Genomic DNA, 55,392 nt, shown 5'->3' with positions numbered 1-55,392 from the left:
ATATTTGAAAACAGGATTAAACTATAAATAATCTAACCCTGAAATTTTGAACTTACACAGATTTTAGGATAGTGTCGTAATAAGCTTTTGACTTATCAATTTCGGCCTTCTTTTCCTGTTTTTTCTTAGTCACATGTAATCTAAAAAAATTAATAGATAATATAATTAGGATTACGGTACATATTTTTGAATCAGGAGAATGTAGCTTGAATTTTTCATCAGTAAACTAGACAAGTAAGCTCCTAATTTTCGTGAAAAAATAATACCGTGTCAAAACCTCCAATTAAATTATATCGATTTTCTACCACTTTTCAAACAAAATTTAACAAACTAGGTGTTAGACTGCCCAAAGTAGCAATAATGAATCCTTAAAAAAAACCACTAATCATGAAATTGATAATTAGTGTCTTCGATTATAACTTAATCGAATCTTTGAGTTTATTAACTCTCTCTTTCTGTCGACTTATTCTTATATTAGCAGTAGCCTTTTGTTCTTTTTTATAATGCTCAGTTGGAATACTGCCGAAACTTTCAGCAAGGTATCTTAATGCTATAGCTTCGCTATATGTAGGTAACGATGATTTAAATGATTCAAATCCTACATTACTGATGATTGCCATTTCATCTTTTGTCAATTCCATAAGACGTTTTAGGAATCCCATAGAACCCTCTTATTTATATTTGTCAACTTCCAAAAGCTTACCGTATTGCTCCTTTTTTGGCCAACTGATTGCATTCCATATTATAAATCTAATTATTAGCTCGGTGGCATTACCATGTTTATGTTTTCCAACCACAATCAACTCTTTAGTTTCACACATAGTTTCAATGATGAGTTTATGTACTTTTTCATCTTCTAGTTCCAACATTCGTTTTACTCTCAATTTAATTTTATCCTAATAAATTATGAGCAAACAAATCTTCATAAATTCAACACATATGTTCTTTTGAATAAAAATAACCTAACATCTAATCATAAATATTTTCCGTCTTGTAGTTTTAACAACCTGATTACGAATTGCGGCATACTATATACAAGATTTTACGGCTAACTAGCCTTTAAATATAAACGTCTTAAACTTGGACTACCAAACTTGACAACTGTCATTTTTGATACAAACCAATTACCCAAAAAAGTCTCACATCTGTAGTCCCATTATGTTTTTTTCGACAATATAATAAAGTTAGATTGTTTAGAAATTAAATCCATAGGCACTAAAAATATTATCATATTCAACCTTAATTTACCATGCAACGAAAGCCTTTCTTAAATAATTGTCATCAATTCTTTATTATGCGATACGATGCAGACCCCTTATCGGTCTGGAGGTTTAGGATATATATTCCAGATTGCAGGTTCGAAAGTTCATAGACCTCCCTGTTTTCTAAAGATGAAAATACCTTGCGGCCGAGATTGTCATAAAGAATAAGCTTATCAATTTTAAAACCGCTGGATTTGATATTCAAATGGTTTTTAAATGGATTTGGGAATATGGAAACTTGCTTCAGAATACTTTCTTCAAGCCCCAACGCACCCTCCACATTAAACGCTTGGGTATCATAGATAGACCACACGCCCTGACTGTTTTGTACCCTTATATAGAAAATGTGCTCACCATCGGCCAAGTTGAAGGATTCAATTGGGGCATTGACCATTTGGGTATCTCCCGATTCGGTAAAATTTAAGGGCAACCCATTACCCACACCTGGGTCGCTATCCACAAAGTATTCGGCGGCGACTATATCCGGCCTTGCCGCAAAATTATTCAAGTAAAAGGTGCGCCGTTCATAAAGACTCCATTGCCCACCGCCATCCTTCGTGCGTATGTGGATGCTGTGAAATCCTGTGTCCAGGCTCGTAATGGGAATCATGAACTGCTGGACCAGGCTAGCAGTATTGGTGTTCACTGCTAGTAGTGTGGCACTACCTACCCCAGGATCTATGGTATCAAAATAATATTCTGCCGCGGCAATGGTGTTGCTGGTATCAAAAATCCCTTTATAAAAGATGGCGCGGTCATATAATCCCCACTGGTTTTGGGCGTCCCGACTCCTGATATGCAGGCTGTGGAAACCCGCAGACAATGTTGTTGTAGGGATTGTGAGCTTTTGATTCAGGCTGCCCGTGTTTGCATTGAGCGTTATGGCATTGCCATTCCCCACTCCAGGATCTGAGTCATAAAAATACTCTGCGGTCTTCACTTCGTTCTGCGCCTGTGCCAAAAGAAAGCAGAGCAGGACGCTTATTGTTATCAGCTTTTTCATAAGGGTTTAGTATGACGTGGTTGATATATTGACCTCCAATTCGCCATTAGTGGGAACGATGGGCGTTAGAGAAGTGATATTGACCGTGGGGATACCATTAGCATAGCCGTTATTGTTGAATGTAAAGGGACCGGCATTAAAGATGCCAATGTCATTTCCATCCTTACCTGCACCAATTGCCGGAGAGCTTGTATTCAAATGGAAATTTCTCGTTGATGACCATATGTCATCACCGTTGACGAACTGTGGATTAATATTATTGATATTGTCGTTTCCTGATAGATTGTTAATACCACGACTACCATAAAAATTGAAGCTTAAACAATTTTCATATAACATTCCTGAATTATTGTAACTGTAGGAGCCCGAACCATTCCAATGTACAATAAACATAGAATTCTGAATTCTGAGCATACCATTAGCTGTATCCATATTATATACGGTTCTTCCATTAGTATGAAGGTTGTTTGCTGAAGTGACAGATTGATGATTCTTTACATAATAATGCCCAAAAAAGACATTATTCATAATTATGGCATCTGAGAAATTGTTATAATCCTGTGATGAAGATCCAAAAGTAGGTAATACATTACCCTGTACTAGCAAGTCTTCAACCCCTGAACCGGCAAAATATAATTGACCAAGGATATAGCAGTTTAGAATTGTAAGATTAGTAATTTGGGTGCTATTACTTGGAGGGGTGCTTATTGTCTTATTTACTTTAAAACCATTAATATTCACATTTGATGCCCCAGAGCGAAGTAAAATTTCTTCAACCACTGTTCGAATAATTGGATCACTATGTGAAAAACCAATTAAAGTTACTGGTTTGGTTATGACAATTTCTCCATAACTTGTCGCAGAGGGTTGTACATAGAGACTATCACCTGGCATGGCGGCATCGAGGGCTTCAGTCAAACTTTTGTACTGTGCATTGCTTTCTGGCGCATTGTCAACGGTGATGATATTCTGTGCATTGCCAGTAAGCAAGCACATAAGGAACAAGGACGAGAATAAGGTAATTTTTTTCATGAAATTTAGTTTAAATTAATGTATTGTAATTTTAGATTTTTTTTACGATGTGTTTATTTTGGTGTTATTGTAACCGTCAGCGCTTCGTCTGAGACCGATTCAATTTTAAAGCCAGATTTACTTAGGTGAGTGACGATAAGATCCGCTATATCATACGAAGAGTCGTTATGGGCAATAAAAAAAATTCCAGTCCCATCCTGTATTTTTTTTTCAGAAATAGGCCCTCTGGATTCAACTAAATTGATAAGAGACTTAAAACTGGTATAATCTGTTTTGAAAAGGGTAACATATGTCCCCTTTTTATCTTTCTTTAAGCCCTCATTGCCACTATCTTCATTAACCAACAGAATATTTGAAGATTCATTTACAATAGGATTCATTAAAGTTCCAGTAGTATCTTGTGGAATTGAGGGGGACGCCCCGTTCAAAGCCAATAAAATGTTAGTGGCCTCGGCCAATGAATGATCAAGCGCTTTGGTTGCCCTGCCTACTTGTAGAAGTGATTTTGCTTGTTGCAGCAAAGACATTTTATCGGCATGTTCTATTAATTCTGCGGCCTGAGCGATTAATTGCTCCCCATTTTCCGAAAGATACTGAATGATATCTGTTTGATCCACTGTCAGAGTTTGTCCGTTATCCAAGGCCATTCTTATGGTTCGCATATTATCGTAAAGATCAAAGCTTTGGCCAACGAAATTATCAACTAGGGGAACTTTTACAGGATTTTTTGGTCTTTTAATTTCATCTTGAGACATTAAAGTCCCCGTAACAAGTAAGCATATGGTAAGGGCTGTTATTTTAATTTTTAAATAGAGGCATGGGAAATTGAGCGGCGTTTTCCCAAATAATTTGATGGTTGTATTTGTCTTCATAATAATCGTAGTTTAGAGATTACAAATTGTTTCTTAAAACTACTCAACCTTAACCCTTTAAAATTGCGGAAATCCGCATATATGAAATTTTTATGGAATTTTCGAAATTTCGTGTATGCCGAATTAAATTTTAAAAGAATTTTTGGAAATGATTATGGGATGTGTGCCTAGAATTATTTTCAGATCAAGCCTAAATCTTTCACTTTAGCAATGAGGTGAACCGTGGTTTTAACTTCAAAAATTTCTCTCAGCTCATTAAAGTGGTATTCTATACTCCTTAGACCAGAAGGTTTAATATTTTTATTGCTTAAATAGGTGGATATTTCAGAATTTGTATAGCCGTCTGCCAATAACCTTAATAAATGTATTTGATATGCGTCAATCTCTATAAGATTTTGATTCTGTTTGAGTTGAGAAACAATACTAATAGACTTGTAGATTGTCCCATTGTGTATTGTTTTAATTGCACTAAGTAAATCGTTAATCTCATTGGGCCCTTTTTCTACAAATCCATCAATTCCATAAACATCATAAAGATTTTTGATAAATGCGATGCGGGGCTCTATTGAAAAGACCACAATCTTTATTTCAATGTCCAATTTGCGCACAGCGGCAATCAGTTCTGAGCCAGACTTTAATGTTTGGTAAACTCCATTGGTTTTAAAGGAAAGATCAGATATCAATAAATCATAGTTACTGCCTTTGGTATTTTCAGCTTTTATCTTAAAAAGGGCATCGTCGCAGTAATTGGTAGTGAATACGTCACCAATCAATTGATTTTGGGGAAGGATGGTATTTAGGCTTCTTCCTATACTGGATTGATCATCAACTATTAAAACTTTTTTGAACATCACATCACGTTTTAAGATGGAGATTTATACGGGCTTTAAAACCTTCTCCAACATTGGATCTAAAGTTAATGTTACCCTGTATATTCTCAATGCGGTTTTCCGCACTAATGAGACCATTGCGCCTTACACTCCCCAAATCACACCCTACGCCGTTATCTGTATAGGTCACTTCCACATCTTTTGTAGAGGTGTTTCGGAAGATGGTTATGGTGCTGGCATTCGCATGGTTGTTCGTGTTAGAAAGCAACTCCTGCAAAACCCGATACAGGGCTATTAGTTTATAATCTGGAATACCTGCCCAATTGCACGCCGTAAGGTTAGTCTGCAACGTCGTTTCCGTAGATCGATAATGTTGGAAAAGGTATTCTAGGGTTTGGTTAAAGTTGGTTGTATCTATTGGAGCAATATCCCTCGACATGATCCTTGCCCTCTGATAAGCCTTATTTAAGCCTTGCATTATTATGGACTTGTTTTCAGGCCTGTTAATATCTTTGGAAATGGAAATATAGCTCAATATTCCGGATAGGTCATTGCCTACAGTATCATGAATTTTCTTTGAGATTTCAGACTCTGTTTCATAACGGCTGAGAGCACTTTTTACCTTTATTTTATTTTTTAAGTATAAGGCAGTGAATATGACAAGTATTAGGAGCAGTGCAGCGAGGGATAAATAGGTAATATTCTGGTTCTCCTTAACCACAAGCGCATTCTTTTGTGCCAGATTTTCAATAGTGATGGCATCCAGTTCGTTTTGTTTGCGGGTAAAATCGTATTTTATTTTTGCAAAGCGTGTACTTACTTTGAGTTCTTCATTCAAAATGCTATCCTGAAGTTCAATATAACGGTCTCTCACGTCCACGTCATGGGGTATATTCTTCAGCTTTATTTTAAGGGCTTCAAGTTCTTCTTTGGGATTGTTTAGAAGCTTGGATAACTCTATTTTTTTATCGAACCAAGTATTTGAAAGTGTCTTATTATTGTCCTGATAATACTCGCCTAAATGCATGTAGCTGGCCTGTAATCCATTTTCATCGCCTTGCTTTTCCCTGAGATGCATGGCGCGAATAAAAAATTGCTCAATGGAATCCGTTATCCCCGATTTCCATCTTGCATATGCCCAATTGTCTAGAATTCTAGCCTTTTCAATTTCAGAATTGATGGTTAAGGAGTCTTTTAACAAGGTTTCAAGAATTGATTCCGCTTTAGAAAACTCCCCCATTTCTTTATATGCAACGGCTATGTTATTTTGGTATAATATTTTGTGCTGTTTATTTGGAGTTATTTTTTGCGCGTATTGATAATTTTTAATTGCATCCTCAAAATTTAGTAGAAATTTGTTGGCAATGCCAAGGTTATTATAAGTAGAGGCCAGATAAATGGAGTCAGTATTTTTAGTTTCCAAAAAAACAATCCCTTCCGTAAGTGTTTCTATGCCCTGATGAAATTGTCCTGTATCTATCTCTAACTGTCCTATTAATAAAATTTTCTTTCCAATTTCAGTACTATCTTTTGCTTGAATAAAATAGTCTTTAGATAAATGATAGTGATAAAAGGCACTATCAACTTGATGTTTGTCAATTTCTTGAACATATCCTTCCAGATAATGGAATTTTCCCAAGTAATATGGGTTATTTAAAGTGGAAAATGCAACTCTATTATATTGTTTAACACTATCTATTTGACCTTTTACATAGTGGATAGCACTTTTTTGGTATAATATTTTATCATATAGAGTATCATCAATGTCTTTCACAATAGAATAGGCTCTATTTATAGCAAGGTATCTTTCTTCTATAGGATTGGTTTTGTCCTGAGCGATACTAAAAAGACTTGTAGTTTTATGGTAAATATTTTCAAACGGTATCGTATCATTATTCTCTTTACAGCCCCATATAAAAATATTTGCAAGTATTAAAATCAAAAAATAAATATTTCGCATTTCTAAAAATTAAGATGGCGTTTTCACTACACTCATAGCCTTTGAGCTAATTTAACTTTAATATTGTTATGATTTCTTTCAAACGAAAATTATTTAAGTATTAGACTATATTTAAGTACAATAGTTCTTGTACCGTCTAAAGTTTCACATAATGCTACTTTGTAATAAAATCTATAAAAAGAATTTTTCGATGTTTTAAATTTTTGAAGACATAAGATTGTTTTTTGTCAATATGTTTAATCTATCAGCACTGTTGACCTGTCGTTATTTATAGATTTGAAAAAGACCCTTTATAACTTATAAGGTCTCCAATGATTGTACCTTAAAAATTTCATATTATTTGTAATTTAATTCTATAATTATATATACACATGACTTTTATATTCTCTATAGATATTTAACTGGAGGATAATATTTGTTTTCAGTGCCTCCTAGTTTAAATGGATAAGGCGTATCTGGGTTTTGTTTAATTCCCGATTTTTTTGAAGAATTAGTTGCGAATTTTATTTTCCTCTGAAACTTGCGCAGCTTGTATGCTAAAACAAATATAAGTTTAAAAGGGATTTTTGTTGATTGCTGAAACATTTTTCTATGTTGGTATGTATCTGGATAATTATAAAAATGATAGATTGGCGGAAACTCTGCTAAATTTTCTTCCAAATTCATAGCTATTTCCTGTAGATACGAATCGAAATGAGTTTTTACACTTGGAAATTTACACCCTTGGACAGCTAAAATTATTTCATCTTCGTGATAGGTACTTCTTTGAATTCTTTTGTCTTTTGGGCACATCTCGAAAGTCCATATTTCATCCTCCCTATTTTTCATTAAGGATATTTGGCAATCATTGTAAAAACTATAGTCAAATGATTTTTCTGTATTCAGCCAATATTGAAAATATTTTTCCTGTACCCAAGCATCTTTAAATGTTTCAATCTTATTTATTGATCTTTGGCCATTCCATTCGTAAACCTCTCTAATAGTGGGACTTTTATGATCATCTCCATATATTGTATTAATAAGCCCATATCTTGGCTCGTTATTTGTTGTAATAAAGCGTTCTATTTTATCAAATTGAGGAAGTCCCTCTCCCTTCATACAGGTAAAATTTACGGAATCTTCGTCAAAGTCAATCATGTAAAAATCACCTTGCTTCAATCTTATTAAAAAATGTAGGAGTTTATAATCTTTATTCAAATATTCCAGCTCATTTAAAAAATGCAATCCATTTATTCCTTCAAATGGTAACTCTCTAATTGATTTATTTCCATCTAAATCATAAATTATAATTGATTTCTTACTCTTGTTCCAGGATATAAAATATTTGTTATTCGACGATAGGTATATATTCTGTGTGTCGATAGTTTCATTTATATCATAATTTTTGATGTTTTTGTTTGAATCGATATCGAAAATTTTCAATGTAAACTTTGAAACGTGACTTTGTGGATTTCTAACACAAACATAAAGCCTATCGAGACAAGGGGTAATTTTAAAACAAGAAAACTCAGAATTTTCAATTATTGAAAATTTAGTACCTCTGCGACGGAATAGATTTAAATCCCAGACCTCACATTCTCCATTTCTAATATCACTCACTATGACTAGCTTAGGCCCAAAGAATTCAATATAGCTTGGATGCTGTATAGAACCTTTTGATACCGCTTTGCATGAATGGGCTCCAAGAGTAAACAATTTTAAGAGTCCACCGTCATAGGCTACCATAAAAGTATTATCAAATGGTCTCGCTTTAATTACATTGGGAATGAGTTTTTTACTTGCCAATGAAAACGTGTACACGTTCTCTAAAGTTTCATAATCCCACAATTTAATACTACCATGTTGTCCGCCAGTTACAAAATATTTAATATCATGGTCTGTTTCTTCAAGTTCTTTATTAAGAAAAATAACTTTTCTTATCAATTCGTCATCGTTGGTTACCAATTCTCTCGATAATTTTTTATCTTCCATACTCCAAAACCGGAGGTTCCCATAAGATATGCCCTTGTAGTTAGACAAGTTCTCAATTTCGTGAACGGTTGAGAATTCAGAGACATAGTCCATTTCACAGTTGGAAGTAACCAAATATTTTGAGTCATTGGTATAACCGAGAACGAAATCCTTATCTGCGTGGATATTTTCGAAGTTTCGGACTTTTTCACCTGTCAAATAATTCCATTCTATGATTTTATTATCGTAGGATGCCGTAATGAGTGTTGGGCTATTTTCATTGGGATTTATGGCAACACATTTAATAAGTCCAGAATATTCAATTTTAGACAATAGGCCAACATCTTCAATTAAATACCATATACCGCGAGTATTCCCATTCACTTTTGCAATCTCATCCCAAGATTTTTTTCTTCTTTGATCGTCAAAAATACTGAGGGATTTCCCATCGGGATTCGTAATAGCTAAAATTTGAAGTTTTTTAGAATGATCATACCATCCTCCCTCGAATATATAATAAATCCTATTTCTATCTGCCGTTGTTAAATCCCAAACACATAATAAACCAAAATTATTATCATCATAGTTAGAATATCCATGGTGTAGAAGATTTTCATTGGCTTTGATAAAATACTTGAAAAGGGTTTTATTAACATTAGATCTTGTGACGGTAATTGCTTCATGGGTATTAAAGTAGACGTCAATTGGGCAATTAGCGATTTCCTTGTTTTGAATATTACCACCTAAAATGCTATGAAGAGCTTCATCAAATAAGTAAGGGACACTTAACTTCTCTATATAACTGCCATCATCTATATTCCATTTAATTAATTCAGATTTAGTTCCACTTGTAAGAATTCCGTCTTTCGCCTCTAACCTCAATATTTTGTTATCATAGCTGTCCAGATATATATAGGAGTTTATACGTGCTGGTCTATGACCTCTTGGGAAAAAAGAGCTCAAATCAATTTTACTGTCTTCAAAACTGCAACTGTAAAATTCCTTAACATAGTTTTCATCCCTCCTCGAAAAAATCACATTACTAAAGTCAATCCCTTTCAAATTAAGATTATTTAAATTATCGCCACTTAAATCATTTTTTACAGTTAATAAGGTATTTACCATATTCTTAGGGGCGTTACCTAAAAGTTTAGTATCGAAAATACCTCGTAAATTTTCTAGTGTTTCAGCTATAATATATTTTCTATAGTGACCATAAGTCCAAGAATTATTTTCGATAACAGCTACATTTCGGTGCTGGCTGTCTATTTCCCCCATATATCGTAAAATTGTTTTAGGAAGAATTGTTTCTTTAATAGTTATTGGGAGATGTTGTGATTTCCATTTCTTTGATTTCTGACCATAACACCAAAAATTTAGTTGGGATAAGATATTGCAGGCTACAAAAAAATCACGGATTTCCTGATGATAAAATTCATAATACGAATTTATGGGGTTTCTTTTTAGGAGCGTTAATTTTTCCTCACATAAATCAACCGTTTCAGTAATATATTTTTTAGTAATATCAGGTGCAATAACGGCATTTACAAGCTCGACAATCTCCTGCAAATCGATACTAAATTTAACTTCAGCATAACAACGATAAGCAATGGCGGGTAAAAGCTCTTCTATTGCAAACTTGAATTTAGCGATTATTTCATTTGAAAATTCATCTTCTTTTACTTTTAATATTTCCTTTATCGAAATACTTTGGATATAATTGAAAATAAGTTCTCCACCTGAATAAAATTCGTCCTCTAAATAAAAATATTTATCGTCTTTTTTAAATGTATACGATGTATTTTCTTTAATCAATCTGACTGTTTTAGACTCTAGCCTATCACTTAAAGTGCGTTTCTGTTGTTCTATCACACCAGTAGTTTTTGCAAACATGGTTAGCCGAAATGGGTTTGATAGCAATTTTAGCATGCTCTTGTTAAAAGCTACGTTTTTGGTTTCAAGGAATTTTTCGATTGTATTTATATCCAATGAGGACAAATTACTGTAATTATAATATTCAAGCACCTCATTATAATATTGGTTTTTGGATGTAATAATAATTTGGACAGATCGCCATAATTTTGTTCCCCTAAGAAAATTGTCAATAAACTTGGGGTCTGCAACTTCATTTAGCGCATCCAACAAAATCAAAAATCTGTATCCACTTTTATCGGGAGCTTTGGAAAAAATTTTGTTAATGCTATTCGCCCTTTCACCTTCATCTTCGGTTAAAGCTAAATGACTGAGAGCGAAATTGGCAATTTCTACCGATAAACGACTGGATTCATCAATTAACACGTCTTTTAAAGTCAAATAAACAGGAACGACACTCTGCGGACCATTTATATAATCCTGCCAAATCTTATAAAGAGAAAAGGTTTTACCGCCTCCTCCTTCCGCAACCAAGAAAAGGTTTGGGTTTACAGGGTTTTCCTTCCACAGTTTTTCTAAATATGAGCTGATATCTTGATAACCTTGACCAATAGACTCAATGAAAGGTAAAATTTCAGGCTCTATTTTTGAATCGGCAAGTTGTTGTATTTTATCCAATCTTGCGCTACTTTCCTTAGAAAGCGCATCTACAATAAAAGCGATATACCTTGAATACACTTTTTCACTATGCTCTGGGCTTAAGGAAATAATTTCTGTTTCAATACTAGTTTTATGCTTGCTTTCTTTTCCCTGCCAATATTTTTGATTGTAATCTTTAAAATCCTCATACTCCATATACCTAGCTAAAGTGTCAAGTGTAATTGGGTAAGGATTTGGTTTGTTTTCATCATTAAGCAGGTAACGTTTTCTTGCACGGTTAATGGTTTTCCATCCACAAACTTCAAAACCCAATCTTTCTACCTTAAAAACAATCTCCATAGCTCTGGCTTGATCCGTATTGCGAGCTTTGGGAGTGACTATTTCATAGACCATTTTAAGAAGCTCTCTTATACATTCAAATTGAGGATCTTCATTGTTCGCTATCATAAGTACTATTTTTTTCGGCTGTCATCCCCCGTGGTTACTGTGTCTTCTATATGTCCAGAACAAGTCCACAACTTGTACACAAATCCTATTGGAGTTAAACTATTTTTACTTTGAAAACTTTTTATTCTGCAGAACTAAATATAAAAAAAGTTTTTGATTGATCACTAATCAAAAGTGGTGAAAAGCATCAGAATGTAATTGGTGAAGATAGCTTTTTGATGCCCACTGTCTTTTGACCTCACCTGTTAACCATTAACAGCAATGAGTTGCTTGCCCATAAACGGTTGGCCTCTTTATGGGCGGTAACTCATCGCATAATAATTTTAATAGGATGAGAAATTTTTTCAGATTAATGGCAATTATTGCCATAGGGCTTTGCACGTTAAACTCCTGTACACCAGAAGATTTGCATAAGCAATCGGTTGACCCCGTGAGCACAAATGGGGAAGATGCTAGACATAAAGAAACTCCAGAATGAGATTTAAGTTATCTCATATTTGAGATAGATTGACAGTGTATAATTTCCCTAACTTCAATTTTTGAAGTTAGGGAAATCTTTTATATAGTAACCTATTTCTTTATAGACAATATCTTCAAAATCTCAAATCTTTTGCTTTTTTCTCCCAAAATGGAAGATAATTTAGCAAAAACTTCTTACTGTCATTATCGAAAGGAAATAACAATGTTACGGCTGAGTTTACGGTTTTATTTTATGAAAATCTTATCGACAAGAAATCACCCTTACAAATGGTCTACTTAAAAACGCAAAGGGAAATAGCCAAGAAGCATCCCGATCCTTATTTCTGGGCATCATTTGTTTTGATTCAATAGTTATTTATCTAATGGTTTTCATATAATTCAAGCAATTTCACTTCTGAGGTTGCTATATCATCTACGTTGCTTAAAGTCGACCCATTAAACAAATTGGACATTTTAGAATCCCCATCTTTATTAAGTTTCATTTTTTTTTAATCAAGCCTTACAAGTATGCCAAATATATCCGTTTTCTTTACTCGTTTTTACCTGGTTTATAATGGCTTAGGTAGCAAAATATTGATACGGGCGCAACACCATCATATTTTTATAGGTTTCATTCATTACCACGTAGTGGGCAATCATGGTTCCTAAGTGGTTGGGGTTTAAAAATTGAGCAGTAAAATCGGTAAGTTCTGTAATGTTTTTATTGTTTTTATCTGCCCAAAAGAAAGTTTGTTTCACCGATTGCAATCTGTTATTTGCTAAATACTTGGTGTTTATCCCATTGCTTACTACGAACAGTTGCACATATTGAAACAACCCATGATTAGACCAAAACGAATGCAGTTGATACCTGTTAATTTGATTAAACGCCTCCTTAATTTCAAGACCACGACGCTTTAATTCTATTTGTACCAGCGGCAAGCCATTTACCAACAAGGTAACATCATAACGGTTTTTATAGCGTCCCTCCTGTTCTATTTGGTTTGTGACTTGAAACAGATTGTTGTTATTATTTTCAGAATCATAAAAGCGCACATAGCACACCTCATCATTTTCTCTGGTAAAACTAAAACGGTCTCTTAGGGTTTTGGCTTTTTCAAACACATTACCTTTGGCTAAATGGTTTAAAATGGCATCAAACTCTTTAGCTGCATAAACTTCGCCATTAAAGGCTTCCAATTGGCTTTTTAAATTTGAAATAAATGCAGTACCATCTGGTATTTTTACAGATGCATACCCCGAACCAACTAATTGTTTAATCAGGTTGTTTTCTAATATCGCTTCAGATTGATGACTCATTTAATTTTCTAGAAAAATATGTTTATAATTTGCTTCTATCTCTTTAATTTCTGGTTCATTTAATCCCGAAAATTCCCTTTTTAACGCCCTTTTTGATAATACCCCATTATTTTGTTCTAAAAAACGAACCAAATTAGCAACCATTTTATCTGGCATTTCGAAGTTGTTATCTATATGTTTTTTAAAGGCATCATAGTACTGAAGATAGCTTACTTCTTGAGGAATAACGCGCTCTAAAGTATCTTGTACGCAGTCGTATAAAAACTCTGCTAGTTTTGTAGCGTCGAAATAACGATAAAAATCGATGGTATTATTGGTAACCTCCACATTATGGTCGTCGGTTTCTTTCCAAACCATATGGTCCAACAAGGGGTGTGAATACGATTCTAAAACGGTTTTATAATCATCGATGTGGTCCAGTATGGATGAGGACACAGGGAAAATAACACCTTGTTGTGTAAATTCTTTTTTTGCTAAAATATGATGAATAATATAGCGATGTAAGCGTCCATTTCCATCAACAAAAGGATGTATAAATACAAACCCGAATGCTATGGTTGCTGCTGCCAACACCGCATCATAGGTTTGGTCTTGCAACGCTTCATTTGTTGCTATTAATCCTTTTAATAGTGGTTCAACATCATCTGCTTTCGCCGATATATGGTCTGGAATAGGTTCTCCTGTGGTGCGATCATGTTCGCCAACAAATCCACCTTTTTTTCGCATACCCATCTCTAAAAACCGACTGTTTTCTATGACTATTTGTTGTAAGCGAATTAACTCTTCTATGCTTAATGGTTTTTGCCCCGCTTGCCCAATAGCTTTTCCCCAACGCATGGCTCTATTGTTTCCAGGGTTTTCTCCTTCTATAGTAAATGAGGCTTTAGAATCTTTTAGCAATAAAAAAGAAGATGCGCGTTGTAATACATCTTTATGGATACCATTAAGGAATGTGTTTTTCTTAGCAGCTATATTGCCATTAATATAGGTTTCTAGCTTTTTGGTTTTAAAAATTAACGGACAAAAAGCGATGGTTCCTGGAAGGTTGTTAATAATGCGGTGTCTTGATGAGCGACTGCCTTTAATGGCATACTGCATTTTGTCGTCAATTAAAGGCACAAAATTTTTAATGGTTAAATCTTTAATATCAAGTTGCTTTTGCAAAAGACATTCGTAAAGAAACCATATTTTCCGACTGTATTGTCCTGTGGGTTCTAATTGTAATAATGTAGTAATGTCTTTTTCAGATAGTTTATCAAATAGCTTTTTAAAGAACAAAAGGTTAACACCTTCATATTTTAATGCGAAAACTAAATGTTTGTACAAAGTATCATCAAACGCATTTCTTGAAGAAAACACGTTCCAGTTTTCTGTGCTATAGCTGCGTCTTTTGGCGCTTATAATTGTTAATTGTTCGGGGAAAGGCATTTGTAATTGCAAGCCTTCTATAATAGCACTATAACCCACTAACACACCTTCTTCTGGTGCTTTTATACCGTGAAAAACGGTTATTTTATGTGAAAAACGATTCGTATTCATGGGTTTAGGTGAAAAACAGTTATTTCAAATATAATGGAAAAACGGGTTTGTTTTTGGAAAAATGGGTTTTATTTTTATTATTTATGGAAAAATGGGTTTTTTTGTGTTTTTGGATTATTAGGTTTTAAAATGACATTTAAGGTTTTATTTTAATTATTAATGGAAAAATAGGTGTAAAAACGTGCGCCATCCTCTCATAATTTTTGAATAACTAGTTATTTCCATTGCTTTTTTACAATTGTTTTTGTAGTGTTCTGGTTGTGTTGTGTGTATGCTGGTTATTCTTTAAATCATCCTATGTTTGTAAATTTAAAGAATTTACAATTATGACTTCAGATTGACTGCTCCACAATTTTATAAATTACGATTTTTGAATTGCTGTAAAATCCTGAAGCGGTACATCACAAAGTCTGCACACTTCAATTAATTTATGGGCAACCTGTACTTCTAATTCCTTTCGTTGGTTGTCATCAAATAATTTTGAACGCACTTCTATGTCTCCAAAATTCACATCATAACTGTATAAAACCCAATACTGGTCATTTTTCCAATCTGTTTCAACATATCCTGCTTTTGTTAACTTTTCAATAATTGCTTGTCTATCAAAATGCTCTTTATATGCAATCAAATGATAACATAATTACTAAAAACTCTTAAGCTTTTGTTAAAAAGGGGCTAATTCGGGGTCAGTAAATTTTAATAGTAGTTTTAGTCCCTGTAAACGCTACAAAAATGAAATTTTGGATAGTTCCTCTTTCTCCGCTTAAAAAAACCGTAATTATATTGAAAATCAATATGTTACGGTTTTTTGTTTTTATGAATTGTACGATTCCTGTACGGTTCAAAGTTTATTTGGGTCAAACATAAAAGTTGGGGAGAATGTTATCTTTGAATAAAAAGTGTTTAGATTTTGAATATAGAATTAGCCCGTTATTTATTACCAGAATGTAAAAAACGGCAAGACAATACCACCCTCGACGGAAAAAAGTAAGCATAGTTAAATTATCAATAACTCATTGAATTGTATTAGTTTAAGGCCGTAAATGATCTGGTTCAAATTATCCGATTTTAATGGTTCTCATCATCCGCCCCATCCAATTATGCAGATTAATCTCATTAAGTTAATCTACCAATACTTTTTTATAGTTTAAGAATCTCTATCAATATCCTTAAACAATTCATCTTCTTTTTCAATAAGTGGATCATTGGACTTGCAACAACAAATCCCAGAAATAAGCAAACAAAAAAAATCACAATTTATTTAAAGGCATAAATAAACACATAATACAGCTAATATATTACTAATTCTAAGTATAAGATTGACTCAAATAATTTTAAACGTTTTCATGTTTATAAATTAATTAATGATTAAAAATAACCCCTAATCATCAAATTGAAAATTGATGTATGTATTTGATTATATGGAAAATTTTCAGCTATAAGTATTAGGTAACGGTTATCAATATTAGAATCGTCGTTTTATCATAGGGTTAGTTTTAGAGACAAAAGTTAAAGTTATTGAGTTAAGCTAAGTTTTACAAGAAGTATAAATTCGTAAAAAACAAAATATTATGAATGTACAAGCATATCTTGCCTTTCGAGGTAACTGTCAAGAAGCACTTAAATTTTATAGTGAGATTTTCAACGCTGAAATAAAAAACCTTCAAACCTATGAAGATAGAGAAATAGATGTACCATCTAACTACCGCCAAAAATGGCAGCATGCCGAATTAAAAGGAAAAGGCATTCATTTCATGGCCTATGATGCATCACCCGATACGCCTATTAACCATGGGAACCAAATTCATATGAGTGTCGATCTAAGCTCGGTTGAGGAGGCAGAACAACTATTTAATCAACTATCAGAAGGTGGTCAAATACATCACAATTTCCGAGAAAGAGAATGGGGGCATTTTGGAAGATGCTCTGATAAATTCGGTATTGGTTGGATGGTTAATTGTAATAAATAATATAAAAAAAATAACAGTATGCAAATAATATTTGAATATCACGATGTATCTAGCAGTGAGCATTTAGAAAACATGGCCACGGAAAAATTAGAAAAATTAGGGGTAAAATATAATATGGTAATTAGAGCCGATGTGTTTTTTAAAGAAGAAAATACAAGTTCTGACGAGACAGGAAAAATTTGTAATATCAGATTGAGTTTACCTGGTCCTCGATTATTCGCCGAGGCAAGCCATGACAACTTTCCTGATTCCATTTCAGAATCTATTAATGAGCTAGAACGCCAATTGAGCAAGCGTAAAGACCAGATGAAAAGTTATTAAAATAAACGGGTAAATTTATAGAGCATATAAATTTACCCATTTTTTATAACGCACATCAAATAAAACGAAATGCGATACTTAGAATGTTCTTTAGGTCATTTACCGTAATTAAAATCCATGGTTTTAGTGATATGACAATCATAAAATAAATTCAAAAAACAATACATTATGAAATTAAATATCCTATTTATCAACGATGTACACGGTTATTTGGAAGCACACCCCGAACTATTTTATGATGAAACAGGTGAAGTTGTGGAAACTGCTGGAGGCTATGCACATATTGCCGGCATTGTAGATGCGATTAGAAAGGACAACCCCAACACCCTGCTGTTTGATGGTGGCGACACGCTCCATGGCACAAAACCGCTAGTAGCATCTAAGGGGGAAGCGGTAGTCCCTATTTTAAATGCTTTAAAAATAAATGCTTTGGTAGGCCATTGGGATTTTGCCTTTAGCCCTAACCATCTAAAACATCTTGAGAAATACCTTGAGTTTCCCATATTGGGTTGCAATGTTTATAATAAAGAAGGTATGCATTTTTTAAAACCTTCTTTAATGTTGGAACAAGGAGGAATAAAAATTGGCGTTATTGGTATTTGTGCGATGATTGTGGATAAGGTGATGCCAGAAAAGATGTCTGAAGGTTTGAAATTCACTACTGGTAAAGAGGAAGTGCAAATGTATATTAAGGAATTGAAAGCCGAAGGTGCTGATATTATTGTACTCCTTTCCCATAATGGATTTCCTCAGGATTTTCAACTTCTAAAAGAAATTAATGGTGTGGATATTTGTTTAAGTGCACACACCCACAACCGCATATACAAACCCATTGAAGTGAATGGCGCACAAATGATACAATGTGGTTGCCATGGTGCTTTTGTAGGAAACCTCAAACTAGAACTGGAAAACAAACAAATCAAACATATCAATTACGAATTGATAAAAGTGGATGCCTCTACTCCCAAAAACGAGAAAGTGTTGCAACTGGTGAACGAAGCCCTAAAACCATTTAAAGATATTAAGGAACATATAGTGGGAAGCAGTAACCAAACGTTGCATAGATATACTACTTTAAATTCCACTATGGATGAGCTGCTTTTAGAGGCTATTGCACATAGTACAAATACCAACATAGCGTTCTCTAATGGATGGCGCTATGGTGCACCCATACCAAAAGGTCCTATTACTGAAAATGATTTGTATAATATAACGCCTATGAATCCACCCATCTCAACGGTGGAGCTAACAGGAAGTGAGATAAGGGATATGCTCGAAGAAAACCTTGAACGCACTTTTTGCAGCGACCCTTTTGGACAAATGGGAGGCTATGTAAAACGCTGTGTGGGAATTCAGGTAAATATGCGTATTGAAAATCCAACAGGGCATCGTATACAGGAATTATTTTTTAAAGGAAAACATATAGACCCCAAAAGCACCTATTTAGTAAGTTTTGTTACCATGCAAGGAGTGCCAAAAAAATATGGCAAAAACCGAAAAGAACATGATAAAAAAGCTATAGAAGCTATGAAGGAGTATTTACAGGAACGTCCAGATTTTAAACCGAGCAACAGCGCCGTATTTAGGTTGGTTTAATATATCCAACAAACGGAAACAATTTAATCCACTTCTAAAAATGCTGACACTTTTAGAGTAGATTAATGAGGTAATTTCTTTTTTAAAACGCCATAAATAAGTGTTCCAATTAACGCACCAACTATAACAACCGCTATTGAAATATAACCTGCCCCTGCCAGCACGTACATAGGCCCAGGACAGACACCTGCTAGCGCCCAACCCAATCCAAATACAGTACCGCCCACTAAATAGCGTGTCACACTTTTCTTTTTGGGCTTTAAATGCATTTTATCTCCGTCAAGTGGTTTAATATTATTTTTTTTGATGACTTGTATCCCAATGATACCAAGTAACACCGCAGACCCCATGAGTCCATACATGTGAAAAGAGCCAAAGTGAAACATTTCATAAATGCGAAACCACGACGCAGCTTCGGACTTATACATTGTAATTCCGAATAAAATACCGATAAGTAAATACGTTATATATCTCATACTATGCAAAAATTAGAGGGTACAATAAATGAACCATGATAATACCACCTATAAAAAAGCCAATCACAGCAATTAACGATGGTAATTGTAAATTACTCAAGCCAGATATCCCGTGCCCTGATGTACAACCACCTCCATATCGAGCACCAAACCCTACCAATATGCCTCCCAATAATAGAACGGCAATGTTAAATGGATCGCCTAAATTCTCAATTGAAAAAATCTCTGGAGGCATATAATATTCACCAGCACTTGTAATTTTATAATCTTTTGCAAGCTGTTCTGCCACATCTGGATTAATTTCCACATTGGAATTACCCATATAATTTGAAGCTATAAAACCACCAATGGCGGCCCCTAATACCACCATTAAATTCCAGCGTTTCGACTTCCAGTCATAATTAAAATAATCTGCCACTTTCTCCGCACCCATGGCTGCGCAAGTCGTACGTAAATTTGAGGACATTCCAAATTTTTTGCCTGCAAACAATAATAGAAATAGGATTAAGGCTATTAATGGGCCTCCTACATACCATGGCCAAGGTTCATAAATAACATTCATAATAGAAATTTATTAAGTTTATAACTACTTAAAATCTTTTACTTTTTCGCCCAAATCATAAACTTTGGCGTTATTTAAGTGCTTTTCAATAATACTGCTACCTGCCGCACTTCTGTAACCTCCGGCACAATGAACTACAATAGGTTTGTCTGCCGGAAGCTTATTGACATTATCTCGCAACGTATTTAAGGGCATTGAAAGGGCACTTTCAAATATTTTGCCTTTTTCCACCTCGCTGGTGTTGCGGACATCTATAATGGTATAATCTTTTTGATTTTTTTTAAAGTTCTCAATATCCAACTTACTGGTTTCTTTTAGCTTAACACTTGGCAGCGTTACAACTTTTTGAAGTTGATTTTCATAACCAATTTTAGCAACACGTTCTAAAACTGTTTCCAAATCTTTTGGATGGTCAATAACAATATTGAATCTTTCTTTAGGTTTAATTATGGCACCTAACCATGTTTCGAACTTGGCTGTTTCTGATGCTCCTTGAATATTGATACTCCCCTTGATATGGCCTTTTTTAAATTCGCTTTCCTCACGCATATCTACAATTAGTCCGCGTAAATTGCTACTCATTTTAAAAGCCACCTTCGCCGTGGCTTTACGCATGGTTTCGGCTCCTTTTTTATTAACATCCACATTGTATCCAAAATATGAAGGAACGAAAGGCTGCCTATCCAATAATTCTTTCACAAATTCTTTTTTAGAAGTAGTTTTAAAGGCCCAATTTTGCTTGCGTTCATCTCCCAAAGTACTACTACTGGCATCACCCATGCTTTTACCGCAAAGTGAGCCAGCCCCATGCGCAGGATACACGATGGCATCATCGGGAAGGTGATTGAATTTTGTTTGGATGCTCTCGAACATGGCTTCGGCAAGTTCTTGTTGCTTCTCCTTTTTATTACTACCGTCTTCTCTCAAATCTGGTCTGCCAACATCCCCCACAAAAAGTGTATCTCCCGTAAAAAGTACCGTTTTATTACCCTCTTTAGCCACAACAGTAATACTGTCTGGAGAGTGCCCTGGAGTATTTAAGGTTGAAAGATTAATAGTTCCCAATGGTATAACATCACCTTCGTCGAAGTTAGTATGCGGATACATAGCACCTAATTTCTTACTGTTATAAATGGTCGCTCCAGTTTCTTTGTGTATTTGCAAATGTGAACTTATAAAATCAGCATGTGAATGTGTTTCAATTACTGCTATTATGTTTGCATTGTTTGCTTTTGCAAATTCATAATAGGCCTTAGGATTGCGTTGAGGATCAATAATAGCCATTTGCCCCTTGCTGATGATGGCATAAGAGTAATGAGATAAAGGCTGATATTCAAATTGTTTAATCTTCATATTGGTTTTAAGAAATTTATGGTTTCATCAATCCAATATAATAAGCTGTTTTAGGTAAAATTATCTCATTTAAATGTAATATTATCTCATTTGATTTATTTAATTTCCTCTATTACCCTTTCATAGATCAACAAATTGTAAAAAACAGCAAGACAATACCACCCTCGGCGGAAAAAAGTAAGCATAGTTAAATTATCAATAACTCATTGTATTGTATTAGTTTAAAGCCGTAAATGATCTGGTTCAAATTATCTGATTTTAATGGTTCTCATCATCCGCCCCATCTAGACACACACTTATATTCTCAAACTAGCGTGAATACGTTTTACTTTTAGAACTACGCTTTAACAAATAACCAATTCCGAAAATGATAAGTGCACACATTGCAAAGATGAACCGGCCCCAAAGCGGGTTGGGAATTAAAGCCATCAGCAAAATACCAACGCTCATTGTAATTACCATATTACCCAATTTATTTCTTTGCTGACTGTCGACTCCGTCTTGTTGGTCATCTGCACTAAAGGGAGATTCTAAATCTTCGAAAAAACGATCAGTTTCGAGTTTATTTTTATCCTTAGCTTCATTATAAAATATAGACGTTGCCCAGAAAAAACTAGACGTGATAAATACATGTCCACCAACTATCATAATTATATTCAAGTCTATAATTTCTCTATCAGTAAGTAATCCTATACCAAATAATGAAGCAAAAACGTCTGCAGTAAATACATTCATTACAAACCAAGACACAAAAAAACCAATAACAATTGTAGCCCACGGTGCCCACTGTGGCGTCTTTTTTACTATTACTCCAACTACTAACGGCACCATCATTGGGACTTGAACCATTGTTGAAACTGACATCATCAGTTCAAATAAACTGAGTTCTTTAAGCGATGCGAAATATAGCGCAGCTGTAATAACACCTACACCTGTTACGAAGCTAACTAATCGACTTATTTTCAATAACTTATCATCACATTTATGCCTATTTCTTTTAGCCAGAAAAGGTTGATAAATACTTCGAACAAAGATCCCTGCATTTTTATTAAGTGCCGAGTCCATAGAAGACATAGTTGCTGCAAAAAGACCAGCCATAAGTAATCCAACGGTACCTATAGGCATGGCATTTCTAGCGAACACAAGGTATACGGCATCTGCCGCCTTGTTGCCTAGTTGTAAATAATCTGCTGCTGCATCAGGGTATAACGTAGCAGCTGCCCATGGTGGGATAAACCAAATAATAGACCCCACTCCCATTAGAATCATTGCCAATAAGGCCGCTTTACGAGCGTTGAAAGAATCTTTTGCATTAAGCCATCGAAATGAATCATGAAGATTCATCATAGTTATAATCTGCTTCGGTAAAAAGAAGATGAAAGTTCCAAATAAAATCAAAGGGTAATTCATGTTTGGACCTATAAGAAAACCACCTGGGAAATTTTCAATCATTTTTACAGGTCCACCAACTTTCACCAATGCGACCACAGCACAGGCCACTGAAACAACAGCCACGACCAAAGTTTGAACAAAGTCTGACGCAACCACTCCCCAGGCTCCTGAAAGTACCGATACAAAAAGTACCGTCAAACCAATTGCAATAATGGTAATTGAAATATCTGCATCGAAAACAGCACTAGTAAAAACACCTAATGCATTTAACCAAACACCTGCATTTAGAAATGAAAACATAATTAATGCCCAAGCGAAGAAAAGCTCATTTTGTGAACCAAATCGTCGTTTTATTGCTTCTGTGGGTGTATCCACTCGCATCTGTCTAAATCGATGCGCGAAGAATGCCCATGCACAAAAGAATGCAAAAGTATTACCAATATACACGGCAACAATGGCGAAACCATCTGTAAAAGCCTTACCTGCCGCCCCAGTGAAAGTTACGGCTGAAAACTGAGCCATAAAAGCACTTGAACCAACCATCCACCATAACATTCGACCACCACCACGAAAATAATCGCTAGTAGATTTACTTGCCATTCGTGAAAATATAATACCAATTGCTAGTATTAATATAAAATAGAGACCAATAACAATATAGTCATAAAACATAGTATTGCCTTTTTTTATTGAAGATGACGAACATCTGTCCAGTTATTGTTTTTCCTAATTAAGTCAATAAGTTTTTGGTATAAACTACCTTCCTTAAAAGTTTGGTAGGGTTCTACTTTTTCACCTTTAATGTCCTTTACAAATTCTCTAACTAGATAATGCCAATTTCGTTCAGTATCACCCTCTATATTAGGCTGATTATCGACAATATTTTGAGGAAGTGGCAATTCTTGCCATGTTTTGTTTTGATCCCACAAATATAATGGCCCCATGCCATAGTGACCTTCAATATACACGGCTCCCTTTGTGCCATAAAACACAATATGGTTTTCTTGAAATTTAGGATTAAGTCCACCATGTTTGAACATTACGGAAACTGGTTTAGTGGCTATTGGACTTTCTAGCTGTGCTAGCACGGTATACGACCACTCCACATTACTTTCTCCCCATTTAAGAGATGGGTCATTAAGATCTTTAGGAATAAAATCTCTTCTCGTTTTGAAATTATGCACGCCTTCAACTATAGGTGCTTTTCCCAAATCATCACGTACTTCACCTATTATTGATAAAATCTTTTCACCTATTACAGATGTTACAATAGACATCATGTGGGTGAAATTGTTATTAAGTCGACCACCACCATCTTCTTTTCGGTGCGACCATCCAAATGGAATATCGCGTTCTAGATTGAAGTGCGATATACATTCCACTTCAGTTGGTTCACCAATAACACCTTCTGCTACAAGTTGTTTCGCATGTTGAATACATGGCATATAACGAAAACTAGACGCAAACGCTGTTTTAATTTTTCTTTGTTCTGAAAGTTCATACAATTCTGATGCTGAATTTCCACTATCAGTCAATGGTTTATCGCTAAATACATGACAGCCAAAATGGATTGCTTGTTTTATAGGCTCATAATGTGCACCACCAGGTGTTGCGATAGAAACGATATCAGGTTGACAATCTATTAATGCTTGTTCCCAATCTGTACCAGAGTAAGGAATACCCATTTTATTTGCTACTTCATTAACAACGCTAGCTGTTCTGCCTACAATGCCAACAACTTCAACTCCTGCTGCTCGAAACGCAACCGCATGACCTTGTCCTGCAAAGCCAGATCCAGAAATTAATACTTTTAACTTATCATTCATTTTTTCACTATTTGACTGACTGTTTCAACTATTGGCCTAATCAGGGTTAACTACAAATTTTTTCATAATTTGCAACCGTTGAGAACTATTATCGATTAATTTGATACAAATAAATTAATTCATCATGCCTATATATTTTTCATATAAAGCATATTAGAACAATATCATAATGTTTGTGTGAAATTGAATTAATTCAACCTTTTAGGATATAAAACCTACACCTCAACTTTCATAAAATGAACTTCAATATTTTAAAAACCACTTTCTTCTGCCATTTTTACTACACCGACAGTTAGTATTAAATTAGCGAAACGACGCTGTTCACCTGTTTGAATAATTAATGTGGTGGCCGGTTCTCTTATTTTGTCGTAAAAAGCCCAGCGCTCCATCTCGTCCCAGGTTACATCCCCAAGTAATTTTTTATAAGCATCGTGTATGTCTGCATTTGCTTCAGCAGGCTTTTCCATAACGATTGCACCTTGAATAGGGCAAACTTCCAGTATGCCTTCAAGCACTGTTAGCGCATCTAAAAGTCCTGGACGAAAGTTAAGGTGCACGGTTTTGGAATTAGGTCCTGTCATAGCACCAACGGGTAAGTTACCGTCTGCAATGACAACTTGAGCAAAATGGCCTGAACGAGCAAGCGCTTCCATAATTGTTGGGTGTATTACCGGAGTCTTTAACATAAATTTATATTTAGTAAATGCAAAACACTAGAAGCTTAATAGCTTCTAGTGTTTTTATATTTTTTAACAATTAACATATTACACCCTGTTAATCAAGACTATAAAACTTAACAAGGGACTACATATTGTAAACACCGCCATTGATATCTAGTGTTGCACCAGTAATAAAACCATCATATTCTGAAGCCAGATATAAAACGGCTCGTGCTACATCATCTGCGTTACCTGCTCGTTGGATTGGAATACCAGCCGTTGTTGCAGCTGCGGATTCTTTTGTGGTATGTGTGTTGTGAAATGAAGTGCCTAAGATAAGACCTGGAGCCACCGCGTTTACCCTGGTGCCTTGAGGCCCCAATTCTGCAGAAAGTGCTCGTGTTAGTGTTAAAATAGCGCCTTTGCTTGTAGAATAAGCTAGAGAACCTGGATGGCCTCCTTTGCGCCCAGCTAGTGATGCTAAATTAACAATACTGCTATTTTCATTTTTTGCTAGATAAGGAGATGCAGCCCGCGTTACAAACATCATCGATGTTAGATTAATGTCCATTACCTTGTGCCAGAACTCAGTCTCCATTTCACTAAGCATTTTACGAGCAACGAGTGAACCTGCATTGTTGATTAGGATATCCAGACCTCCAAAAGCTTCTACCGTCTTTTCAACCAATGTATTTGCATCGGCTTCTTTTGTTAAATCACCACTTATAGTAATCGCTTTTTGACCTTTACTAATTGCGTATTCTTGTAATTGGTTAGAGGTATCAGCACTAGAAAAATAGTGAATTGCAACATTGGCTCCACTATCAATAAAGTGTTTCGTTATTGACTCTCCAATTCCTTGAGCACCAGCGGTAATTAGCACATTTTTCCCAGTTAATTTAGTATTATTATTCATGAGTTCGTATCTATTATTTCTTAACAACACCTGTAAACAACACCTAATCAAAAACACTAAGTTTTGACATTGCTCTACAGAAGCTTAAATTTATTCTTGTGTGAATTACGTTGATAATCTTTAGTTTTAAAAATCAACAGTTCCCTTTATTCTTTTATTCTAGTTATTCAATGCCCTTTTAGAAACCATAGCAATCAAAGTTTAACTAAATTCAAATAGGTGTTTTTTTACTCACCAATTTAATACTAGCAAACACCACAATATTCGTACAATAACTTAAAATGCACTTTCATTCTTTTTTTTGCTAATTTTGGATTTTGACTTTTAATTGCTTCGTAAATTTCGGTATGCTCACTTATCCGTAAATTATCTAAAGAATTATAGTCCTTATGATATTTTTTAAAATCTACAATTATTTGAGGTGTAATACCTATCATAATTTGATTCATCGTGACATTACCACTCGCTTTCGCTATTGCCAAATGAAACAATAAATCTTCCTGCACAGCATCTTCTCCTAACAATAATTTAGTTTCATGAGCGTCTAATGCTTCTTTAATCCGTTCTAAATCTAATTCAGTACGTCTTTTAGCTGCTAATCTAACAGCTTTTAGTTCTAGTAAAATTCTGGTTTCAACCAACGATTTAAAATCAGGCAGTCCCAGACTTATAATATCTTTAACCATACCATTCATGGCAACTGGACCTATATTTGCAATAAATGTTCCGCTTTGAGGCATTGATATTAATATGCCATATGATTCTAATTTTAGAATAGCCGTTCGAATACTTCTTCTACTTACAACAAACTTTTCTGCCAATATGCGTTCTGAAGGTAATTTATCTCCTGGTTCTAGATGCTTTTCACTGATTAAATTACTTATTTGAGAAATTAATTTTTTAACTCGACTATTAATTTCCTGATTTTCATTTTTTGAAAGGACTTCTAAGTTCATATAAATAATTTAAATTGGCACACCAGATTGGTTCGGTAAACATATTAAATTTATTTCATTTCCAAGAACAAACATTTTTATTACCTATCAGATTTTTAAATGGTTAACCGACCTACTTTACTTGGGGTCGGTTAACCTATAAAAAACTAAACTAACTCAAACTATATTTAATTAGTAACCAGGGTTTTGAGTGATTACTCCATTGGTTGCAAGGATTTCTGAGTTTGGAATTGGAAACACGTAATAATTACTATTAACCGTTAAGCCCATTTCAGCATCAACTGTACCTGTTCTTACCAAATCAAACCACCTATGTCCTTCTAAAGCCAACTCTACTCTTCTTTCTTTAGCAATTGCAGTTCTAACTGCAGCTTGTGTTGATGCAGTACCACTTAAGCTATTTAATCCTGCTCTAGTTCTAATAGCATTTAATCCATTTAAGATCGTTGCAGATTCTGCTCCTGTTGCATTTGTAGTTTCATTTAACGCTTCTGCATACAACAGAATAACATCAGACAATCTTATTTCTATAAAGTCCTGATCGGCACCTCCAGAATATTTCGCGCCTTTTCCACCAGCAGCATCAATAGTCAATGCTTTTCTTAAATCTGTACCACCACCAGCAGCACCACTAGCATCAAAAGCATCGGTTAAGCGAGGATCTAAAGGTGTACTCGATTTGGTGTCACCTCCAGAAAACCAGCCTGAAAAAGTAGATGAAGACGTAGAACCATCGGCAACAGAAATAGAACCAGACATTTTAGTTGCAAAAATAATTTCTGAACTAATATCGGTTACAACATCAGCAAAGTTAGGCTCTAAAGTTATACCTGCAGCAGTAGCACCGCTTACAACAGTTCCAAGCGTAGTTGCAGCCAATCCAAAATCACCTCTGTGCATATACACTTTTCCCAGTAATGCACGTGCAGCAATTTGAGACGCACGTCCTGTTGCTAATCCAGAATTAGTTAATCCTGAAATGGCATCTAGTAAGTCTGGAATAATTACATCAGTATACACGTTTGCCACCGGTTGTTTCACGAAAATAGATAAATCGGAAGTACTTGGCGCAGCCGATAAGTTAACAGGAACATCACCAAAAATCAATACTAATTTAAAGTAAGACAAACCTCTTAAAAATTTCGCCTCAGCAACTTCGTTTGCATCTGATGAATTTTCAATAACGTTATTAGTACTTAATATCGCCTTATACAAATTACGATAAACTGGGGTAAAAAATGCCCCTGTCATATCTCCACCCGCTAAATCTGCGTTATATGTATCTATTGATGTAAACGGATCTTCTAACATCAACATATTGTCTGCTCTAAAATCTCCCAAAACCGCTTGTGGCATTGCAACTCCTGTTTGATAATAGTATGCTGCATTTAAAACCGGCCCAAATTCCACCAAATTAATGGATTCTAATTCTAAAACAGGCGATTGTTCCAAATCATTATCACATGCTGTCATCAACAACATAGAGACAAATGCTATATATATATATTTCATTTTTTTCATTATTTCTTATTTAAAAATTAACATTTACACCGAAAGTAAAACTTCTAACAATAGGGCTCGCACCTTCTTGATACCCGTATGTGGTAGGACCTCCATAATTACTATTTTCAATCTCAACACCTTCTGGGTTAAATGACGTATAATCTTTCCCCATTACATATAGTAAATTAGTAGCTGCAGCATATACTCTCAAAGAACCTATACCCATTTTGCTAATAAAATCTGGTTTAAGTGTATAACCTAAAGTTATATTTCTTAAAGCAATGTATGATGCATCTTGAACCATTGAACCATGTACATCTCGGGTTAATTGATAATGCAGCCCATTATTATCGGCAATACCATCATCGTTAAGGTCAAAAGCATCTGTTGTAGAGTCGCGAAATTGCGATTGCCAGTAAATAGGATCAATATTATAAACTTCAGCACCTTGAGATCCTTGGAACTGGAATGATAAATCAAATTCCTTATAGTTCATATTACTTGATAATCCCCAATAAAAATCTGGAGTAGCGGATCCTAATTTAACATAATCATCTTCATAAGTAATGTTACCATCATTATTTTGATCTACTATATAAGCTAAACCACTATTATTTCCAACATTTCTAGTTGGATCTGCCATATATATGTTTTCAACTATACCAGCGCTTTCATAACCCCACATTTCACCAAGTTCACCACCTACATAATTTCTAAACTCAGCACCTCTACCTGACGGTCCGCCGTAAATTTGTCGAGGCAGTTCGTCAAGAGAACCTAGACTTGTAATTTCTGATTTAACTGTAGATAAGTTGGCATTCATACTCCAAGAAAAATCCTCCTTTTGAATTATATTTCCATTTAGTTCAAACTCTAAACCAGAACTCGTTATGTCTCCACGATTAAGTCTAATTTGAGCTGTCCCAAGAACTTCAGAAACGCTTTGATTAATTAACATATCATTTACGTCTGATGTATAATAATCTACACTTAATCTGAAACGATTATTTAAAAACCCAGTATCCAAACCAAAGTTGGTTTCTTTATTTGTTTGCCAAGTTAAATCTGCATTTGCCACATCTTCAGGAATTAAAAATCCTGTTCCAAAAGCGGTTGGAGAAGTCCCCAAAATACTCAATGAACTATAAGATCCTAAATCTGAGGACGTCCCTAAAGAACCTGTACTAAATCTAAGTTTCAATAAACTTAACACTTCATTATCTTGAAGAAAAGCTTCTTTATGCATATTCCAACCTAAAGATAATGCTGGAAATACTGCAAATCTTTCATTTGCCCCAAAACGTGAATCACCATCTCTTCTAATTGATGCTGATAATAAATATTTATTGTCGTACGCATAGGCAACTCTACCAAAAACACCTCTTCTTGACTGCTTCTCATCAATTCTGTTTGAAATAACATCTTCAGCGTTGAATAAAGAATAATTTAAAGGTAAACCAAAAGGTACATTTGTTCCATCTGATTCAAGCCCTTGGAATTTAGTATTTACAAACTCCATACCAACCACAGCATTAATATCATGCTTATCATTAATAACAGTTGAATAATCCACTGTAGTTGTACTTAACACGGTAGATTTTTTTATGTTTGATATATCCAATTCAGATGCGGTAGAACGTTGTTGACCATCCGATAACACTCCATGATATTCGTACTCATTAACATCACGTAAATCTGCTCCAAAAATGGTTTTTAGGTTTAACCCGTCTATCAATTCGTATTGTAAATAAGAGCTTACGTTTCCATAATACGTTTTCTTATACCTTTGTGAATTGTCAAATTTAGCGGCTACACCAGCATCTCCAGTTCCTCCAATACCATTTTGATTTCTTCCGTATTGCCAATCGTGAGCAATATCACCTGGTTGTAAATCATAGATACTTGTAGGATCTAACCCCTCACCTCTATAATCTTGATCAAATGTACGACCAATATTATTTCCTGTAAATCCTGAATTGAACAACGCTTGCCTATTAGCATCCAATTGCTGAACGAAATCGATAGACGCTTGTGTATGATAAATAGGGCTTATGCTATAAGCTCTTAAAAGATCTCGCATTTCCCAAGGCACAATATCTTGATTACCATAGAATCCATTCATACTTAAACCTGCCGTGAACTTGTCATTCAAAGTAGCATCGATATTCATACGTCCGTTATATCTTTCATATCCTTGTCCTCTTACAACACCATCAGTATTTAAATAGCCAAGTGAAGCAAATGCTTTAATATTTTCAGACCCTCCGCTCACACTAAAGTCATGGCTGTTAGAATTACCACTTTGAAAAAGCCAATCTTCAATACTCACTACATCTGGAGCATTTGTGTATGCATCTAGTCTGTATTTTAATAATCCTGGATCAGTATTAGAAAGATCATAATCTCCTGATTGTAAATCTTCTGCCCACTCTCCTGCAGTTTTAAGCATTTCAATATCTTTTACATACTTTCTTGAAGTACTTGTATAGGCGTTATAACTGAAATTTAATTTTCCAGATTTTCCTTTTTTGGTAGTAACCAGAATAACACCATTTGCTCCCAAAGAGCCATAAATTGCAGCAGAAGCAGCATCTTTCAACACCTCCATGCTTTCAATATCATTTGGATTAACCGTTGCTAAATTTCCTGAAATTGGAAATCCATCAACAACAATCAAGGGATCTGAGTTACTTGAAAGAGAAGACCCCGTTCTAATTTGAACTTTTAAATCAGCACCAGGTTCACCACTTTGATTTTGAATATTAACACCTGCTAATTTACCTGCTAAGGCTTCATCTACACGCGCTGCTTGTACGGCTGCAACATCATCACCACCAATTTTTGCTATGGCTCCTGTAAGATGTGATTTTTTACGAGTACCATAACCCACTACAACTACTTCATCTAATTTAGCAGCATCTTCCGCCAAAATAACTTCAAGCGTTTTTTGATTTGTTATCGTAATAGATTGTGAAATATAACCTAAGTATGAAAAGTTGATAACATCTCCTTTTTTAACTTGCAATTGAAATTTTCCATCGAAGTCTGTGGCCGTACCTCTTGTGGTTTTGGCTACAATAACATTAACACCTGGTATAGGCATGTTTGTACCATCTGTTACTGTTCCGGACAATTGATATCCGTCTTGTGCAAATAATGATATATTAAATATCAATACTAGCATTAAAATTAGTTTAGTTTTTAAATTCATTTGTGAATTTTTTTGTTAATTAATATTATATAATTAGTATTAGAAACAATGTCTTAACATACATTGTTTTAGAAAAGAAAATCTCTTCCATTACCTTACATAAATAACATCCTTCTTTAAAGAACAACTTATTTAGTGTTTTTATAGAAGCATGATTATGCATAGTATAACATATTTTGTATTTACTTCGTTTTCACAGGAAGTATTTAAGCGATAAGATAGGTTCACACCTTTTTTTTACTTTGGTTTTAGTCTCATATATAGTTTAGTTTGTATTAATTAGAGTTGTAAAAATGTTTTATTGGCTTTTTGTTCTGGCGCACCAAACTGGTTTTCCAAACTGGTTTTCCAAACTGGTTTTCCAAATATATGTTAATTAAATGTTATAGCAAAATATTTCTTGCCATAAATCTAAAACCCTTTGAATTTGTAAATCATGTAACTAACTAAAGTTCAATTAGTATATAAATATTATAATCTATTTTGAAAGAAAACTTTAGTTCTCTATTTTTTATAATTACATTAAGTTACAAGAAAAAAAATCTTTTAAATAAAGTTATGCTCAAATACTAAATCCCATTTACCAACTCCATAAAGTACCATCTTCCAATCTAGAAACCGGGAGGTAGGACCTTTTATATGGATATTTTCTTGAAACTTCTTCATTAAAATCAACCCCCAAACCGGGTTTGTCTTCTATATATATTTCTCCATCTTTTAATTTCGCATTAAAACTGAAAACCTCATTTAATTCTGGTGTTCCGAAGCCAATAAATTCTTGAACCCCGAAGTTGGGTGCCCATAAATCTAAATGCATATGTGCCATAAAACAAATAGGAGAAAGATCAGGTGCACCGTGAGGAGCCATTCTTACATGATAAAGCGAGGCGAAATCGGCCAATTTCTTTAATGGCGTCAAACCACCACCATGGGTTACGGCCGTTCTCACATAATCGATATATTGATTTTCAATTAAGGGTTTTGCATCCCAGATAGTATTAAATTTTTCACCTAAAGCCAATGGTGTGGTGGTGTGATCTCTTATTATTTTATAACCTTCAGCATTATCATAAGTTACGGCGTCTTCTAGAAACATTAACCGGTAAGGCTCTAACATTTTACCTAACTGCGCAGCTTCAATAGGTGTTAATCTGCTATGGACATCATGGCACAGTTCAATATCAAAACCAAATTTCTCCCTTGCCTTTTTAAATAATCCTGGAATAAAGTTTAGATATTTTGTTGTAGACCAACTATGCTCTGGTGGTAATGGTCTATTGCCTTGTAACTCATAATAATTTTTTTTATCTCCTAAAGTTCCATAAGTACCTTTAGTTCCAGGAATAGTGCATTGTAACCTAACAACCTTATACCCTTCCTTAATAGCGACTTCTAAATTACTAAGCACTTCTTCAATAGTTTCACCATTAACATGTGCATAAACAGTAACAGCGCTTCTACTCTTACCTCCTAGTAATTGGTAAACAGGTAAACCAGCAACTTTTCCTTTAATATCCCAAAGGGCTACATCAATGGCTCCAATTGCCGCCATACTAACAGCACCATTTTGCCAATAGGCTCCTTTAAATAAATACTGCCAAATATCTTCTATTTGATGTGCATCTTTACCTATTAAACATGGAATAACGTGCTCTTCCAAATAAGCAACAACAGCTAACTCTCTGCCGTTTAAAGTAGCATCTCCTACTCCATAGACACCCGCGTCAGTTAATACTTTAACGGTAACAAAATTTCGACCAGGACAACAAACGAAGACTTTTATTTCTGTTATTTTCATTTTATTCTTAATTTAAATTTCCTAAATCCGAAGTATCGGTTCCATTACCTAATAATGGCGAATTGTTTACTCGTTCAAATGATTCCTTGATAAACGCTGTATAAAATGGCTAAAGATTTTTTACATTATATTTTAGACTCTAGCAACATTACGCTTATCTGATTTATATAAATTATTATTAAAAATATTTAACAAAAGGTTCTCCAATAAATATATATTAATTCCTTTTAAATTATTTACCTAACCACCATTAAAAGATATAGCAGGTTTGTATTTATTTTTATTCCTATACACAAGATTATCAATTACGGCATGGTCTAGTTAAAAGAATGGACCAATCGTGCTTACTTCTTTACCTCTTCTATATAAACGCAATACAGCGCCTTTATAGTGGGAAAATACGGTATTTTTAATTATCTAACACTATAATGTGACCAAATATATTTTTCAAAGTTATATTTTGAATCCTAGACGAAATCTAAAAAATCATTTTAGGCACAGACTATTACCTATAAACAATTTATAGGTTTCAATCATGGAGTTTTCACTTGTGCTAATCAGATAATCACAAGTATAATCTGGTGATTTATTCTTCAATTCCTTGAAACCTGAAATTATTATAATATCTACCTCTTAATTGTTTATTGGCTACAATTAGTTTCCATATTGCCATTTGCATGAGAATCGAAACTTGGCTATATCATTTATTAATTATGAGGTTTAATCATTTTTAGAAAAATAGCCCTCATTGGATACAGCAGCCTCACTAACAAATATGCTTCCTGTTTTAAACCAAACTTCAGCATAATTTCCATCTGCATACTGTTTTTTAATGTCGCCACCATGAGTTTCTGCACCAGAGCACCAGTTTTTATTTACTTCAGGTGATTTTCCGTTAGTTTGGTTATAAGCACCTAGTTTAAAAAAACAACCTTCACCAGAATAAGCATCTTTACGTTCAACGCCATCTTGACCAATTGGTACAAATAATTTTTGTGTTTGTTCTGGTATATCTGCATACGTTGTGTATTCTGATTCTATTAAGTTTTTTGTAAACGTTTTAGTTTCGTGTCCTTTACTAGTAAATTTTAAGTTCATGATACCATTCTTGACTTCGATTTCATAACTAAACTCTTCACCTAACTCTATACCATCATTAGGTTCTTCTGGATACGTGTTTGCTGAATCACCAACTACAGAAAAGTCATTTCCCCAAACTGCTGAAGAATAATCCCATCTTCCTGAATTATCGTCACCTGCAGTATTAATTTCATAATGCCAGAAAACAGAGCCTTTTGTATGACCAGGAAATTTTTTGTAAAATATTTTAAGTGGTTCGTTTTCATGTTTATCTGCACTATGAATTTGACCCACCACTACTGCATACGAAGCTGCTACTCGTGCATCTCCAGTAGAAGAAACATTCATAACTTTAAGTGTTGCCGTTAATTTATCATTAGCCGTTTTTGGATACCATTTTTTCACTTGCGCCAATTCCGTTCTTGTATTGTTTGACGTTCCATGTGTGTCTCCTCCATTTGGAGCCTTAAAAACAACCCAATCACTATTGTCATCATTCGCAGTATAAAAGAAATTTTTATTTTCAAAATTATTTGCAAAACCAGCATTTGAACCATCACCTAAAATCAATTTCCAATCATCAAAAAACGGAATAACGTCACTTGCGAAAACGGTTTTTTGGACTTCCTCTTTATCCCTTTTTTTATCCGTATTCTTACAGCTATTAAATGTTAAGAATACAACTAAGATTAAGAGCTTTGATACTGATTTGATTATTAATTTATTCATTTTTTTATTATTTAGTTTCATTTATTTTGATATGAATTAATTATTAGAAATAATTCAAAAGGGCTATTATACCATTGTATGAAATCACTAAAGAAAAGAACAACGCCGCATACATTCCAATATAAACACCTAGACTAGTCTTAGTGCCTTTCATTACTTTTTTACTACTTAACATAAGAATAATACCCAGTATAACAATTGGCAACACAAATACATTAAATACTTGTGATAGAATTTGAATCTCAATAGGGTTTGCACCAAATGCAGGACCAATTAAAGCCACTAAACAAGCTATAGCTGTAATAATTCTAAACTGACGCGAATTAGTATCTAACTCACCAGATTGGAAATCGGCAACCAAAAGTGGAGCTATTAATAAACAAGGAAAAATAGATGATAATCCAGCACTTAATGCTCCAAAAAAGAAAATAGAAACTGCCCATTTACCAGCAACAGGCTCTAAAGTATTTGCCATATCTAGCACCTGAGTAACTTCTTTACCTTGATAAAATAAAGCGCCAGCAGCTACTGCCATTATAGTACCACTAATTACAAATATTAAAATGGCAGCTGTTATCGAATCCTTTCTTTGTTGATCTAAGTTTTTAATGGTCCATCCTTTGCCTTTTACAAATAATGGACGTGATAAAAAAGTAGCTGAGGCCATAGTAGTACCAACAAATGCCGCAACCAACATTTTACCACCAACTACATCAGGTATGGTTGGTATTAATCCCTTAACTACATCTATAGGGAGTGGCTGTACAAAACATAATGACAATACAAACGAGAAGCCCATTAAGGTTACGAATATGACTAGTATTTTTTCAAAAAAAGTATATTTACCAACTAACATTAATAAGTAAAAAGTAACAATTATTACAATTGCAGTTATTAAAACAGTTTCATATTTAAACGCACTTAATCCCTCAAAATTCACAACTAATATCTCAAAAATAATATTGGATGAAATCCCCAAAATACCCATTAGCGAATTCCATTGACCAAACGTAATACCAACAATAATTAATATGGCTAAAATTTTACCATATTTTAAATGTTTTTTAAATCCATATAGTGCAGTTTCACCAGTAATCAAAGCATAATTACCATATGCAAACATTAAAATTCCCGAAAAAAGACAACTCAATAAAAGTACCCAGAGTAATTGCATATTAAATTTACTTCCTGCAACAATCATAGAGGTTACACTACCAGTACCAATGGTATACCCAATAGCAAAAATTCCAGGTCCAAAACCTAAAACTATAGCAATAATTTTCTTTAGTATGGATTTCTTATTTATTGATTCTGACATTATTTCGGTGCTTAGTTAGTTAATGTTGGTTCGTTGGTTCTTTATTTATTCCTGCCAGTTTGTGTGGTGGTATTTCCCTGAAGCATCATCGGTGCGTTGATACGTGTGGGCGCCAAAATAATCGCGTTGGGCTTGTAATATGTTTGCTGAAGAATTCGCTGTGCTATAAGTGTTTAGAAAATTAACAGATTCACTTAAGCAAGGAACTGCTAATTCCTTCAAAACACATTCAGAAACAACTTGGTTTATGGATGGCTTCAAGAACTGGACTTGATCAATAATACTTTTATGATTTAAAATATTGTCATCTTCCTTTAAGACAGGAATTAAATCAATCATGAAATCAGATTTAATAATACACCCATTCGTCCAAATTCTAGCTATTTCACTAAGGTTTAAATGCCACCCATAAGCTTTTCCTGCCTGAGAAATTAATTTAAGTCCTTGATAATGATTTATAATTCTTGCAAACTGATACGCATTTAAAACAGCGTCTACTTCTAGGTTTAAAGCTGATGGTTTTATATTAAAATTTCCACTTGCTAGAAGTCGTTCTTCCTTATAAAAAGATGTATAACGTGCAAATAATGCTGATGCAATTAAGGTACTTGGAATTCCTAATTCTGCCGTAGCAATAGTTGTCCAATTCCCCGTTCCTTTATTGCCTGCTTTATCTACTATTTTATTTACCAACCAATCTTCTCCATCTTTTTTTCTAAGAATATCAATAGTAATTCCCAATAAGTAGCTATTTACTTTGGTTTTATACGATTTTAATATGTCTGCAATGTTATCTGGGTTGTTTCCTAAAAGTTTAAGAATGGTGTAAACTTCTGCCAATAATTGCATTTCTACATATTCAATACCATTATGAACCATCTTTACAAAATGCCCACTACCCTCTTCACCTATATAAGTACAGCATGGTAAATTGTTAGCGTCTTTGGCTGCAATACTTTCTAAATAAGGTTTTACTAAGTTATAAATTTCTTTATTTCCCCCTGGCATAATGGAAGGACCTTTAAGCGCGCCTTCTTCTCCTCCAGAAACCCCAACTCCAATAAAATGGACTTGTTTTGTTTTCAAATAATCGTAGCGCTCTTTTGTTTTTAAATAATTAGAATTACCACCATCAATCAAAATATCACCATCTGATAAATGTGGAATTAAATCCTCTATAACCATGTCTGTAATCTTACCTGCATTTACCATAAGCATAATTCTTCGAGGTGTTTGTAATGAATTTACAAATGCTTTGATATCTGAAAATGGTTGCGCCGATTCAAGTTCTTTATGAGCACCCTTGAATTTGATGGCCACATCCTCCTCTGTTCCTTTTTCTTCTCTATTAAATATGGAAATATTAAACCCTTTTTGAGCCAAGTTTCGACTTAAACTCTTCCCCATTACTCCTAAACCAAATAATCCAAATTCTGATTTCATTTCTAAAAATTCTTCTGTTTTTATTACAATATCTTCTGGTGTCATACTAATATTCACTTCGAATGCATCCTCCGGTAACTCTAAAGTATCAAACTGAGATTGCAATAAATTGGAAGACATAAAATGATTTTCTCTTTTATTTACACGCTCTAAAATTTGATTAAAACTTCCTGCCAGATGAATCCATTTAACTTGATTTTTAATATCCGTACTTAAAAGTTCTCTGTACGAATTCTTTAAGGCTGAACACGCAATAATGCAACTATTATTTAGCAACTGTTGCTTAGCTAATTTATTAAGTGTTACCAACCAACCATAGCGGTCTTGGTCATTCAGAGGCTCTCCAAGACTCATTTTATCAATATTAGACTGCGGATGAAAATCATCACCATCAAAAAATGGAATTTTTAAGCGTTGAGATAATAGTTCACCAATAGCGCTCTTTCCGCAACCTGAAACTCCCATTAAAAAGATTACATTATTAAAATTCATATAAATTTTATTATTATTAATCAAAATTGTGAGCCGTATTCATTATTATTCTATGATTGCACTAACCGTATTATGTTTGAATAGTAGTACTATTTATCCATTAACTTTTTAGTTAAGAATTTACCTTTCATTTTGATTATGCTTTCAATCTAATATAAGCTTTGTGGAATTTAATCATTATTTGGCAATGTACCAGCACCTAAAGTAACTTCTTTAAACCACACTTCTGCATAGCTGCCATTAGCATATTGTTTCGCTATATCACCTCCATAAGTTTCTGATCCCGTACTCCAAACTATATTTTCTTCTGGGGATTTCCCATTGGTTTGGTTATAGGCTCCAAGCTTAAAATACTGTATTTCACCAGCATAAGCATTTTTACGTTCTACACCATCACGACCTATGGACGCGTATAATGTTAATATTTGTTGAGGAATCTTTGAATATGTTTCAAATTCTGATTCCAATAAGTTTTTTGTAAACTTTAATGTCTCGTGACCTTCACTTGTAAAAGTAAGATACATGATACCTTTATGAACATTTACTTCATAGCTAAATTCTTCCCCTAATTCAATACCATCTTTAGGCTCTTCAGGAAATGAAGTTGAACTAGACCCTATAACAGACATATCATGACCCCAAACGGCTGTTGAATAATCCCATCTTTTAGAATTATCACCTTCAGTATTAATTTCATAATTCCAAAAAACGGACCCTTTTGTGTGCCCAGGGAATTTTTTATAAAATATTTTTAAAGGTTCATTTTCATGTCCTTCATCACTATGAATTTGTCCTACGACTACCGAATATGATGCAGCGACTCTAGCATCACCAGAGGTTGAAACATGCATTACTTTTAATTTACCTGTTAACTTACCTCCTGTTTCTGGTACCCAATGTTGCAATTGCCCTAATTCGGTTCGTGTATTGCTAGAAGTTCGTGAAGTAACACCAGAATTAGGTGTTTTATATACTACCCAATCCGTTTTCCCATCGTTTGAAACATAAAAAAAATATTTTTTCTCATAGTTTATCAATTCTTTAGTACTTGTTCCATCACCTAAAAGAATACTCCATGAATCAATAAATGGAATAACATCACTTGGGTATGTGGCAATAATAGCATCATTATCCTTAGATTTTTTATTCGTATTAAAACAACTATTTAAGAATAAAACAAGTATCATCATGATAACAGGCCGTAATAGTAATTTAATATTTTTCGCATTCATTTCAATCATAATCATCTGGTTAACCAAATTGGTGCACCAAATATAACTTTATTTCTTTACTATTAAAATTTATTTCGCTTATAATAGTAAAAACTTCTGAAGTAAAGAAGAACTTCTAATTATTGAACTGTACAATTTTTAGAAAAAGAGTATTAGAATTATTCACAAATACTCTTATACATTTAACATCGATTTAAAATGTGAACCGTTTCATTCCATAATTTAAAGAAAGACTAGATGCATAAACGGTTACTCCTCATCTTATTCACTATTAATTTAACATATTACCCCTATAATTCACACTTTTTAACTATCTTAGTATCAATACTAAAGATTCATAAACATATAATTTGGATTTTACGGTTTTCTTTAATTTTTACTCCCTAAAATTAATTGGTAACTATAGTTATAAAAAAAAAATCATTATTCATAATGAAACAACTACTATAATTACTGTTTAAAATTTAATTGGTTTAGAATGAAAACTTACAAACTATTAATGGCCTATTGTTTTTTTTTAATTGGTTCATCTCAATTAAATGCGCAAGAATCTCCGCAAGTATTCCCGAATGATTCTATGACTCTTGCTCAAGCTTTTATAAACTTATCTTTAACCAAAGATTATTTTGATAAATTAAGTGATGAACGACTTTCTAAAATACTCCCTTTTGAAACAAGTGAATTGGAAACGATAATAGACTCGCTTTTTACCAGAAAAAACGCCACACTCTATAATTTCACCTATTCATTATTATACTTTAATGAGGTGAAATTACTTTTTAGAAATTCACCAAATACTATCCAAAGAAGTATTTTAATAGAGTGGCATGATACTTTAAAAAAAGCTATAGAGCACTATAAATCCACCAATTATGATATTTGGGAAGAAAATGTATTTTATGACCTCATCAAATTCGACGGAAACACCTATAGCCAATTAGGCAGGAATATTCAGGATTTAAAAAATGAATTCACTCCACGCTTTAACAATGATGTTTATCCAGATTTTAAAAAAATATTTTATGCCTCAAAGCGTTCTAAAAAATACGATTTTAGAAGACTTTTACATTATGCATCGCTTTATGATTTGTCATTAAACCTATCAATTATCGGAAATCGTACTCATAGTGTATTGAAACCCTATTCATCAATCGATCAAACTTATGAACTGGATATGAAACTGGATTTAATTGCTAGATATATTCAACTTAAATATATGGCCTCAGACCAGTACACCAAAGATTTAACACCCTTTGATGTAGAACAGTTGTATGATTCATATGATAGTTTTTATAATGATATTATTGATAGCAATGCAAAAGTTAGAGAAGATGCTTTTATTAAGGAAGAATTGAATCCTAAAGTATGTAAAGTCTTGTATAACGAACTGCAAACAAAATTCCCATTTAGGAAAATAGGACGTGGTCCCAGTGGTGTTCTCTCTCGCATTGAGTCCGGAGCGGTGCCTATTGAAATCAAACAATATTTTTTCCCCAATCCCGCTCCCTTACCTTCTACTAACGAGACATTTAATAAATTCAAGCCAGAATTGACAACCTTAGGGAAGCTAGACACATATATAAGCAACCTATTTATCAGTGCAGGCTATAAGAATAAATTACACTATTATTATGACTTGGACGGATATGCCATGACAACAAGTTTAGAGAAATATAACATAAATGGCTCTCCTATTGAAGGTGATAAACGTTGGGTGAAAAACTTGGGAGGAGACGGCAAATTTTCATATTATGAAATATTTAAATCTCTTTTCTTCGAAACAGAGTCTGAATTTAGAATGTTTGCACTCGTAATTGCTTCAAAAGAAGTTACGCTAAGTCATGTTGGACTATCACCAGGTGGCGCACAAGATTTGATAAAAAACAGCCATCCATCACTTCCAAATGACCTAAAAAACAAAACTCTGCCTGATAAAAACCTTACTGTATTGGTTTATCATTTTCATCAAAACGATATTGGTGAAGTACCTATGCTTGATTTAAGCAGAAAATTAACAGTGAAAGATTATTTAAAAAATGCAGGGTTAAGTAACCTTATTAAGAACTAAGTGTATAATAAAATTTAACACAGATTGTATTATTAGTGCAATGGGTTTTTATTTAAAAAATCTTCAAATGAAAACGATTTTCTAATGGTATCTCCTGTTTTAAGAACAACATCAATATCTACGGTGGGACAATAGCCATAACCAAGATACCCTATGGAAAAAGAAGACGATGGTTCATTTGAAACTCTTAAACGATCCACAAACCCTTTACAAAGCTTGTAATTAACTTCTTTAATTTCATACTTTCTGAATGACGGCACATCAATCCAAAGCATGAAATTCCGGTTATTACTACCTTTATTAGAAGCACTTACAGATGCTCTTGGAACAATCAAACTATCTATCGGGTAAGTTTGCTCAATCCGTAGCCTTTCAACAATTAAACTATCGTTTTGATTTTTATATTGTTCCCCTCTACCCTGCAACACTAATTTTAATAACTCCTTTGTTCTATCTTCAGCAATTTTGGATTTAACTTTTTCTTGCTCTGCAATAATCCCTTTTTTTCTTGCTAGCATTCCTAAAGAAACAGTGGAAGCTATTAAAATTAAAAGTCCCAAAATAGTAAAAGAAAGTATGTTTATTCGTCTCTTTTTCTGCAATTCTGCATATTGCTGGTCTATATTTTTAAGCTTCTCTTTAGTAACATGAGACTTACTTTTAGAAATCCATTCCTTTTCTTCTTCACTTATAGAATACTTCTCTAGGTAAGGTTCAATGAACAATAATTGCTTTTCGGTAAAGTATTCCCGCCCCTGCTCTTTTACAGCTACCTGACTTTTTATAAGTCGTTTTATTTCCAATTGGGCTGTTTCTTCAACACTACGTTTCTCCGCAATGGGTTTAGCAAGGGCATCATGTGCAATTTCGAACCTATCACTACTTTCGTTATATCGAAGTATTCGGCTATTAATGAAAGCCCCTACTACATAATCAATTAAAGCTATGTCTGTATTAGGCAACCGTTCATACAAATCTTGTTTACTAATAGGATCCTTAGTGCCTTCCAATGTTGAAAATGGTGATAAGATTTTCCAAATCATATCCGGTGTTAAAACAGGATGTTTTACTTTAAGTTTATTCGAAATTCCAGAAACTTGCTCTTCCAAGAAATCGATTAAGACATCGCCAATTTCTCCCATTTCGTTAAGGGATTGCATATTAAACTTGGCGTCGGCTGTCCGACTTTCATCGCCTGTAATTTTGAGATAAAATTTGTCCAAAAAAACCTGAAGAAATGGTAATTGAATGGTTAATGATTTTTCTTCTCCTTTTATTTTGTCAAAAATCCCCTCGGCAACCAAATCTGATTCTCCCAATTGCAAACTAACATTAGAATCTTTATACGCTGCAGCACCTATAATAACCTGTTTTACTTTTTCAAGATTCATAGGTTCTATACGTAACTTCTTCCGTAGTAGTTGAGGTACAGCCCGTTCGAACCCTGATAAATGCCCAAGGTATTCTTCCCTTATAGAAAAAATTAGTTTTACTGGTTGTTGAGATTGTAGAATATCTTGAACTGTTTTGATAAACAATTCTTGTTCTGAAATGGAACCAAGTATAAAAAGTTCTTCAAACTGATCAAAAATTAAATAAATAGGTTTAAACGACTTTTCATAAACCGCATTAATAGATTTCCCTATGGGACTTAAGCGAGTTGTATTTTTTTCAGATTCATCAGTCCAGTTATCAAACCAATCCATTCCAACAGCTGAATCTTTTACTTTTCCTCCGGCTTCATTTAGTGCTTTTTCTAGAGATTCATTAATGTTACTCCCTCTACGAATCATCAAAGCTAGCCAATCGTGAGGTTGGAACTTACCAGCTAACCCACAATTAATTAAGCTTGTTTTACCAGTACCAGACGCTCCATAGATAAGAATAATTGACGACTGAAAAACCATTTCGTAAAGCGCGTTAATCTCTTCGTCGCGCCCAAAAAACACACCCCTATCTTCCCTTTTATAAGAGTCTAAAAATTTAAAGGGATATTTTTTCATAACAATCAATTATTAATAAAAACCAACTTAAAATTCATCTATTGTGGTATCTTCTTCAATACCTACTAGAGCTTTTTTTGCTTTGTAGAACAAGTCAAACATATTATCAAAATTCATATCCTTCCTATTTTCTTTATTTGACAACCAACCATTAATGGCACGAACATCATTATCATCAGGCTTTAAATTACCCGATTTTTTGATGGTTACTTTACTATTGTCCTCAATAAAATTATAATTAAGGTTCATATCATCAAACGTATTGCAAAAGGAATAAAAACAAATTTTTGATCCACCAGAATCTGCCAATCCATTATAATCAATAATGAAAGGCACCATATTTATGTTTTGCTGGTAGTTTTCTTTAAATAATAAAACCGCATATGAAGATACTGGCGTGGTGTCCTTTCTAATTTTCCCGCTGTTATTATTGTTGGCTTGCGTATCACCTTCCAATAAAGTATAGTGATGCAGATATAAACCTACTGCATCATTCCTTTGAAAATTATAATCAATGTCCTTTATAGAAATCATTTTATATTCTGCCAAGAAATTTAGGTTCTCCAACAAAATCGCTAGGTTTTTTTCGGCATCAGTACAATCTTTTGCGGTATAAGAAGCTCCATGCAGCAATTCTGTTATTGATGTTAAATAATCACAAGATTTTAACAAATCACTACCAGATTGCAATTTGGGCAAAAGCTCCATCAATTGGGCAATAGGGAGTTCTAATTTATTATCAAGAAAAGTTTCTATTAGCGCTCTTAACAAGTTCGAAAAACCATTTATACTTTCATCTGTTGCATTTTTAAAAAATTTAATTAAAACAGTACTTTGCTCATTTGAAAGTTTGACTTTATTATTTAACTGATTATCCCATAAAGTTGAGATGAGCGCATAACAAATAAGTTGAAAAGCTCTTACCGCTGTTAATTGACAATTCTCCAAATACCGTTTCATTTTATTATCTAAAAAGTCTTCCTCGCCAATCGACATCAATTTACGCAGTTGAATTCCCACAACTCCCACATAACCAGCAATAATAATACGCTTTACTGTTGGTTTTAAATCGATATTTGTTTCCCAATCCCCATAAGTTTCTAAAAAATCGTTAGCTTTTCTATCGTAAGGTTTGATAGCTTGAATTAATTTTTTAGTGAGTAAATCGTTAAAGGTATTTTCTATGGGTTCTTCGGGAGGTGTTTTGGGGGGATTAACTACAATCGTTTCAAATGGAGGAAGATATTTATCTAATTGTGATCTGTATTGATTTATAAGGTTATCAATATTAGTGTATTCCGTATAAAAATGTCCAAGGCCTCCAATCTTTTTCTTAAAAGTTAAGAGCGTATTTATTTCATCGGTAATGGAACCTGTATTTATCTGTGCATTTTTAAAATAGGTCCATATTTTTGGTTTCCCTTTGTCTTTAAAAACCTGATAGGCCGTATCAAATTCTTCAGAGGAATACTTACCTACTTTTGTAAAGAATAGACAGAGAACAATATCGCAAGTACTAATAGCATTATTATATTCATCCTGAAGTCTAGTATCGGATATGGCATCAAGAAAACTTTCCCATTGTACAATTTCCAAATAGATACCTTTGGTATGTAACCTATCATTTTCCTTACTAATAAACATTCGAAACTGATCTCGGTCCTCTTTCAATTCAGATGAAGAAGCTATAAAAATTCGGATTGTTTTCATACAATAATTCTATTTACTAAATATAAACTTTTTTATCGGCTTTATAATCGTATTTCTTTTCTTCTTTTCTATAAACTAAATAGAAATACACCTACACATCGTTAATCATTAACCTAAACCTCAATGATTTATATTTAAAGCACTCATGAAATTTAAACTTACAAAACTATTTAATAATGGGAAATTTCGTTATCTTTAAGCGGCCATCAAAAAAAACAACTAAAAACAAAACTTATGGTAACAACAGAGCAAATGCAGACAATTATTCCCGACATGAACTGGGAAAAAGCAGTAACCTATCTACCACATGTAGATACAGTGTTACCTAACTTTGGTATAGATACCCCGCTCAGAAAAGCTCACTTTCTATCTCAACTTGCACATGAAAGTGGTGGTCTTAAGTATACTCAAGAAAATCTAAATTATTCCGCTGAAGGCCTAAGAAATGTTTTTGGGAAGTATTTTAAAACAAATGAAATAGCTCGAGACTATGCACGTAAACCTGAAAAGATTGCGAATAGGGTTTATGCTAACAGAATGGGAAATGGCAGTGAAGAAAGTGGTGACGGTTGGAAATTTAGAGGTCGAGGTTTAATACAGCTTACTGGTAAAGAGAATTATCAAAAATTTGGTCACGATCATGGTGTTGACTGTGTGAACAACCCAGATTCGATTCTTGATCCAGAATTAGCACTTACTTCTGCCTGCTGGTTTTGGAAAAAGAACAACATTAACGTTTACGCTGATGCTGATGATATTCATATGGTAACCAAAAGAATAAACGGTGGCACTAATGGCCTACTTCATCGTCAACATTACCTTGATTCATTTAAACGACTTTATGAGGTTTTGGGTGCCTGAGAAATAAAAAGAATTAAACAAGTAATGATGAAAATTCAAACAGTTGGATCTGAATATTAAGCAGAAAATGTCTGATAAAATAATTTCACAAGTAAAAGATTATCTACATGACGAGAAGAACTACAAATGGACTACCTCCAAAACTTTATTAGACAAACTAAACATTCAACATTTAAATCATTTAGAATTAGATGATGTTCTACTTAAGTATTTTCAAAAAAAAATAAATTGTGACATTAGATTCTCTTCACTACCATCACAAAATAACCTTGATGTTTTATGGGGAAGTGTAAATCGAATCAAACAAAAGGCGATTTTGGATATTTATAGACAAGATGAACAGATTTTAATTGAAGAACTGGATCGGGTGCAAAATAAAAACATGTTTTTATCTCATAGTTTTAAGGATTCTAAATTAGCAATTGAAATATCAAAAAAACTTATTGACCAAAATATATTTACTTGGTTAGCAGAGATTGAAATTTTAAAACATAGCCACATTAATCAATCAGTAAAGAATGCGATAGAAAAGCTACCTTTTTTTTGTGTTCTTATTTCCAAAAATTTAATCAATTCTGTATGGTCTGCAAAAGAAATTGATTTTGCTTTAAGAAGCGATAAAGAAGTAATAGGAATTATTGATACTAAAAATTTAGATTCAATAGACATTATTGAAAACTCTTCTACTTCAGCAGGTACTAAAATAAGCCAAGAAATTTTTAAGAGATTTTTTGATAATCATCCTCAAGTTAAGTTTCTATTTCATCCTAAATCTGCAAATGATGTAAATTCAAATTTAGTAAATCAAGATTTCATAGTAAATTGGGATTATTTCAAAAGACAAAACAAATTGGTAACAAAAATTAAACTAAACATATGAAAATTCTAGTAGCAGGAGGGTTCTACGATAGTAAAGAAGATCCAAAATTATATTCGAAAACAGTTGATTTTACTAAAACTTTGGGTGAAGAAATAATAAAACAAGGACATACTCTTATTAATGCATGTGTATCGGAATTTGATGCAGTGTTGGCAGAAAGTGCTTTTAATGCTTTAAAATATACTAATGACGATTCTAAAGACAGGATAATTGGGTACGTTGCCGATGGAAAAAAACCATCCCATAATTTTGGTAAAATAAGAAGTTCCGAACTAAAGGATTGGGAGTTAGGAGGTTCCAACCTTAGAATTCCAGAACCAATAGATATAGCAGACGTTGTAATAATCGTTTGCGGTTTTAATGGTGTTCAAAGGGCTGCTAATTGGGCGAGAATCGCAAAAAAACCAATTTTACCTCTTGTTAAATTTGGAGGATCATCAAAAGAAATTTATAGAGAAGAGAAAATTAATTTAAAAAAATCAATGTCTAGTAACATTAGTATTGGTGACTTCGAGGATCTATCTCAAACTACTATTGAAGACATTGACTTGGCGAAAACTGTTTTAAGTCTTGCTGAAAGAATTAACCTTTCAAAAAATGCTTTTGTTATTATGTCTTTTAACGATGACCCAAATTTAGAAGATGCTTTTGATTCGTTTAAAACTGTCTGTAATCGCTTTTCTCCAAAATATAACTGCCAGAGAATGGACGAAATAACAGATATTAAAAAAATCACACCTGAAATGTTGAATAATATAAGGAACAGCGCTTTCGTTATTGTAGATTTAACTTTTGAAAGACCAAATGTCTATTATGAATTAGGTTATGCTGATGCCCTTGAAAAACCTATCATAGTCACGGCTAGAAAAGAAACAATAATTCATTTCGACGCAAAAGATTTTCCTATTCTATTTTGGGAATCTCAAAAAGTATTAAAACAAGAATTACTAAAAAGAGTTCAACAAATAGCTACCAATCAAGGAAGAGTATTAAAAATACAATAAGTTCACTTATAATCAAATTTCATATTATAAAATTGAAATAAATAGATAATTCATTTTAAAAAATTCAGGTTTTCAATATAAACCGTAAACCTTTTTTTACTAAATTAGTAAAATCAAATAATTTCTCCCCCTACAACAGAGCTAACATCAGCATTAAAAATGAATTGGATAGCCGTTTATTTTACAATGCTTTAGCATACATATCATTAATAAAGGATAAGTAATACCACAAAACCAATAAACATGGAAGATTTAACTTGTTTTGTAATAATCGGGTTTGGTAAAAAGCCAAGTCATGCCAACGGAAAACTTCGTATTTTAGATTTAGATGAAACTTATTCCGTCTTAATAAAACCAGTGTTTGAAAGTTTAGGCATTTCATGTTACAGAGCCATCGATAAAAACCTTTCTGGAAGCATAGATAAGCTCATGCTTCAGGAAATTAAAAACGCAGATATTGCCTTGGTTGATATTTCTACACTAAACGCCAATGTCATGTGGGAACTTGGTGTTAGACATGCTTTAAAACCACATCATACCATCATGATTTGTGAAAAAGAACAAATGGGAAGTATTCCTTTTGATGTTGGACATTTTGTGATACACCAATATGCACATTCGGAAGAAGGTATCCCATATAAAGAAGTAGAGCGATTTAGAGCCCATCTTACCAAAATTATAGATGGTGTATTAAACCAGACTCCTAGAATAAATGACAGCCCCGTTTTCACCTTTCTACAAGAAGAACTTAATAACAGCTTAAAAATGAATGCAGTTTCAAATATTGAAGCGTCCGAATCTAATAAAATGTCTTTTTCTGAATTAATCGAAAGTGCTGAAGAAGCAAAAAACAAAAAAGACTTTATAACAGCTCTCAAATTATTTAGTAAATCTAAAGAATACGCTTTGGAAAATATGACTTTGAAAGACAGCTTACCCTATATTATTTCACGACAGGCGTTGTGTACTTACAAATCTAAAAATCCGAATGAACTAGAAGCCCTGGTTAATGCGAAAATTATCATGGAAGAACTAGACCCACAACAAAGTCAAGACACTGAGGTTCTAGGCTTAACGGGTGCAATAAACAAAAGACTTTATGAATTAACAGACAACATCAGCTATTTAGATGCTGCTATTAATTCATATGAAAAAGGGTTTCTCCTCAAACAAGATTACTACAATGGCATCAACGCGGCCTTTATGCTCTACAAAAAAACAGAGTTACTTAAAACACAACATAAAGATTGGGAAGACATTAAGTTGAAAGCAGACTACATTCGAAATAATGTGTTAGAAATTGCACTGAAATTGGAACTTGAACCTGATTTTAATGAAAAACAAGATGCCATTTGGATTCTGCTTACCATTGCTGAAGCCTACAATTACAAAGCAAATAATGAAAAAATGAGCACGTATGAGAACAAAGCACAAGACATGGCTAAAGCCGCAAATGACACCTTCGCTATGAGCTCATACCAAGAACAAAAACAAAAAATTGAAGCTATTAATGTATTGCAAACCCGTTAATGAAAACTTAAATGAAAAAAACATTCCAAGAACACCTAGATCCTAATTTTGGCTCTAAAAACATACTTTCCTTAGATGGTGGGGGAATTAGAGGCGCATTAACCTTAGGCTATTTAAAAAAAATTGAAACCATTTTACGCGAAAAACATGGTAAGGACTATTTGCTTTGTGACCATTTTGACTTAATTGGGGGCACATCCACAGGTTCTATTATTGCCGCTGCTTTAGCTGTAGGAAAATCGGTTGATGAGATTGTAGATCTCTATATGGACTTAGGTGGCAAAATTTTTGGTAAAAAAAGAAGTTTCTGGAATCCTTTGGAAACATGGAAATTTTTAAAAGCAGGATACGATTACAAAGCATTGGAGCAAAGTTTAAAGGGTGCTTTTGGAGACATAACATTAGAAAGTGATGAAATAAAAACAGGCCTTTGTATTGTTGCAAAAAGAGCCGACACCAATAGTGTTTGGCCCATTATTAATCATCCAAAAGGGAAATTTTATGATACCAATATGGGTAAGAATAAAAACATAGCCCTTTGGCAAGCCGTAAGAGCTAGCAGTGCCGCCCCTACTTATTTTGCGCCACAAATGATTGATGTTGGTGATGGACAAAGGGCAGCCTTTGTAGATGGAGGCGTTAGTATGGCCAACAACCCTGCCCTTACCTTATTGATGGTGGCTACCTTAAAAGGTTTCCCATTTAGATGGGATATGGGTGAAGATAATTTAACCATAGTTTCTGTAGGTACAGGTTACAGTGTATTTAAAAAACAAACAAGTGAAATTGAGGAAGCTTGGTTAAAAACTTGGGCAACAAATGTTCCCGATATGTTGATGCAAGATGCCAGTTGGCAAAACCAAATTCTTTTACAATGGCTTTCTAACTCACCAACAGCGCAATATATTGACATGGAAATCGAATCTTTAAAGGATGATTTTATAGGAGGTAAGGCACTACTTAAATATTTACGATATAACTTTCCTATTACCGAAAATGATTTAAATGGATTAGGCTTAGGAAAAACATTCAATAGTAAAGATGTAGAAAGTCTAATTGAAATGAGTAATGCTGAAAACAGACAAGAACTTTATGACATAGGAGTTGCAGCTTCCAACAGTGTTTTAAAATCACATTTTGATTAGTTTTTAGAATAAACGTTAAAATGATTGCGATATTAAATGAGGTTAATTCAATGACTTATTTTCAAGATATGTCTACAAGTAATTCAACTGCTGGAAATTCAATAAAATTGGTTTCTTCGTTGATTTCAAGATGAGCATAACCCTGATAAATTAAAGGAACGGCATCTTTCAACTAGAAAAATAATGCATAATTAGTTTAGTCTTAAAATAATAAAATCTCATCATACGTAAGTATTACTTTTCATAATAACACTGCATAAATTTTTTCAGTATAATAACTTTTTGAAAAAAAATATGTATCTTTAATACACTTAGTATCTCTCTAAGTATTCTTTTTAATAGCAAATTACATAGACTTCTTAATCCTTTGAAATCTATAAATGGCGACTTCCTTTTGAAGTTATTAATAATTTATGCTAAAACCATACAAACATGCCTCTATTAAAAACGACCGAAATCCCATTAAACGATGATGTTCTTGCCCAACAAATGTATCAAGAACTTACCCAAAGTGATAAGATTTTAATGGTCATCTTAGGTGATTCTGAATCTATAAAAAAAGGTGTTAATCTAGCTGATGAACTCACAGACACCTCACCTACTAACGAGAATCGTTGGGTTATGTGGATAAAAAACCATACGGTTCTTAAACCCCAGCTGCAATCTATATTAATAGAAGCTCAAATTATTCAAGACGGTACCCCTTACGAAGAAATTAAAACATTTTGCTTGACACGACCAAACCGAAAGGCACTTTCAAGAATCCATAAAAACGGCGAAATGGACTTTACACGACTTGAAAGTCTTTTCGTTGAAGCTGAAAAAGCGAGCATTTGATAACCGATAACCACAAAACTAATTGACCATGAGAAAACGTTATTTACTTAGTTTTTTAGTTCTTTTTTGTAGCCTCTTTTTAGGGTATGGACAAGTATTGACCATTATTGAAAAAGAAAGTAAAAGGGTAGATACTGTAAAAATTAATAGTGCTCAAATTATTGATATTAACAGTTCTCTTGAAATTAAGATTTCTAAGTCCGAACTTATAAAAAAGTTACGTTCAAACCATTCCGATTTTAATGACCAATTGGATTTTCAAGAACGTATCGACGCCTTAGAAAAAGTCCTAACAAATCAAGAAACTTTATTAAAACGGCTTCAACTTCAAACCTTAAATGCGGACGATAAGAAGTCATTTTACGAAGACTTAGACGCCTTTTACAAATCATTATTAGACCCTAACAATGAAGGTCTCCGTTATCAGGCCAATGCCCTATTTGAAGAATGGAGAGTAAATTACGGACCACGAAGTAGCAACCCAAATTCAGGATTAAAAAAAGAAGTCTATATTCTAAGTAATTTCAACAAAGATTTAAGTCTCATCAAGCAGAATCTTGCCAATGCAACTGGTAAATCTTTTAAAGTTAGCATGATTGCTTATGTTTATAACGACTTAGGAAAAAATCGGGTGCATATTGAGAATTTTGATATCATAAATGAAAGAGAAATTTATAGTATACCTCGCTGGGTAACTACTTTGTCACAAAAACAATCGAAACAACTTCAAGAACTTCAAAAAAGAGCAGAGGCTTATAATAAAGAGGCCCCAAAATATTTCGCTAGTTTTAAAGCTGCTCTGTTATCAAAATTACCAGATCTTTCCTGTATAGTGAACCTAAAATCAGAGATTCAAAATTTCAATAATAGCACAAATTTAAGAAGTACTATAAAAACCGCATTAAAAGAAGATGTAGAGGCTTTGATAACTGAAATTAATGATTTAACATCCCTAGTAAGTATAGTTTCTAAGGACATTGCAGACTGGAAGATAGACACTCCCTTTGAAATTATTACCCAAACCAATACATTAGCGAAAAGTGTAGATAATATAGACATTATTTTTGCTAAGTTTAAAAAAACAACAACTGCATTTGTTACTATAAAATCCCAGGTTTCTATGTTAAGCGAAACTTACTCTGATTGTTACAATACAGTCTCAAAAGAAATTAATGGCTTCACACAAGCCTTAAGCATTCTAAAAAATCAACACGATAGATTTAACGATAATGATGAGATTGGTACCGAAATCGATAAATTCACCCTAAATGATCTGCCAAGTACGGGTTATATTAAATTATTACGATCAGGACCAAGACAGAAAGGTGATGAACTAGAAGTTGTTTTAGTTTTAAGACTGCCGCAAAAAGAAACCGCTATTGATCCCACTATTCAGGCATCGGCTGTAAAAAATGAGACCATCGAATCACGTCAAATGACCATGCAATTAATAGGCTTGCGTTCTGAAACCGTAGTTGGTATTATTATGGCTGATTCTTTTAATGAAAAAGGCTTCACACCTGTAACCGACAAACGCTTTTTATATGCACCTACAGCTGCTTTATTATTAAAAATTGGTTCGCGTAACTCTAAATTATACAATGACTTTATTGATTTGGGATTTGGCTTAGCCGTGTCTACTCCCGATTTTAATACAGATGGTACACCAGAATTTGGTGCAGGCTTTATGCTAACTGCCTTTAAAGATATTTTAAGTCTTGGCATTAATTATAATGTAACCCTAGATACGCCGTATTGGTCATTTGGAATTAACTTACCATTTAATTTACCAGGTATCCCGATAAATAACCCGCAGTAATATTATAAACAAAACTGCCACGTACTAAATAAAGGCTATATAAATTAAGAATGAATATTGACAAAGGCGATATTTAATATGTCAGAAATATTACTGTAATCATAGCAGTTATTTTTTAATAAGGTCGCAAAACATGACAACAAAAATATAAACGAAATAATATGAAAGTATTTGTCGGCTTTGGATATAATGACAATGATAATTGGATAAGTGAGATCATCATTCCATTTATTGAAGAATTAGGCTGTGAGGTATCAACAGGAGAAGACATGCAGGGAGAGCAGTTATCAGTTGGAGTTAAAGACAGAATATCAAATAGTGATGCCTGCATAGGTTTTTTGACTAGGAGAGGGCCTGTTGACGCCAATGGACATTATTCGACACATAGATGGGTAATAGAAGAACTAACTTTAGCACTAGGACTAGATAAAGCTGTATTTGAAATTAGAGAAAACGGAGTAAATACACAAAATGGAATTCTTGGTCATTTGCAAAGATTAGATTTTGATGACAGAACGAAGGTAATGCTAGAAATTGCTAAATTTATCAGTAAGGAAAAATCAAAATTAACCCATAAAGCCTTTATACTTTTACCTTCCGACTTTACAGATGAAATTAAACCACACCTTAATAGTAGAGATACCAAGTGCTTATATCGATTTCTTTATAAAGGGAAGTTTTATGAAGAAGAAGAAACCAAACTTGAGAAGCTTAGACAACGAGAACTTGGTATTATAGTTAGAAAAATTCCTAGCGAAGAGGCTCAAATAGATATTAAGATAACTGGACCAAATGGTATTACTTGGAGTTCTGGTTTTTTCTCTATTGGATTAATGGATGTACAGCTTCAAAAAGAAAACTAATATGCAAATTAAAACTGTCAAAATACACCGGTCTAAAGAGGAATATAGGGTAAAACAGGATTATCACTATAAGGACGATGATTATTGGGATTGGAGCATTTGGATTGACTCCAGTGAAAGTGGTCTTAACAAAATTGAGAATGTAATTTATAATTTACATTACACCTTCCCTAACCCAGTACGAATAATAAATACAAGAGAAAATAAATTCAAACTTAAAGCTTCAGGCTGGGGTACTTTTATTATATACGTTAGAATTAATTTTAAAGATGAAACTGTCACTGAACTCGAACATGAACTTGAACTTTATTATCCTAGTGGAGACAAAAATGAAGAATAAACCAACATAACGCGACCATTTTGATACCCCTACTTGATGCAACTTAATTCCTAAATATGTAAGAGATTATTTTCCTAGTTTCTATTTGCTAAATTAGTTACTTAACACAATCTCATACATAAACATGTCCTGCTCAATTTTGACTTCTAATTAAAAAAGACTACATGATTCCTCTTATAAAATTAAAATCTATGGGAGATATTTTTTGAATTCATATTGTAAGCTTCCCCTATAACCGAACTGTTTAAAAGTGTAAAATAATTATTAATTTTAAACAGTATTATGAGAAAAAG

The 55,392-nt window shown here is 33.6% G+C and carries 44 protein-coding genes; 15 read left to right on the top strand and 29 right to left on the bottom strand.

What is annotated here, in order from left to right; genetic code table 11:
• Positions 1-413: 413 nt before the first annotated feature.
• The 8 genes from Q5N74_RS16875 to Q5N74_RS16840 all read right to left on the bottom strand — a co-directional run bounded on the left by Q5N74_RS16875 (position 414) and on the right by Q5N74_RS16840 (position 11,888).
• The gene (locus Q5N74_RS16875) at positions 414-641 is read right to left on the bottom strand and encodes a hypothetical protein (RefSeq protein ID WP_304390175.1); all 228 of its coding nucleotides are present in this window, start codon (positions 639-641) and stop codon (positions 414-416) included.
• 30 nt (positions 642-671) lie between these two features.
• Entirely contained in the window at positions 672-869 is a 198-nt protein-coding gene (locus Q5N74_RS16870; RefSeq protein WP_304390174.1) for a hypothetical protein, read from the bottom strand.
• 412 nt (positions 870-1,281) lie between these two features.
• Positions 1,282-2,265 carry a T9SS type A sorting domain-containing protein gene (locus Q5N74_RS16865; protein WP_304390173.1) on the bottom strand — a complete coding sequence of 328 codons (984 nt, stop codon included), beginning with the start codon at positions 2,263-2,265 and terminating at the stop codon, positions 1,282-1,284.
• Positions 2,266-2,271: 6 nt separating this feature from the next.
• On the bottom strand, positions 2,272-3,297 hold the full coding sequence (locus tag Q5N74_RS16860) for a hypothetical protein (protein ID WP_304390172.1): 1,026 nt from the start codon (positions 3,295-3,297) through the stop codon (positions 2,272-2,274).
• Between the two features lie 53 nt (positions 3,298-3,350).
• Positions 3,351-4,169: a hypothetical protein gene (locus tag Q5N74_RS16855; RefSeq protein ID WP_304390171.1), complete on the bottom strand. Its 819-nt coding sequence runs from the start codon at positions 4,167-4,169 to the stop codon at positions 3,351-3,353.
• Positions 4,170-4,348: 179 nt separating this feature from the next.
• Positions 4,349-5,020, bottom strand: coding sequence for a response regulator (locus Q5N74_RS16850; RefSeq protein WP_304390170.1), 672 nt, complete (start codon positions 5,018-5,020; stop codon positions 4,349-4,351).
• A gap of 4 nt (positions 5,021-5,024) precedes the next feature.
• Positions 5,025-6,959, bottom strand: a complete 1,935-nt coding sequence (locus Q5N74_RS16845) for a hypothetical protein (RefSeq protein ID WP_304390169.1) — start codon at positions 6,957-6,959, stop codon at positions 5,025-5,027.
• Between the two features lie 387 nt (positions 6,960-7,346).
• Positions 7,347-11,888, bottom strand: coding sequence for a WD40 repeat domain-containing protein (locus Q5N74_RS16840; RefSeq protein ID WP_304390168.1), 4,542 nt, complete (start codon positions 11,886-11,888; stop codon positions 7,347-7,349).
• Between the two features lie 331 nt (positions 11,889-12,219).
• Between Q5N74_RS16840 and Q5N74_RS16835 the strand changes: the two genes are divergently transcribed.
• Both Q5N74_RS16835 and Q5N74_RS18985 read left to right on the top strand, forming a co-directional pair.
• Positions 12,220-12,366, top strand: a complete 147-nt coding sequence (locus tag Q5N74_RS16835) for a hypothetical protein (RefSeq protein ID WP_304390167.1) — start codon at positions 12,220-12,222, stop codon at positions 12,364-12,366.
• A gap of 179 nt (positions 12,367-12,545) precedes the next feature.
• Positions 12,546-12,719 (top strand): hypothetical protein, encoded by a 174-nt coding sequence (locus Q5N74_RS18985; RefSeq protein WP_369686039.1) that lies wholly within the window; start codon positions 12,546-12,548, stop codon positions 12,717-12,719.
• 8 nt (positions 12,720-12,727) lie between these two features.
• On the opposite strand, the gene Q5N74_RS16830 is transcribed toward Q5N74_RS18985, so the two are convergent.
• From Q5N74_RS16830 to Q5N74_RS16815, 4 genes are all read right to left on the bottom strand, one after another.
• Positions 12,728-12,850 carry a hypothetical protein gene (locus tag Q5N74_RS16830; protein WP_304390166.1) on the bottom strand — a complete coding sequence of 41 codons (123 nt, stop codon included), beginning with the start codon at positions 12,848-12,850 and terminating at the stop codon, positions 12,728-12,730.
• 76 nt (positions 12,851-12,926) lie between these two features.
• On the bottom strand, positions 12,927-13,667 hold the full coding sequence (locus tag Q5N74_RS16825) for a type I restriction endonuclease (protein WP_304390165.1): 741 nt from the start codon (positions 13,665-13,667) through the stop codon (positions 12,927-12,929).
• Positions 13,668-15,206: a Fic family protein gene (locus Q5N74_RS16820; protein ID WP_304390164.1), complete on the bottom strand. Its 1,539-nt coding sequence runs from the start codon at positions 15,204-15,206 to the stop codon at positions 13,668-13,670.
• Between the two features lie 361 nt (positions 15,207-15,567).
• Entirely contained in the window at positions 15,568-15,834 is a 267-nt protein-coding gene (locus Q5N74_RS16815) for a hypothetical protein (protein ID WP_304390163.1), read from the bottom strand.
• A gap of 943 nt (positions 15,835-16,777) precedes the next feature.
• Here Q5N74_RS16815 and Q5N74_RS16810 point away from each other — a divergent pair.
• The 3 genes from Q5N74_RS16810 (at position 16,778) to Q5N74_RS16800 (ending at position 19,093) form a co-directional block, all read left to right on the top strand.
• Positions 16,778-17,176: a VOC family protein gene (locus Q5N74_RS16810; RefSeq protein WP_304390162.1), complete on the top strand. Its 399-nt coding sequence runs from the start codon at positions 16,778-16,780 to the stop codon at positions 17,174-17,176.
• Between the two features lie 18 nt (positions 17,177-17,194).
• Positions 17,195-17,497: a ribosome-associated translation inhibitor RaiA gene (raiA, locus tag Q5N74_RS16805; protein ID WP_304390161.1), complete on the top strand. Its 303-nt coding sequence runs from the start codon at positions 17,195-17,197 to the stop codon at positions 17,495-17,497.
• 168 nt (positions 17,498-17,665) lie between these two features.
• Entirely contained in the window at positions 17,666-19,093 is a 1,428-nt protein-coding gene (locus tag Q5N74_RS16800; RefSeq protein WP_304390160.1) for a bifunctional UDP-sugar hydrolase/5'-nucleotidase, read from the top strand.
• A gap of 62 nt (positions 19,094-19,155) precedes the next feature.
• Here Q5N74_RS16800 and Q5N74_RS16795 read toward each other — a convergent pair whose 3' ends face one another.
• The 15 genes from Q5N74_RS16795 to Q5N74_RS16725 all read right to left on the bottom strand — a co-directional run bounded on the left by Q5N74_RS16795 (position 19,156) and on the right by Q5N74_RS16725 (position 40,054).
• Positions 19,156-19,569: a DUF6691 family protein gene (locus Q5N74_RS16795; RefSeq protein WP_304390159.1), complete on the bottom strand. Its 414-nt coding sequence runs from the start codon at positions 19,567-19,569 to the stop codon at positions 19,156-19,158.
• Between the two features lies 1 nt (position 19,570).
• The gene (locus Q5N74_RS16790; protein ID WP_304390158.1) at positions 19,571-20,131 is read right to left on the bottom strand and encodes a YeeE/YedE family protein; all 561 of its coding nucleotides are present in this window, start codon (positions 20,129-20,131) and stop codon (positions 19,571-19,573) included.
• Between the two features lie 24 nt (positions 20,132-20,155).
• Positions 20,156-21,484, bottom strand: a complete 1,329-nt coding sequence (locus Q5N74_RS16785) for a rhodanese-like domain-containing protein (RefSeq protein WP_304390157.1) — start codon at positions 21,482-21,484, stop codon at positions 20,156-20,158.
• A 309-nt stretch (positions 21,485-21,793) separates the two neighbouring features.
• Positions 21,794-23,548, bottom strand: a complete 1,755-nt coding sequence (locus Q5N74_RS16780; RefSeq protein WP_304390156.1) for a hypothetical protein — start codon at positions 23,546-23,548, stop codon at positions 21,794-21,796.
• Positions 23,549-23,562: 14 nt separating this feature from the next.
• Positions 23,563-24,702 (bottom strand): Gfo/Idh/MocA family protein, encoded by a 1,140-nt coding sequence (locus Q5N74_RS16775; RefSeq protein ID WP_304390155.1) that lies wholly within the window; start codon positions 24,700-24,702, stop codon positions 23,563-23,565.
• A 251-nt stretch (positions 24,703-24,953) separates the two neighbouring features.
• Positions 24,954-25,388, bottom strand: a complete 435-nt coding sequence (locus tag Q5N74_RS16770) for an RbsD/FucU family protein (RefSeq protein ID WP_304390154.1) — start codon at positions 25,386-25,388, stop codon at positions 24,954-24,956.
• Positions 25,389-25,506: 118 nt separating this feature from the next.
• Positions 25,507-26,277 carry an SDR family NAD(P)-dependent oxidoreductase gene (locus Q5N74_RS16765; protein ID WP_304390153.1) on the bottom strand — a complete coding sequence of 257 codons (771 nt, stop codon included), beginning with the start codon at positions 26,275-26,277 and terminating at the stop codon, positions 25,507-25,509.
• Between the two features lie 245 nt (positions 26,278-26,522).
• A complete protein-coding gene (locus tag Q5N74_RS16760; RefSeq protein ID WP_304390152.1) occupies positions 26,523-27,233 on the bottom strand; it encodes a FadR/GntR family transcriptional regulator in 711 nt (236 codons plus the stop codon).
• A gap of 171 nt (positions 27,234-27,404) precedes the next feature.
• Entirely contained in the window at positions 27,405-28,754 is a 1,350-nt protein-coding gene (locus tag Q5N74_RS16755; protein WP_304390151.1) for a RagB/SusD family nutrient uptake outer membrane protein, read from the bottom strand.
• A gap of 10 nt (positions 28,755-28,764) precedes the next feature.
• Positions 28,765-31,920, bottom strand: coding sequence for a TonB-dependent receptor (locus Q5N74_RS16750; RefSeq protein WP_304390150.1), 3,156 nt, complete (start codon positions 31,918-31,920; stop codon positions 28,765-28,767).
• A 607-nt stretch (positions 31,921-32,527) separates the two neighbouring features.
• Positions 32,528-33,745, bottom strand: coding sequence for a D-mannonate dehydratase ManD (manD, locus tag Q5N74_RS16745; protein ID WP_304390149.1), 1,218 nt, complete (start codon positions 33,743-33,745; stop codon positions 32,528-32,530).
• Positions 33,746-34,465: 720 nt separating this feature from the next.
• Positions 34,466-35,554 (bottom strand): polysaccharide lyase family 7 protein, encoded by a 1,089-nt coding sequence (locus Q5N74_RS16740; RefSeq protein ID WP_304390148.1) that lies wholly within the window; start codon positions 35,552-35,554, stop codon positions 34,466-34,468.
• A gap of 43 nt (positions 35,555-35,597) precedes the next feature.
• The gene (locus tag Q5N74_RS16735) at positions 35,598-36,872 is read right to left on the bottom strand and encodes an Nramp family divalent metal transporter (protein WP_304390147.1); all 1,275 of its coding nucleotides are present in this window, start codon (positions 36,870-36,872) and stop codon (positions 35,598-35,600) included.
• Between the two features lie 45 nt (positions 36,873-36,917).
• The gene (gndA, locus tag Q5N74_RS16730; protein ID WP_304390146.1) at positions 36,918-38,807 is read right to left on the bottom strand and encodes an NADP-dependent phosphogluconate dehydrogenase; all 1,890 of its coding nucleotides are present in this window, start codon (positions 38,805-38,807) and stop codon (positions 36,918-36,920) included.
• Positions 38,808-38,977: 170 nt separating this feature from the next.
• On the bottom strand, positions 38,978-40,054 hold the full coding sequence (locus Q5N74_RS16725; RefSeq protein ID WP_304390145.1) for a polysaccharide lyase family 7 protein: 1,077 nt from the start codon (positions 40,052-40,054) through the stop codon (positions 38,978-38,980).
• Positions 40,055-40,517: 463 nt separating this feature from the next.
• Here Q5N74_RS16725 and Q5N74_RS16720 point away from each other — a divergent pair, with 463 nt between their 5' ends.
• A complete protein-coding gene (locus Q5N74_RS16720) occupies positions 40,518-42,107 on the top strand; it encodes a hypothetical protein (RefSeq protein ID WP_304390144.1) in 1,590 nt (529 codons plus the stop codon).
• A 32-nt stretch (positions 42,108-42,139) separates the two neighbouring features.
• Here the strand turns inward: Q5N74_RS16720 and Q5N74_RS16715 are convergent, their stop codons facing one another.
• Positions 42,140-44,110: an ATP-binding protein gene (locus tag Q5N74_RS16715; protein ID WP_304390143.1), complete on the bottom strand. Its 1,971-nt coding sequence runs from the start codon at positions 44,108-44,110 to the stop codon at positions 42,140-42,142.
• Between the two features lie 27 nt (positions 44,111-44,137).
• Entirely contained in the window at positions 44,138-45,820 is a 1,683-nt protein-coding gene (locus tag Q5N74_RS16710; RefSeq protein ID WP_304390142.1) for a hypothetical protein, read from the bottom strand.
• A 252-nt stretch (positions 45,821-46,072) separates the two neighbouring features.
• On the opposite strand from Q5N74_RS16710, the gene Q5N74_RS16705 reads away from it, so the two are divergent.
• The 9 genes from Q5N74_RS16705 to Q5N74_RS16665 all read left to right on the top strand — a co-directional run bounded on the left by Q5N74_RS16705 (position 46,073) and on the right by Q5N74_RS16665 (position 55,099).
• Positions 46,073-46,681, top strand: a complete 609-nt coding sequence (locus Q5N74_RS16705) for a glycoside hydrolase family 19 protein (RefSeq protein ID WP_304390141.1) — start codon at positions 46,073-46,075, stop codon at positions 46,679-46,681.
• A gap of 67 nt (positions 46,682-46,748) precedes the next feature.
• Complete coding sequence (locus tag Q5N74_RS16700) at positions 46,749-47,561, top strand: toll/interleukin-1 receptor domain-containing protein (protein WP_304390140.1); 813 nt, start codon at positions 46,749-46,751, stop codon at positions 47,559-47,561.
• Positions 47,558-48,565, top strand: coding sequence for a hypothetical protein (locus Q5N74_RS16695; protein WP_304390139.1), 1,008 nt, complete (start codon positions 47,558-47,560; stop codon positions 48,563-48,565). The genes Q5N74_RS16700 and Q5N74_RS16695 overlap by 4 nt, the downstream gene beginning before the upstream one ends.
• 243 nt (positions 48,566-48,808) lie before the next feature.
• The gene (locus Q5N74_RS16690) at positions 48,809-50,095 is read left to right on the top strand and encodes a tetratricopeptide repeat-containing protein (protein WP_304390138.1); all 1,287 of its coding nucleotides are present in this window, start codon (positions 48,809-48,811) and stop codon (positions 50,093-50,095) included.
• 11 nt (positions 50,096-50,106) lie between these two features.
• A complete protein-coding gene (locus Q5N74_RS16685) occupies positions 50,107-51,240 on the top strand; it encodes a patatin-like phospholipase family protein (RefSeq protein ID WP_304390137.1) in 1,134 nt (377 codons plus the stop codon).
• A 432-nt stretch (positions 51,241-51,672) separates the two neighbouring features.
• A complete protein-coding gene (locus Q5N74_RS16680) occupies positions 51,673-52,077 on the top strand; it encodes a hypothetical protein (protein WP_304390136.1) in 405 nt (134 codons plus the stop codon).
• A 28-nt stretch (positions 52,078-52,105) separates the two neighbouring features.
• A complete protein-coding gene (locus tag Q5N74_RS16675; RefSeq protein WP_304390135.1) occupies positions 52,106-53,896 on the top strand; it encodes a hypothetical protein in 1,791 nt (596 codons plus the stop codon).
• 161 nt (positions 53,897-54,057) lie between these two features.
• Entirely contained in the window at positions 54,058-54,759 is a 702-nt protein-coding gene (locus Q5N74_RS16670) for a hypothetical protein (RefSeq protein WP_304390134.1), read from the top strand.
• Position 54,760: 1 nt separating this feature from the next.
• Positions 54,761-55,099, top strand: a complete 339-nt coding sequence (locus tag Q5N74_RS16665) for a pYEATS domain-containing protein (protein ID WP_304390133.1) — start codon at positions 54,761-54,763, stop codon at positions 55,097-55,099.
• Positions 55,100-55,392 lie beyond the last annotated feature (293 nt).

This window comes from Mariniflexile sp. AS56 (assembly GCF_030552475.1).
Lineage (GTDB): Bacteria > Bacteroidota > Bacteroidia > Flavobacteriales > Flavobacteriaceae > Mariniflexile.
The sequence above is the reverse complement of the archived record's forward strand: the minus strand, read 5'-3'. Positions and strand labels throughout refer to the sequence as shown.

Bases quoted from the DNA above. Each gene is read 5' to 3' on its own strand.
- Q5N74_RS16875 (WP_304390175.1), bottom strand. From the start codon at position 641: ATGGAATTGACAAAAGATGAAATGGCAATCATCAGTAATGTAGGATTT.
- Q5N74_RS16870 (WP_304390174.1), bottom strand. From the start codon at position 869: ATGTTGGAACTAGAAGATGAAAAAGTACATAAACTCATCATTGAAACT.
- Q5N74_RS16865 (WP_304390173.1), bottom strand. From the start codon at position 2,265: ATGAAAAAGCTGATAACAATAAGCGTCCTGCTCTGCTTTCTTTTGGCA.
- Q5N74_RS16860 (WP_304390172.1), bottom strand. From the start codon at position 3,297: ATGAAAAAAATTACCTTATTCTCGTCCTTGTTCCTTATGTGCTTGCTT.
- Q5N74_RS16855 (WP_304390171.1), bottom strand. From the start codon at position 4,169: ATGAAGACAAATACAACCATCAAATTATTTGGGAAAACGCCGCTCAAT.
- Q5N74_RS16850 (WP_304390170.1), bottom strand. From the start codon at position 5,020: ATGTTCAAAAAAGTTTTAATAGTTGATGATCAATCCAGTATAGGAAGA.
- Q5N74_RS16845 (WP_304390169.1), bottom strand. From the start codon at position 6,959: ATGCGAAATATTTATTTTTTGATTTTAATACTTGCAAATATTTTTATA.
- Q5N74_RS16840 (WP_304390168.1), bottom strand. From the start codon at position 11,888: ATGATAGCGAACAATGAAGATCCTCAATTTGAATGTATAAGAGAGCTT.
- Q5N74_RS16835 (WP_304390167.1), top strand. From the start codon at position 12,220: ATGAGAAATTTTTTCAGATTAATGGCAATTATTGCCATAGGGCTTTGC.
- Q5N74_RS16830 (WP_304390166.1), bottom strand. From the start codon at position 12,850: ATGAAACTTAATAAAGATGGGGATTCTAAAATGTCCAATTTGTTTAAT.
- Q5N74_RS16825 (WP_304390165.1), bottom strand. From the start codon at position 13,667: ATGAGTCATCAATCTGAAGCGATATTAGAAAACAACCTGATTAAACAA.
- Q5N74_RS16820 (WP_304390164.1), bottom strand. From the start codon at position 15,206: ATGAATACGAATCGTTTTTCACATAAAATAACCGTTTTTCACGGTATA.
- Q5N74_RS16810 (WP_304390162.1), top strand. From the start codon at position 16,778: ATGAATGTACAAGCATATCTTGCCTTTCGAGGTAACTGTCAAGAAGCA.
- raiA (WP_304390161.1), top strand. From the start codon at position 17,195: ATGCAAATAATATTTGAATATCACGATGTATCTAGCAGTGAGCATTTA.
- Q5N74_RS16800 (WP_304390160.1), top strand. From the start codon at position 17,666: ATGAAATTAAATATCCTATTTATCAACGATGTACACGGTTATTTGGAA.
- Q5N74_RS16795 (WP_304390159.1), bottom strand. From the start codon at position 19,569: ATGAGATATATAACGTATTTACTTATCGGTATTTTATTCGGAATTACA.
- Q5N74_RS16790 (WP_304390158.1), bottom strand. From the start codon at position 20,131: ATGAATGTTATTTATGAACCTTGGCCATGGTATGTAGGAGGCCCATTA.
- Q5N74_RS16785 (WP_304390157.1), bottom strand. From the start codon at position 21,484: ATGAAGATTAAACAATTTGAATATCAGCCTTTATCTCATTACTCTTAT.
- Q5N74_RS16780 (WP_304390156.1), bottom strand. From the start codon at position 23,548: ATGTTTTATGACTATATTGTTATTGGTCTCTATTTTATATTAATACTA.
- Q5N74_RS16775 (WP_304390155.1), bottom strand. From the start codon at position 24,702: ATGAATGATAAGTTAAAAGTATTAATTTCTGGATCTGGCTTTGCAGGA.
- Q5N74_RS16770 (WP_304390154.1), bottom strand. From the start codon at position 25,388: ATGTTAAAGACTCCGGTAATACACCCAACAATTATGGAAGCGCTTGCT.
- Q5N74_RS16765 (WP_304390153.1), bottom strand. From the start codon at position 26,277: ATGAATAATAATACTAAATTAACTGGGAAAAATGTGCTAATTACCGCT.
- Q5N74_RS16760 (WP_304390152.1), bottom strand. From the start codon at position 27,233: ATGAACTTAGAAGTCCTTTCAAAAAATGAAAATCAGGAAATTAATAGT.
- Q5N74_RS16755 (WP_304390151.1), bottom strand. From the start codon at position 28,754: ATGAAAAAAATGAAATATATATATATAGCATTTGTCTCTATGTTGTTG.
- Q5N74_RS16750 (WP_304390150.1), bottom strand. From the start codon at position 31,920: ATGCTAGTATTGATATTTAATATATCATTATTTGCACAAGACGGATAT.
- manD (WP_304390149.1), bottom strand. From the start codon at position 33,745: ATGAAAATAACAGAAATAAAAGTCTTCGTTTGTTGTCCTGGTCGAAAT.
- Q5N74_RS16740 (WP_304390148.1), bottom strand. From the start codon at position 35,554: ATGAATAAATTAATAATCAAATCAGTATCAAAGCTCTTAATCTTAGTT.
- Q5N74_RS16735 (WP_304390147.1), bottom strand. From the start codon at position 36,872: ATGTCAGAATCAATAAATAAGAAATCCATACTAAAGAAAATTATTGCT.
- gndA (WP_304390146.1), bottom strand. From the start codon at position 38,807: ATGAATTTTAATAATGTAATCTTTTTAATGGGAGTTTCAGGTTGCGGA.
- Q5N74_RS16725 (WP_304390145.1), bottom strand. From the start codon at position 40,054: ATGATTATGATTGAAATGAATGCGAAAAATATTAAATTACTATTACGG.
- Q5N74_RS16720 (WP_304390144.1), top strand. From the start codon at position 40,518: ATGAAAACTTACAAACTATTAATGGCCTATTGTTTTTTTTTAATTGGT.
- Q5N74_RS16715 (WP_304390143.1), bottom strand. From the start codon at position 44,110: ATGAAAAAATATCCCTTTAAATTTTTAGACTCTTATAAAAGGGAAGAT.
- Q5N74_RS16710 (WP_304390142.1), bottom strand. From the start codon at position 45,820: ATGAAAACAATCCGAATTTTTATAGCTTCTTCATCTGAATTGAAAGAG.
- Q5N74_RS16705 (WP_304390141.1), top strand. From the start codon at position 46,073: ATGCAGACAATTATTCCCGACATGAACTGGGAAAAAGCAGTAACCTAT.
- Q5N74_RS16700 (WP_304390140.1), top strand. From the start codon at position 46,749: ATGTCTGATAAAATAATTTCACAAGTAAAAGATTATCTACATGACGAG.
- Q5N74_RS16695 (WP_304390139.1), top strand. From the start codon at position 47,558: ATGAAAATTCTAGTAGCAGGAGGGTTCTACGATAGTAAAGAAGATCCA.
- Q5N74_RS16690 (WP_304390138.1), top strand. From the start codon at position 48,809: ATGGAAGATTTAACTTGTTTTGTAATAATCGGGTTTGGTAAAAAGCCA.
- Q5N74_RS16685 (WP_304390137.1), top strand. From the start codon at position 50,107: ATGAAAAAAACATTCCAAGAACACCTAGATCCTAATTTTGGCTCTAAA.
- Q5N74_RS16680 (WP_304390136.1), top strand. From the start codon at position 51,673: ATGCCTCTATTAAAAACGACCGAAATCCCATTAAACGATGATGTTCTT.
- Q5N74_RS16675 (WP_304390135.1), top strand. From the start codon at position 52,106: ATGAGAAAACGTTATTTACTTAGTTTTTTAGTTCTTTTTTGTAGCCTC.
- Q5N74_RS16670 (WP_304390134.1), top strand. From the start codon at position 54,058: ATGAAAGTATTTGTCGGCTTTGGATATAATGACAATGATAATTGGATA.
- Q5N74_RS16665 (WP_304390133.1), top strand. From the start codon at position 54,761: ATGCAAATTAAAACTGTCAAAATACACCGGTCTAAAGAGGAATATAGG.